The sequence below is a fragment of the Pseudomonas sp. SMV71 genome (genome assembly GCF_052042015.1).
GTDB lineage: Bacteria > Pseudomonadota > Gammaproteobacteria > Pseudomonadales > Pseudomonadaceae > Aquipseudomonas.
Genome location: NZ_JBKGGU010000007.1, coordinates 166,738 through 222,943, shown reverse-complemented (window position 1 = coordinate 222,943; position 56,206 = coordinate 166,738). Strand labels below are relative to the sequence as shown.

The window sequence follows — 56,206 nt, the reverse complement described above, 5'->3', positions numbered from 1 at the left end:
TTGGCGCAATACCTGGTCAATCGGCCGGGCGCTGCCGGACAGCGAAATGATCGCCGCCGCGTTCGCCTGCGGTGCGGCAAGGCTGGCAATCAGCGCGCCTTCGCTGTGGCCCAGCAGGATCAACGGGCCGAGTCTCGGGTCGGCCGCGAGCTTGCGACTCCAGGCAACGGCATCGTTGACGTAGGCCTCGACGCTCAGGTTGCGTTCGTCCGGGGTCGCCGCCAGGCTGGTCGCCACGCCGCGCTTGTCATAGCGCACGCTGGCGATATTGTGCCGGGCCAGGACCCAGGCCAGGCGCTTGAGGCTGTCATTGCGCCCGCCCTCGGGGTTGTTTCCGTCACGATCCGTAGGACCCGACCCGGAAATGATCAGGACAACCGGCACCGGCCTGTCGGACTTGGGCAGCAATAGCGAGCCGTGCAGCTCGCCGCTGCCAGTGTCCAGGCTGATGGGACGTTGCAGAACGGTGGCCTGGGCCAGGCCGGTAAAGGTAAAAAGGGTAAGGCACAGGACAAGCAGCTTTAACATCATCAGGCCATGAGTTGCGAAGGTGCCGGTTGGACTGGCGGGCATCGATAAGGTTCGAGGATGAACTACGCGGGGAGCCTGCGTATACTGGCGGCCATTACGAATCGGCGAATTCACGGAGCACCCTGCATGTCCGGCAATACCTTCGGCAAGCTGTTCACTGTCACCACCGCGGGCGAAAGCCATGGCCCGGCGTTGGTCGCCATTGTCGACGGCTGCCCGCCGGGCCTGGAGATTTCCCTGGAGGACCTGCAGCGCGACCTGGACCGCCGCAAGCCCGGCACCAGCCGTCACACCACCCAGCGCCAGGAAGCCGATGAAGTCGAAATCCTTTCCGGCGTGTTCGAAGGCCGCACCACCGGCTGCGCCATCGGCCTGTTGATTCGCAACACCGACCAGAAGTCCAAGGACTACTCGGCGATCAAGGATCTGTTCCGTCCAGCCCACGCCGACTACACCTACCACCACAAGTACGGCGAGCGCGACTACCGTGGCGGCGGCCGCAGTTCGGCCCGGGAAACCGCCATGCGCGTGGCAGCCGGGGCGATTGCCAAGAAATACCTGGCCAGCCAGGGCATCCTGATTCGTGGCTACATGAGCCAGCTGGGCCCTATCGAAATCCCGTTCAAGACCTGGGATTCGGTGGAGCAGAACGCATTTTTCTGCCCCGATCCAGACAAGGTGCCGGAGCTGGAGACCTACATGGACCAGCTGCGCCGGGACCAGGATTCGGTCGGCGCGAAGATCACCGTCGTGGCCGAAGGTGTGATGCCAGGCCTCGGCGAGCCGATCTTCGACCGCCTCGACGCCGAACTGGCCCACGCCCTGATGAGCATCAACGCGGTGAAGGGCGTGGAGATCGGCGCCGGTTTCGCCTGCGTCGCCCAGCGTGGCACCGAGCACCGTGACGAACTGACCCCGCAAGGTTTCCTGAGCAACAATGCCGGCGGCATCCTCGGTGGCATTTCCTCGGGCCAGCCGATTGTCGCGCACCTGGCCTTGAAGCCGACCTCCAGCATCACCACGCCGGGGCGTTCCATCGACATCCATGGCAACCCGGTGGAGGTCATCACCAAGGGCCGTCACGACCCATGCGTCGGCATTCGTGCCACGCCGATTGCCGAGGCGATGATGGCGATCGTGCTGATGGATCACCTGTTGCGTCATCGTGGCCAGAACGCCGATGTGCGGGTCGCCACGCCGGTATTGGGTCAGCTTTGATGGCTGACTGGCCGAGCGCCGTGGCCTGACGGGCATGGCGGCGTTGCCGTACTGGCGGCTTTCCAGTTTCTACCTGTTCTATTTCGCGCTGCTTGGATCGACAGCGCCATTCCTGGCGCTGTACTTCGATCACCTTGGGTTCAACGCGGCGCGCATCGGCGAGCTGGTGGCGATTCCCATGCTGATGCGCTGCGTGGCGCCGAACATCTGGGGTTGGCTGGGGGATTACACCGGCCGGCGCCTTGCGATCGTGCGCTTCGGTGCGATTTGCACCTTGCTGACCTTCTCGCTGATCTTCATTCATAAAAGTTATGCCTGGCTGGCGATGGTCATGGCGTTGCACGCGTTCTTCTGGCACGCGGTGCTGCCACAGTTCGAAGTCATCACCCTGGCCCACCTGAGCGGGCAGGCCGCGCGCTACAGCCAGATCCGCCTCTGGGGCTCCATTGGTTTCATCATCACCGTGGTACTGCTGGGCCGGCTGTTCGAATGGCTGAGCCTGGACATTTACCCGATGGCGCTGGTGCTGATCATGGCCGGCATCGTCCTCGCCAGTTTCTGGGTGCCCAACGCCCAGCCGACCCAACCGCCGCGCGTGAACGGGGACGGCTTCCTGCGACAACTGCGCAGCCCCGGCGTATTGGCGTTCTACGTCTGTGTCGGCTTGATGCAGGTCAGCCACGGCCCGTATTACACCTTCCTGACCCTACACCTTGAGCGCCTGGGCTACAGCCGTGGACTGATTGGCATGCTCTGGGCTGTCGGGGTGGTGGCCGAAGTGCTGGTGTTCTTGCTGATGAGCCGGATCCTGGGGCGGTTTTCGGTGCGTCGGGTGCTGCTGGCGAGCTTTCTGCTGGCGGCGTTGCGCTGGTTGCTGCTGGGCTCGCTGGCCGAATTCCTCTGGGTCTTGCTGTTTGCCCAAGTGCTGCATGCGGCGACCTTCGGCAGCTTCCACGCCGCCGCCATTCATTTCGTACAGCGTAGCTTCGGCCCGCGCCAGCAAGGCCAGGGCCAGGCACTGTACGCGGCGCTGGCCGGCACGGGCGGGGCCTTGGGCGCGCTGTATTCCGGCTACAGCTGGAATGCGCTGGGCGCCGGTTGGACCTTCAGCCTCGCCAGCCTCGCTGCCTTTGCCGCAGCCGTTATCATTGCGACCCGTATGCAAGAGGACCGGCCATGAGCCTTCGAACCGTTAATTTGCTGGAGCCATCGTCATGAGCAGCCTGTCCGTCTACCACGTCTCAAGCCCTGACATTCCGAACAAGGTGTTGACGCATTTCGAAGACATCGTCGCGACCCTGGCCGAAAAAGGTATTCGCTTCGATCGCTGGCAAACCACCACGAAGCTCCAGCCTGGAGTGGACCAGGATGAAGTCATTGCGGCCTACCAGGCGCAGATTGACACGCTGAAGGCTGAGCGGGGGGATGCCTCGGTCGATGTCATCGGCCTGCACAGCGAGCATCCGCAAAAAGACGAGTTGCGTGCCAGGTTCCTGAAGGAGCACAGCCATGACGGGGACGAGACGCGGTTTTTCGTCGCTGGCCGAGGCTTGTTCAGCTTGCACCTGGACGACTACGTGTATGCGGTGCTGTGTGAAAAGAACGACCTGATCACCTTGCCGGCCGGCACGCCACACTGGTTCGATGCGGGTGAACACCCGCACTTCGTGGCGATCCGCTTGCGCGATGATTCCAAGGGCTGGGAAGAGCGCTTCACCGGCGATGAAATCGCCAGCCGTTTCCCGGCTTTAGAAGACTGAAAAACTGTGGGAGCGAGCTTGCTCGCGATGAGGCCCAGCCAGTCGATATCTCCATCACTGTCCCATCGCAATCGCGAGCAGGCTCGCTCCCACAGGGATTTGGGTGACGCCTGAATAAGTTGGACGCCCACAGTCCCAGTGTGGGAGCGAGCTTGCTCGCGATGAGGCCCGGTCAGTCGACATTTTCATTGACTGGCCTGACGCTATCGCGAGCAAGCTCGCTCCCACAAATCAGTATTTCCCGCCGGTTCAGGCGCTGTGGTAGGTCGGCAGGGCGAAGCGATGCTGGCTTTGTAGCAAGGTGATCTGCGGCAATTCGCTGGCTTGTTCGGCCAGGTCACGGCGGATGGCGCTGATCGCCCAGGACAGTTGGTCCCCAGCGTGCAACTGGGCGTAGGAAATCGTGCGTTTGAACAGTTTGCCTTCGCTGTTGCGCAGGGTCAGCAGGATGCCGCCATCCGGGCGGGCCTGTGTGGTCACTTCGTAGTTGGAAAACAGGGATGCAAACTTCTCTTGAATCATGTTCATCGTTGAGCTCCATGGTCTTGTTGGCAAACCGTGGAGGGGGAGTTGCAGCGTCTGTGCCAGCCTCGGCTGATTATAAAAATCCTTAAAAAACAACCAGTTATAGAAACGCCTGATTTTCGCTTTCGTGCATCTTGCATGAATGGCCATCGTGCATCCTGCATTTTGCGTGGTCGGGCGAATTTATTTGGAACCAATCGGCCCCACCGCGCTCCCGCTTCGCCTGCCTTCGGCTATGGATACAAAACATTGCAAAAACCGCGTGTACAGCCGCTCGAGCGCTGACGTACTTTTCGAGCACATTGAAGCTTCAGCCCGATAACAAGAAAACCGAGACCCACGAGGTCGAGCGGGGATCTACCATGAGTCGTACACCCAGCGACGCCATCACCTGGGGCATGATGTTGCGCAAACTGCCCGCCATTGCCCGAGCCGTACCCCGCATCGTCAAGGGCATGAAACTGGCCAACGTCCAGGATCCGTCGCAGCCGTGCGGCCTGGGCTGGTGTTTCGAACAGGCCGTCCGGCGCAATCCCCACGGCCCGGCGCTGCTCTGTGACGAAACAGTGTGGAGTTATGCACAGGTCAATGAGCGCGCCAATCGCATCGCTCATTACCTGATGGCGCAGGGCATCGGCAAGGGCGACTGTGTGGCGGTGTTCATCGAGAACCGGCCCCAACTGTTGGTGACGGTACTGGCGGTGGCGAAAGTCGGCGCGGTCAGTGCCATGGTCAATACCTCGCAGACCGGTGACGCCCTGGTGCATAGCCTGGCCTTGGTCACGCCAGTGGCGGTAGTGGTGGGGGACGAGCGGGTCAGTGCCTTCAAAGACGTGCGCGGCCGAACCGCGCTGTCGAGCACCAGGACCTGGTGGGTGGCCGATCAGGACGGCACTGATGTGCCGCCGGATTTCGTCGACCTGATCAGCCACAGCGATCCGTTCCCCACGGATAACCCGGCGTCCAGCCAACAGGTTTTCTTCAACGATCCGTGTTTTTATCTCTATACCTCGGGCACCACCGGGCTGCCCAAGGCCGGCGTGTTTCGCCATGGTCGCTGGATGCGCACCTCCACCAGTTTCGGCCTGATCGCCTTGGACATGCAGCCCGACGACGTCCTTTATTGCACCTTGCCGCTCTATCACGCCACGGGCCTGTGCGTGTGCTGGGGCGCGGCGATCTGTGGCGCATCGGGATTCGCGATCCGGCGCAAATTCAGCGCCAGTCAGTTCTGGGGTGATATACGTCGCTACCGGGCGACGACGCTGGGTTACGTCGGCGAGCTGTGCCGCTACCTGATCGACCAGCCCGCGGCTGTCGAAGACCGCCAGCACGGTGTGAAGAAAATGATCGGCAACGGCTTGCGCCCGGGGGCCTGGTCAGCGTTCAAGACGCGTTTCGGCATCGAGCATATCTGTGAACTGTACGCGGCCAGCGACGGCAATATCGGCTTTACCAATGTCCTGAATTTCGACAATACCGTGGGCTTTTCCCTGATGGGCTGGGAGCTGGTGCAGTACGACCATGACAGCGGAGTACCGTTGCGCAACCTGCACGGGCGCATGCAAAAAGTCCCCAAGGGCCAACCGGGTCTGTTGTTGGCGCGGATCGACGAAAAGGCGCCGCTGGACGGCTATACCGATCCGGCCAAGACCGAAAAAACCATTTATCGTGATGTCTTCACGCCGGGTGATTGTTACTTCAACACCGGCGATCTGCTGCGCAACATCGGCTTCGGCCACGGGCAGTTCGTCGACCGCCTCGGCGACACCTATCGCTGGAAAGGCGAAAACGTCTCCACCACCGAAGTGGAAAACGTCCTGCTGCAACACCCGCAAGTGGCCGAGGCGGTGGCCTATGGCGTGGAAATCAAGAACACCAATGGCCGGGCCGGCATGGCCGCGATTACCCCGGCCGAATCCCTGGCGACCCTGGATTTCAGCGAGCTTTTGCAGTTCCTGCAAGGCAGGTTGCCGCCCTATGCGGTGCCGTTGTTCCTGCGGATCAAAGTGAAAATGGACACCACTGGCACGTTCAAGTACCAGAAGACCCGTCTCAAGACTGAAGGCTTCGACCCATGCAGCTCGGGTGGGGAGCCGATCTATGCCTGGTTGCCCGGCACCGCGACCTACGTGCCGCTGGACCGGCATTTGGCGACGCAGATCCAGGGTGGGCAATGGCGTTATTGATTTTGGCTATACCGGGTACTGATAAAAAAGGGATGACAGGTTTCGGGCCGCTCGGGAAACTAGCCGCTTTGCGACGACCCGAATGGAGTTTTCAATGTCCGATACAAGCCGCCAGATGACCCCGGAAGAGGCTGCGGAATTTGCCGAGCAGGTGTTCAACGTGGCCCGCCAGGGCGACGCCGCCATGATGGCCGCGCTGCTGAGCAAAGGCCTGCCGCCGAACCTGCGTAACCACAAGGGCGACACCTTGCTGATGCTGGCCGCCTACCACGGGCATGTGGAGACGGTGAAAGTACTGCTGGAACACAAGGCCGATCCGGAAATCCGCAACGATAACGGCCAGAGCCCGATTGCCGGCGCGGCGTTCAAGGGCGACCTGGCGGTGGTCTCGGCCCTGGTGGACGGTGGCGCGCAAGTGGAAGGCGCTTCCTTCGATGGCCGCACGGCGCTGATGATGGCGGCGATGTTCAATCGGGTGGAAATCGTCGATTACCTGATCGGCAAAGGTGCCGATCCGAAAGCCAAGGATGCCAATGGTGTAACGGCGCTGGATGCAGCGAAGACCATGGGTGCGGTGGATACCACGGTCCAGTTGCAGAAGTTGCTTGGCTGAGGGGCCCGCACGTAGATATCGACCAGAGCTTTTTGTGGCGAGGGAGCTTGCTCCCGCTCGGGTGCGCAGCGCTCGCAGAAAATGGGTCTGCTTCGCAGCCCAGCGGGAGCAAGCTCCCTCGCCACAGGTTCCTGACTTGAAGGATCCGATGCGCTATCCTGCGCGCCCTTGAAATTCATCCCCACAGGATCCACCCCATGAAAGCCGCACTCGTCGAACTCATCAGCAAAATCAGTTCCGGCTGCCTCGGCGAGGCTGACATCGCACGGATAGCTGACGAAGCGGCCCAGGCCTACGCCGATCCGGCGGCTTTCCTGGCCGCCAACCCGGATATCAACTACGACGACACCTTCCCGATCCCGTTGGGTGAGTGGGTGGTGGTGGGCAGCCTGCCGGACACCGTATTGTTCCAGGCCGACAGCTACGTGGAGCTGTTCGAACAGATCGTTGCCTCGTTCGGCCCCGGCGTGGCGTTCAATCTCAAGCCCAAGCAACTGGCGAAAACCGAAGTCCTGACGGCGCTCAACCGCATTCAGATACAGATGAGCAGCCTGAACAAGGAAAACGGCGGCTACACCCTGATGAACTTCAGCCAGTTACTGGACGATGAATTGCAGATGGTGCTGGTCTATGGCAACGACGTGCCGCGAGTGCTGGAGCTCAGTGCCGAAGTCGGCATCGCCGCCGCGCCAGCTTTGGAAGCCCTCAAGGTCGCGGTGCACGTTTGATGCAATAAACGGAACCCTCGCCGGGCTGCGGCTATCCTAAGGATGCCTGTCATCAATTGGGAGCGACACCATGGGTTCCACCTTCAACGGCCTGGTTGGCCTGATCATCCTGGCGCTCGATATCTGGGCGATCATCAACGTGCTCAAGAGTGGCTCTGAAGTCGGGGCGAAGGTCCTGTGGGTGCTGCTGATCCTGCTGCTGCCGGTCCTGGGCCTGATCATCTGGGCGATCGCCGGACCGCGGGGCAACGTGCGGGTCTGATCATCAGATAATCACTTTCGGCTGACGAACATCATTGTGGTGAGGGAGCTTGCTCCCGCTGGGCTGTGTAGCAGCCCCAGTCCAGGCGACGCGACTGTCCGGATAGATCGCGCCGGCCGGTTTTACGACTGCTTCGCAGCCGAGCGGGAGCAAGCTCCCTCGCCACGGTTGATCGAATCTTTCAAGCCGTCGCCATGGCCCGTTTCTGCGCCGCGCTCAAGAAGCGCAGCAAGGCCAGCAACGGGAATACACTGCCGACAATCACCACCCACAGCCAGCCGCCGTGCTCATAAAGCGCACTGGCAATCGATGAGCCAAAGGCACCGCCGATGAAGATGCTGGTCATGTACAGCGCATTCAATCGGCTGCGGCTTTTTCCATCGAGGGCGTAAATGGTGCGTTGGCCCAGCACCATGTTCATCTGCACGCAGAAGTCCAGCACCACCCCGGTCACGGCCAGGCCAATCACACTGTAGATCGGGTGGATGAACGCGGGCAGGAAGCTCAGGCTGGCGAACAGCATCGCCAGCAGCGACGCCCTGTGAGTATGGCCGGCGTCAGCCAGGCGACCGGCGATGGGCGCGGCGATGGCGCCAATCGCACCGACCAGGGCGAACAGGGCGATTTCAGTCTGGGACAGGCCATGATTGCGCGACAGCTCAAGCGGCACGGCGGTCCAGAACAGGCTGAACGTGGCGAACAGGCACGCCTGGTAGAATGCCCGCTGGCGCAACAGCGGTTGCTGGCGCAGCAGGGTGCCGAGCGAGCCCAGCAGTTGCCCGTACGAGGCGCTGTGGTCGGGCTGGCGCTTGGGCACGGTCACGGCCAGCACCACGCTGATCGCCGCCATTAGCCCGGCCGCGATCATGAACATCGCCCGCCAGCCGAAATGATCGGCTACCACGCTGGAAATCGGCCGCGCCAGCAGGATCCCGAGCAACAGGCCACCCATGATCCCGCCCACGACCCGACCCCGGGACTCTTCCGGCGCCAGGTGCGCCGCCAGGGGAATCAATACCTGCACCGACACCGAACTGAATCCCACCAGCAGCGAGACCAGCAGGAACACATTCGGCTGATCGGTGAATGCCGCCCCCAGCAGACTGGCAATCGCCACCAGGGTGGTGACGATCATCAGCCGCCGGTTCTCCAGCAAGTCACCCAGCGGCACCAGGAAAAACAGGCCCAGGGCATACCCGATCTGGGTCAGCGAGACGATCAGGCTCGCCAGGGTGCTGCTCAGGCCGACGTCGGGAGCGATCAGGTCGATGATCGGTTGGGCGTAGTAGATGTTGGCAACGATGGCGCCGCAGCAGAAGGCGAACAGCAGGACCATGGCCCGGGTCAGGCTCGTGCCGGTGGAGGCGGTGGAAAGAGGCGCGCGCATGGCTATCTCGTCAGTGAACGGGAAGAAAGGGCGCAAGGCTAAAGGGTTATGCAGCTCCGGAACAGGCTTTGGGGGTGATAGCAGACATGCCTGTTGTTGATGTAGGGAGTGCTCTGCATATTGTGGACATGCGGGACGTTGTAGATGTGCCAGATATGTGGATGCAGGGCTGTTGTGGCGAGGGAGCTTGCTCCCGCTCGGTTGCGCAGCAACCGCAAAAAGCTGAGGACCGCTACGCCCGAGGCGTCGGACTGTCCCAGCGGGAGCAAGCTCCCTCGCCACAATGGATCTGTGTTCAGGCGTTACTTACCGCTATAGATCTGATCGAAAACCCCACCATCATTGAAGTGAGTCTTCTGCACCGTGCGCCAGTCACCAAAGGTCTTCTCCACCGACAGGAAATCCACCTTCGGGAAGCGGTCAGTGTACTTGGCCAGTATCGCCGGATCCCGTGGGCGCAGGTAGTTGGCGGCGGCGATTTCCTGGCCTTGCGGCGACCACAGATACTTGAGGTACGCTTCGGCGGCCTCGCGGGAGCCTTTTTTCTCCGCCACTTTGTCCACCACGCTCACCGGTGGCTCGGCTTCGGCGGAAACGCTTGGGTAGATCACTTCGAACTGATCGCGACCAAACTCGCGGGCGATCATCTCGGCTTCGTTTTCAAAGGTCACCAGCACATCACCGATCTGGTTGGTCATGAAGGTGGTGGTCGCGGCACGGCCACCGGTGTCCAGTACCGGCGCCTGCTTGAACAGCTTGCCGACGAAGTCCTTGGCCTTGTTCTCGTCACCGCCGTTCTTGAGCACGTAGCCCCAGGCCGACAGGTAGGTATAGCGGCCGTTACCGGAAGTCTTCGGGTTGGGCACGATCACCTGCACGCCGTCCTTGAGCAGGTCGGGCCAGTCTTTCAGCGCCTTGGGGTTGCCTTTGCGCACGATGAACACCGTGGCCGAGGTGAAGGGCGCGCTGTTGTTCGGCAGGCGGGTGACCCAGTTCTCGGGCACCAGCTTGCCGTTGTCCGCCAGGGCATTGATGTCGGTGGCCATGTTCATGGTGATGACATCCGCCGGCAGCCCGTCGATCACCGAACGGGCCTGCTTGCTGGAGCCACCGAAGGACATCTGCACGGTGATGTTTTCGTTGTGCTCGGCCTGCCAGTGTTTCTGGAAGGCGGCGTTGTAGTCCTTGTAGAAATCACGCATCACGTCGTAGGAAACGTTGAGCAACGTCGGAGCGGCGTGGGCGAGGCTGCCGAAAGTCAGGCCTGCGGCGAGAAGGGAGGCGCCAAAGAAGTTCTTCACTGCGAATTCCTTTTGTTTGAACAAGTTTTCCGAGTCATCAGCCGGCACACTAGCGGCAAGCTGATATCACTTCAAGCACTAAAAAGTGCTTTGCTTATTCCACTTTCTTAAACAACGCGCTGCCACAGCGGGAGCAAAAAGCCGCTGCCGGTTCATGGTTTTTCTTGCTGCACACCGGACAGTCGTGCTGGAGCTGGTCACCGCGCATGGCGGAGGCCAGTTCGGCGGTGAAAATCCCGGTCGGCACGGCGATGATCGAGTAACCGGTGATCATCACCAACGAGGACACCACCTGGCCCAGCGGGGTCTTGGGCACGATATCGCCGAAGCCCACGGTGGTCAGGGTCACGATCGCCCAATAGATGCCTTTGGGAATGCTGGTGAAGCCGTGCTCGGGGCCTTCGATGACGTACATCAAGGCGCCGAATACGGTGACCAGGGTCGAGACGCTGACCAGGAACACGATGATTTTCTGCTTGCTGCCACGCAGCGCCGACATCAGATAGTTGGCTTGCTTGAGATACGGGCTGAGCTTGAGCACCCGGAAAATCCGCAGCATACGGATGATCCGGACGATCAGCAGGTACTGGGCATCGCTGTAGTACAGCGCCAGGATCCCCGGCACGATTGCCAGCAAGTCCACCAGGCCATAGAAACTGAACGCATAGCGCAGCGGCTTGGGCGAGCAGTACAGGCGCAGGCCGTACTCGACGATGAAGATGAAGGTGAAGCCCCACTCGATGCCGGCCAGCAGGCCCGCGTAGTTCTTGTGCACGCTGTCGATGCTGTCGAGCATCACGATCACCAGGCTGGCGAGGATGATCAACAGCAGGGTGCTGTCGAAGCGCCGGCCGGCCACGGTGTCGGTCTGAAAAATCATGACGTAGAGACGTTCACGCCAGTTGTTGCTGTTGTCCATAACCTTCGCCTGAACCAGGAATCAGCGAAGCCTAGGGCGATTGCCGGGCAGAGTGCAAGGCGCGCTTTCGCTCAGGATCTGTCGCCACGTTCGCGCCGTGGCCTGCACCAGCCAGCAGGCGAGTATGAACGGCGCGGTGAGCGGCGCCAGGCCGAGGGCGGCAAACCCCGGCGCGAGCATCACGGCCAGCAGGATCCCGGCCAGGGGCAGCCAGGGTTTTCGGCGTTGTTGACTGAGGGCCAGCGCCACCAGGGCCGGGTTATAGCCGCCCAGTCCGGACAGCGCCGCAGCGTATTCCTGATCCAGCACGGCGAACGCGACGCCAATCGCCGAACCGAACAGCGCCCAGCTCGCGGCTCGACGGCTGGCAATCAGTAGGCCTGCCGCAATCAGCGCACCGGCTGACGGATGGCCGAGAAACATGACCTGGCCTAACCCGGCCAGACAGCCGGCCAGCAGGTTGGCCGGCGTCAGCTCGACCGGCATCAGCGCAGGCGGTGGCGCAGCGAAACTCAGCAGCAGCCAGCCCAGCCCCACGAAAGGCGCGGTGTAGGCGGGCAGGCAACGTGGGTCTTGACTGCGCTTTAGCCATTGCTCGGTCAGCATCGCGCTGAGCCCACCGCCGGCAAGGATCAACGGCGGTAACAAGGCTGACCAGGGCAGCGCCAGGCTCACCAACAACCCCAACAGGATGCCGTTGTAACTGAACAGTCCGGCCTGCCGATCGGCCTTGGCATAACCGCGCCGCTGGGCCGTGAGCAAACCGGCCACGCCGCCCAACAGCGCACCGCCAAACAGCCCGGGCGCGGTGAGCAGGATGGCCAACAGACACAGCAGGCCGCACAGCGGGTGGCGTTGGAGGAAGATTTGGCTGAAGCCGCTGAGCAGGGCGGTGGACCAGTCGCGGCAAGGGGCGTTTTGCATGGTTGTGTGTCTGGTAAACCGGGTTGAGTTCATCGCGAGCGGGCTCGCTCCCACAGGGGTTTTGTGGACGCCGCTGAATCCATGTGGGAGCGAGCCTGCTCGCGATGAGGCCAGTTCAGGCCCTAGATCAAGGTCTCGATACGCAACGAATTGGTCGACCCCGGCTTACCAAACGGCACCCCCGCTGTAATCAACAGGGTATCGCCGCGCTGGGCCATGCCTTGGGCCTGGGCGATTTCCAGGGCGGTGGAGCAGACCTCGTCCACCTGCCGCAGCCGGTCGTTGACCACTGAGTGCACGCCCCAGGCCACCGTCAAGCGGCGGGCGGTCGCAAGGTTCGGCGTGAGATTGAGGATCGGCACCGTCGGCCTTTCCCGCGCCGCTCGCAGGCTGGAGCTGCCGGATTCGCTGTAGTTCACCAGCACCGCCACCGGCAGGACCGCGCTGATCCGGCGGATCGCGCAACTGATGGCGTCCGACACCGTGGCCTCGGCTTTCGGCCGGCTGACGTCCAGTTGCGTCTGGTAATCGGGGCCGTTCTCGACCTGGCGGATGATCTTGCTCATCATCTGCACCGCTTCGAGGGGGTAATCGCCGGAAGCGGTTTCCGCCGACAACATCACCGCGTCGGCGCCTTCGGCCACGGCGTTGGCGACGTCGGTGACTTCGGCGCGGGTCGGTGCCGGAGAGAAACGCATCGATTCGAGCATTTGCGTAGCGACCACCACCGGTTTGCCGAGGGCGCGGCAGGTGCCGATGATGTTTTTCTGGATCTGCGGCACGCTCTCGGCCGGGACTTCCACACCCAGGTCGCCCCGGGCCACCATGATTGCGTCACTCAATTCGGCGATCTCCCGCAACTGGGTGACCGCTGACGGTTTCTCGATCTTGGCCATCAGGAACGCTTTGTCGCCGATCAATGCCCGGGCTTCGCGGATGTCCTCGGGACGCTGCACGAACGACAACGCCACCCAGTCCACGCCCAGCTCCAGGCCGAAGCTCAAGTCGCGGCGGTCCTTGGCTGTCAGCGGGCTCAAGTCGAGTACCGCCTGCGGCACGTTCACGCCTTTACGGTCCGACAATTCGCCACCGTTGAGCACTTCGGTGTCGATGGCATCAACGTGGCGGGCGATGACTCGCAGGCGTAGTTTTCCGTCATCCAGCAGCAGGTCCATGCCCGGCTCCAGGGCGGCGATGATTTCCGGGTGGGGCAGGTTGACCCGGCGTTGATCGCCCGGTGTCGGGTCCAGGTCCAGGCGCAGGGCCTGGCCGCGTTGCAGCAGCACCTTGCCTTCTGTGAATCGGCCGACCCGCAGTTTCGGTCCCTGCAAATCCATCAGGATACCGAGCGGGTAGTTGAGCTGGCGCTCGACTTCACGAATCCACTGATAGCGCTGGGCGTGATCGGCATGTTCGCCATGACTGAAGTTCAGGCGGAAGATATTCACCCCGGCCTGCACCAGTTCGCGGATGTCATCGATCCCACGGGTGGCGGGGCCGAGGGTCGCGAGGATCTTGACCTTTTTATCAGGCGTCATGTTTGGGGTTCTCGAGGATCAGGATGGCGCGAAAGTCGTTGACGTTGGTGCGGGTCGGCTCGGTGACGATCAACGCGTCCAGCGCGGCGAAGTAGCCATAGCCATTGTTGTTGTCCAACTCGTCGCTGGCACTCAGGCCCAGTTCGGCGGCTCGACGATAACTGTCCGGGGTCATGATGGCCCCGGCGTTGTCTTCGGAGCCGTCGATGCCGTCCGTGTCTCCGGCCAGGGCATAGATCCCGGAGTGGCCTTTGAGGCTGTCAGTCAGGCTCAACAGAAATTCTGCATTGCGTCCGCCGCGACCGTCACCGCGTACGGTGACCGTGGTTTCGCCGCCGGAAAGGATCACGCACGGCGCTGGTAATGGCTGGCCGTGCAGCGCGATTTGCCGGGCGATGCCGGCATGGACTTTCGCCACTTCCCGGGATTCGCCTTCCAGGTCGCCGAGGATCAACGGACTGAAACCGGCCTGGCGCGCCTTCACCGCGGCGGCTTCCAGCGACTGCTGGGGCCGGGCGATCAACTGGAAATGACAGCGCGCCAGGTGCGAATCGCCAGGTTTGACGGTTTCCGATTCCGCGCTCAGTAGCCAACTGCGCACCGACGCCGGGACATCAATCTGGTAACGCTTGAGGATCGCCAGGGCGTCGGCCGAGGTGCTGGGGTCGGCCACCGTGGGGCCCGAAGCGATAACCGTCGCCTGATCGCCCGGCACGTCGGAAATCGCATAGGTGTAAACCGTCGCCGGCCAGCAGGCCTTGCCCAGTCGCCCGCCCTTGATCGCCGAGAGATGCTTGCGCACGCAATTCATCTCCCCAATGCTGGCGCCGGACTTGAGCAGGGCTTTGTTGATCGCTTGCTTGTCGCCCAGGGTAATGCCGGCCGCCGGCAATGCCAGCAACGCCGAGCCACCGCCGGACAGCAGGAAAATCACCCGGTCGTCTTCGTTCAGGTTGCTCACCAGCTCCAGCACCCGCCCAGCCACCGCCAGGCCGGCGGCGTCGGGCACCGGGTGAGCGGCTTCCACCACCTCGATTTTCTGGCACGGCGCACCATGGCCGTAACGAGTCACCACCAGGCCGGTGACTTCGCCCTGCCAGCAACGCTCGACCACCTGGGCCATGGCAGCGGCCGCCTTGCCGGCGCCGATGACGATCACCCGGCCACTGCGATCAGCTGGCAAATATTGCTCGAGGACATGCTGCGGATGGGCCGCGTCGATGGCTGTGGCAAACAGCTCGCGCAGCAGTTGTTGCGGATCGACCGACATGGCGGGCTCCCGGATTCTTATTGTTTTTAAAGTGGATGCAGACCCTGTGGGAGCGAGCTTGCTCGCGATAGCGGTAGACCAGTCAACATTGTTGCCGAAGTTGAAATCGTCATCGCGAGCAAGCTCGCTCCCACAGAGGGCTTCGGTGGTGTCAGTTATCTCGGATCGAGAAGTTCGCCATATGCTCCAGCCCCTTGATCAACGCCGAGTGATCCCAGTTGCTGCCACCCATGGCCGCACAGGTGCTGAACACCTGCTGGGCATTGGCGGTATTGGGCAGGTTGATGTTCAGTTCCCTGGCACCTTGCAGGGCCAGGTTCAGGTCCTTCTGGTGCAGGCTGATGCGGAAGCCCGGGTCGAAGGTGCCCTTGATCATGCGCTCGCCATGCACTTCCAGGATCTTCGACGAAGCAAAGCCGCCCATCAGCGCTTCACGGACCTTGGCCGGGTCGGCGCCGTTCTTCGAAGCGAACAGCAAGGCTTCGGCCACGGCCTGGATGTTCAGGGCGACGATGATCTGGTTGGCGACCTTGGCGGTCTGCCCATCGCCGTTGCCGCCGACCAGGGTGATGTTCTTGCCCATGGCCTGGAACAACGGCAGGGCGCGCTCGAACGCAGCGCTGTCGCCGCCGACCATGATGCTCAGGGTCGCGGCCTTGGCGCCGACTTCACCGCCGGACACCGGAGCGTCGAGGTACTGCGCGCCTTTCTCGTTGATCTTCGCCGCGAACGCCTTGGTCGCGGTGGGGGAGATCGAACTCATGTCGATCACCACCTTGCCCGCGCCCACGCCCGCTGCCACGCCATCGGCGCGGAACAGCACGTCATCGACCTGCGGGGTATCGGGCACCATGACGATGATGAATTCGGCTTCCTGGGCGACTTCCTTCGGGTTCGCCAGGGCCACCGCGCCGCCGGCCACCAGGTCAGCCGGAGCCTGATCGTGATGCTGGGTAAGGAACAGGCTATGACCGGCTTTCTGCAGGTTCAACGCCATTGGGTGGCCCATGATGCCGGTGCCGATGAATCCGATTTTAGCCATTGGAAAATCCTCTTGTTTTTATTGCTGCTTCAGGCAAATGGAGAACTGTTCTTCTGTGGGAGCGAGCCTGCTCGCGATAGCGTTGGTCCAGTCAACATCGTCGTTGCATGTGAAATAGCTATCGCGAGCAGGCTCGCTCCCACAGGGGGACATTCGTGTCAGATCGCGTTATGGCTTTTCAGCCAGCCCAGGCCCGCTTCGGTGGTGGTCAGTGGCTTGTATTCGCAGCCAACCCAACCCTGGTAACCGATGCGATCCAGGTGTTCGAACAAAAAGCGGTAGTTGATCTCGCCGGTGCCCGGCTCGTGGCGGCCCGGGTTGTCCGCCAATTGCACGTGGTTGATCTCGGCCAGGTGCGATTGCAGGGTGCGGGCCAGATCGCCTTCCATGATTTGCATGTGGTAGATGTCGTATTGCAGGAACAGGTTGGCGCTGCCGACCTGCTCGCGGATCGACAGGGCCTGGGCGGTGTTGTTCAGGTAGAAGCCGGGAATGTCCCGGGTGTTGATGGCTTCCATCACCAACTTGATACCCGCCGCTTGCAGTTTCTCGGCGGCAAACTTGAGGTTGGCGACGAAGGTCTTTTCCACCAGGGTTTCGTTGCAGTTCTGTGGGCAAATCCCGGACAGGCAGTTGACCTGGGTGTTGCCCAGCACCTTGGCGTAGGCAATCGCCAGGTCGACTCCGGCGCGGAATTCCTCGACCCGGTCTGGCAAGCAGGCGATGCCGCGTTCGCCCTTGGCCCAATCACCGGCCGGCAGGTTGAACAGCACCTGAGTCAGGCCGTGGGCGTCGAGCAAGGCCTTGATTTCGGCGGAGCTGTAGTCGTAGGGGAACAGGTATTCCACACCCGTGAAACCGGCCTTGGCGGCCGCTTCGAAACGGGCGAGGAAATCCTGCTCGGTGAACAGCATGGACAGGTTGGCTGCGAAACGCGGCATGGTGGTCTCCTGCAAAGGTGTGGCGGCTTCTGTGGCGAGGGAGCTTGCTCCCGCTGGCTGCGCAGCAGCCCATTTTGTGAGTGCTTCGCACTCAAGCGGGAGCAAGCTCCCTCGTCACGGGGCCGGTGATTTCCTGAATGAACAGTATTGCCTGTGGGAGGGCGTCAGTATCAGTCAAGCAACGAAATAGCCGTCGGCGCATCGTTACCCACCAGCGCCAGGTCTTCAAATTCGTTGACGGCATTGATCTCGGTGCCCATGGAAATGTTGGTCACCCGTTCCAGGATCACCTCGACGATTACCGGCACCTTGAATTCCTCGATCATTGCCTGAGCCTGGCGCAGCGCCGGTTGGATGCCGGACGGTTCGAACACCCGCAGTGCCTTGCAGCCCAGACCCTCGGCCACGGCGATGTGGTCGACGCCATAACCGTTGAGCTCCGGCGCGTTGAGGTTATCGAAGGACAGTTGCACGCAATAGTCCATGTCGAACCCGCGCTGGGCCTGGCGGATCAGGCCCAGGTAGGAGTTGTTCACCACCACGTGAATGTATGGCAGCTTGAACTGCGCACCCACCGCCAGTTCTTCGATCATGAACTGGAAATCATAGTCGCCCGACAGCGCCACGACCTTGCGGCTCGGATCGGCCTTGACTACCCCCAGCGCCGCCGGAATGGTCCAACCCAAAGGGCCGGCCTGACCGCAGTTGATCCAATGCCGAGGCTTGTACACATGCAGGAACTGCGCGCCGGCAATCTGCGACAGGCCGATGGTGCTGACGTAGCAAGTGTCCTTGCCGAACACTTGGTTCATTTCCTCATACACCCGCTGCGGCTTGACCGGCACATTGTCGAAGTGGGTCTTGCGTTGCAGACTGGCCTTGCGTTGCTGGCAGTCCTGCAGCCAGGCGCTGCGGTTCTTCAGCTTGCCGGCGGCTTGCCATTCGCGAGCGACTTCGATGAACACGGTCAGCGCCGAGGCGGCGTCGGAAACGATGCCCAGGTCGGGAGTGAACACGCGGCCGATCTGGGTGGGCTCGATGTCCACGTGAATGAACGTGCGGCCTTCGGTGTAGACATCCACCGAACCGGTGTGACGGTTGGCCCAACGGTTGCCGACCCCTAGCACCAGGTCGGACTTGAGCAGTGTCGCATTGCCGTAGCGGTGGGAAGTCTGCAGGCCGACCATGCCGACCATTTGCGGATGATCGTCGGGAATCGTGCCCCAACCCATCAGCGTCGGGATGACCGGGATACCGGTCAGCTCGGCGAACTCCACCAGCAGCTCACTCGCATTAGCGTTGATGATGCCGCCGCCCGCCACCAGCAGCGGGCGCTCAGCCTGGTTGAGCAGCGCCAGGGCTTTTTCGATCTGCACGCGGTTGGCCGCCGGTTTGGCCAGGGGCAGCGGTTGGTAGGCATCGATGTCGAATTCGATCTCGGCCATCTGCACGTCGAACGGTAGATCGATCAGCACCGGGCCCGGACGACCGGAGCGCATTTCATAAAAGGCTTTCTGGAATGCATAAGGCACCTGGCCTGGCTCCAGGACGGTGGTCGCCCACTTGGTCACCGGCTTGACGATGCTGGTGATGTCGACGGCCTGGAAATCTTCTTTGTGCAGGCGGGCGCGGGGCGCTTGTCCAGTGATGCACAGGATCGGGATCGAATCGGCAGACGCGCTGTAGAGGCCGGTCACCATGTCTGTCCCGGCAGGTCCCGACGTACCGATGCACACGCCAATGTTGCCGGCCTTGGTCCGGGTGTAGCCCTCGGCCATGTGCGAGGCGCCTTCAACGTGGCGAGCAAGGACGTGATCGATGCCGCCCACTTTTTGCAGGGCCGAATACAGCGGGTTGATCGCTGCGCCTGGGATGCCGAAGGCGGTGTCCACGCCCTCACGGCGCATCACCAGGACGGCGGCTTCGATTGCTCTCATTTTGCTCATGGGTTTGTGCCTCTTACGTTTTGTAATTGTATACAAGTGGCTTTGCGAGGAGTGTATTCATGGCGAGCGGCGCAGGTCAATCCATTTCCTCAAGCATCTGTTTTATTCATCTGATCGGCCCGAAGACTGCGTCTTTTCGTCGCCTAAGGTGTTTTGTAGGAATTATTGTATACAAAAATTATTTCTGTTGTGTTCTATTTGCGGTGTGCGGATTTTCTCGAATCGAGAACCGAAAGGCCCTCCCATAACAAAAGAAGGACAGCACCCATGAGCGCTCTAACCTTGGAAGTCGCCGTCAAACTGACCGGCCAGGCCCTCGCCGCCGGCCGTGAAACCCACTGCGCCCCGCTGACTGTCGCGGTGCTTGACTGCGGCGGGCACCTGATCGCGCTGCAGCGCGAAGACGGTGCCAGCCTGCTACGCCCACAAATCGCCATCGGCAAGGCCTGGGGCGCCATCGCCCTCGGCAAGGGCTCACGCCTGCTCGCACTCGACGCCCAACAACGCCCGGCCTTCATCGCCGCGTTGAACAGCCTGGGGCAGGGCAGTGTGGTGCCGGTTCCGGGTGGGGTGTTGATCAGGGACCAGGACGGCACCCTGCTGGGCGCCGTAGGCATCAGCGGCGACACCTCGGACATCGATGAACAGGTGGCGATCCGGGCGGTGGAGGGGGTGGGGTTGATGGCGGATGCGGGGGTGGCTGTTTGATTTTGCGATGAGTTGACTGGCCTCTTCGCGAGCAAGCCCGCTCCCACAGGTTTCGGTGGTGGACACAAAATGTCTGAACACCGCAGTTCCCTGTGGGAGCGGGCTTGCTCGCGAAGACCAACAACCAGACACATCCGGCTAAAGGTTTGATCATGATCTTGCATTCACACTGCTAGCCTTTTCAGGAGTTCACTGCAAAGGAAGCGGAATGTCTGCCCGATCAGCTTCGCACCGCCTGCGCCTCGGTCGATGGGCAGAGCCAAATCGCATATATCTGCTGACAGCCAACACGTTGGCGCGCGAACCTGTTTTCAAGGACTATGGTTTGGGCAGAATAGTTATCCACCAGTTCAGAGACATAGAGACATGTGGCATTGCAGACTCCTTGGCTTTCGTCGTAATGCCAGACCATTTTCATTGGTTGATCCAACTGCGTCGCGGGTCTTTAGGGCAATTGATGTGTCAGGTGAAATCTCTAAGTGTCAGAGGAGTCAACGAGAAGTCTGGGAGATCGGGGAGTCTCTGGCAGCAGGGATACCATGACCGAGCGCTACGGAGGGAAGAAGATTTGGTCAAGTTGGCCCGGTATGTGGTCGCCAATCCGCTGCGGGCAGGACTGGTGGAGCGGCTTGGCGACTATCCGTTGTGGGATGCGATCTGGGTTTGACTGGAATCCGAGTCGCCTTCATCGCGAGCAGGCTCGCTCCCACAGGTTTCGGTGGTGGACACAAATGTATGAACACCGCAGATCCCCTGTGGGAGCGAGCCTGCTCGCGATGGAGCATTGCGGTCTAAGCCTGACGATCCACCTCACACCCCTTCAAAACCAACCGTATGATCGTCTGCGCAGCCGCTTCATAATCGGCTTCATCGAGCTTCGCCTTGCCCGTCACGGCGGTGATCTGCCAGTCGAAATCGGCGTAGGTCTGGGTGGCGGCCCAGATGCTGAACATCAAGTGGTTGGGGTCGATGGGGGCGATCTGGCCGCGGTCGATCCAGGTCTGAATGCAGTCAATATTGTGGCGGGCCTGGGCGTTGAGTTGCTCTACCAGGTCGGCGCTCAGATGCGGGGCGCCGTGCATGATTTCGCTGGCGAAGACTTTCGAGGCGAAGGGCAGGTCGCGGGAGATGCGGATCTTGGAGCGGATGTAGTGGCTCAGCACCTCGCCTGGCACGCCGTCGGCATTGAAAGGGGTCGAGGCCTGGAGGATCGGCTCGATGATGCTTTCCAGGACCTCGCGGTAGAGGTTTTCCTTGGATTTGAAGTAGTAGTACACGTTGGGTTTGGGCAGGCCGGCCTTGGCCGCGATATCGCTGGTCTTGGTCGCGGCGAAGCCCTTGTCGGCAAATTCTTCGCTGGCGGCACGCAGGATCAGTTCTTTGTTGCGCTCGCGGATAGTGCTCATAAACCCTGGGGTTCCTTGCCTGTTCTGGCGGTGGCGCATGGTAGCACCGGCCTCGCGCGGCGCTCAAGAATGCCCACGGCGGTGCGCCTCGCGGTATGCTGCGCGGCATTATTGTTCAAGGAGCCCCTCCCATGGCTGGAAGCAGTTTGCTGGTATTGATCGATGACATCGCCACCGTGCTCGACGATGTTGCATTGATGACCAAAATGGCCGCCAAGAAAACCGCCGGCGTGCTGGGCGATGACCTGGCGCTCAACGCCCAGCAAGTCTCGGGCGTACGTGCGGAGCGGGAGCTGCCGGTGGTCTGGGCGGTGGCCAAGGGCTCGTTCATCAACAAGCTGATCCTGGTGCCGTCGGCGCTGGCGATCAGCGCTTTCGTGCCGTGGCTGGTCACGCCGCTGTTGATGGTTGGTGGCGCCTACCTGTGTTTCGAAGGCTTCGAGAAACTGGCGCACAAATTCCTTCACAGCCCCGCCGAAGACCAGGCCGAGCACGCCCAATTGGTCGAAGCCGTGGCGGATCCGGCGGTCGATCTGGTGACCTTCGAAAAGGACAAGATCAAGGGCGCGGTGCGTACCGACTTCATCCTCTCGGCGGAAATCATCGCCATCACCCTCGGCACGGTGGCCGATGCGGCGCTGACCCAGCAGGTGATCGTGCTTTCCGGTATCGCCATTGTCATGACGATTGGCGTCTACGGCCTGGTCGCGGGGATCGTCAAGCTCGATGACCTGGGCCTCTGGCTGACCCGCAAGCCAGGACAAGCCGCCAAAAGCATTGGCGGCGCCATCCTGCGTGCCGCGCCCTACATGATGAAGAGCCTGTCGGTGATCGGCACCGCGGCGATGTTCCTGGTGGGCGGCGGCATCCTCACCCATGGCGTGCCGGTGGTTCATCACTGGATCGAAGGGGTGGCGGCCAGTGCGGGCGGCGCTGGGTTTATCGTGCCGATGTTGCTCAATGCGCTGGCGGGGATCGTCGCGGGTGCGGTGGTACTGGCGGGCGTGATGGTTGTTGGCAAGGTATGGAAAGCGCTGAAAGGCTAGCGCTGGCAATTGTTAATGGCTCTCGACCTCGGCGGGGCCAAACTGATATTTGGAACAATCAATGATCGAAACCTTTCAATTGCTGGCGCTGTATGTGCTTTGCATCGTTGCGTTCTGCTTGATTGCCGGGCGTTTCCCTTTGCTCGCTCCTGAAGCACTGCACCGGGTATCGTCGCTGGATGGCTTGCGTGGCGTCCTCGCAACAGCGGTAGTGGTTCACCACTTCACCATCACCTTTGTATGGCACACCACCGGAACCTGGCAGGTCACCGACAGTCGCGTGATCAACAATATGGGCGCTGTACCGGTGTCCTTGTTCTTTATGATCACCGGCTACCTTTTTACGCAAAAAGTGATCAGAGGGCAGCCTGAGTGGGGCTCGCTGCTTTCCTCTCGACTGCGCCGCATTTTCCCTATGTACATCGCGTCCGTGGTCCTGGTTGCGGCTATCAGTTTCTATCAGACAAGCGGGGAGCCAACCCCGCTGCTGGATAACGTCGTCGCGCTCGGTAGGTGGTTGATTTTCCTGGGGGGACCCATCAATGGGTTTCCAGACAGCAAACTGATCAACGCTTCTGTGCAGTGGACACTCCTCTACGAGGCACTTTTCTATCTTTCACTCCCGCTCATGTATTGCCTGTTCCGTCGCAAGTTGCCGATCCTCGCCCTGGTGATTTCCATCGGCGCGATGGCACTCCTATGGACAGAGTATCAAGACATATTTCACAAGCGATTCGTCAAGTTATTCCTGGTGGGTATGGCTGTCGCCTTTCTTGAACCTCGCCTGCGCAAGACGCCGATCGACTTTTCAGGTCTCAAGTGTTCCCTCATTGCCGCCGTTGTCCTGCTGGCGAGTCTGAAGATGCGTTCATACTCGACGGGGCAAATGTTGATTCTCGGTATTCCGTTTGGGCTATTCGTCCTGGGCAACAATCTGCACGGACTCTTGGAACACAAGGGGCTAAAGGTGCTCGGCGAAGCGAGCTACAGTATCTATCTGCTGCACGGTATCGTGATCTACAGCGTGTTCAGCCTGCTGAAAATATACGATTTCACAGACGGCACACTCGCTGGCTACGCATGGTATCTGCCGCTTATCATTCTGATGGTAAGCGCATTGAGCGTCTTGACTTACTGGTCAATCGAGCGACCATTCATCATTGCGCGCCGCAGGCGGCTTGATAAAGCTGCCGAAGAAATGTGATTCCAGGTGATCGCCGAACTCATTTTGGTCCACCGATCCGTAAGGACTCTGCGTGGCTGACGTCCACATTTGATCTACAGGTTTCTGGAAGGCCGCTATCTTTAATCCTTGTTACGAGAACGAAATGGCCTATCTGCCTCCCGCCATCACATCGCAAAAACTCCTGATCGTATGTCGGGACGTGGGCGGTTATGTAAAACGGCTTAGCGATTACCTGGCCAAAAACAATGAGGTCACTTTTGTCGATCTTTCTGCACAGCGCGGCGAGATCCGGTTCCTGCCTGGGAAGCTGCGGCGATGGCTGAAGAAGTTCCTGACAGTCCGTGCAGCGCAGCGCCTGATCCAAAAGGCCGGGAAAGTCGACGCTGTTCTCATCATCAATCCGGCGCAGATAGACGTCACTCTTGTCGATCAAGCAATGAGTGCGGCACAACAGACCATCGCGTTCCTGTCTGACGGCGTTGCCAGGCTTGCCATGCCGGTGGCTCAATTGGCCCGTTTCGACAAGGTCTACACCTTCGACGACGCTGATGCCCGGGAATACGGATTTCGCAAGCTCAACAATTATATTTACGAGCTCGATACAGAACTTGAAACCACCCGTGAGTACAAAGCGTTTGTAGTGATGGCGGGCAAGAACCGCATTGATGTGCTGGGCAGAATTGCAGCGGAGTTCGAGCGTCTCGGCCACACGAATTATAAGTTCCTGGTTCAGAGCAAGGTGGTCGAAAACGCCAGCCCCGGTATCACTTTTTTCAGGGAAAGAATGTCGCTCGAAGAGGTTGGGGAGCTGATCAGGCGCTCGGAGATCCTGATCGATATCGTCCGGCCGGGCCATGCAGGTCTGAGTTTTCGCTTCTTCGACGCTTTGTTCTACCGCAAGAAGATCATCACCAACAACCCGTCGGTCATGAATTACGATTTTTATGATGCGCGAAACATTCTGGTCATCGACAGTGACCGCCCTGTTATCCCGTCGTCATTTCTCGCTGAGGAATATATTGATCCACCTGCGCATGTGGTCCAGAAGTACAGCATGGATAGTTGGGCTAGCGAAGTGTTTGCTCGAGTTACCGATGACCAGCGATAGGAATCGCTTCGCCACGGCGCTTATCCACCTGCTATGAAAAACCCCCCGTCATCGAGTGTGCCGGGGGGCTTTTCATTTGTGGAAGATTATTCCGCTATCTGCAACTTGCGCGACTCGGTGTACACATACCGCACCTTCTCGTACTCGAACGGCGAGTTCAGCTGGCCGTAGCGGAAACTGGTCTGGTAGCGCTTGTCCACGCCGCGCAGGAGCAGCAGTTCCGGGTGATTGGAACTGACTTCGGAGACGTTCAGGAAGTTGATCGCCGATTCGGCGGTGTAGTCCACCAACAGGCCTGAGGTATCACGCAGGTTCGATGGGCCGAAAATCGGCAGCACGAAATAGGCGCCGGCCGGCACGCCGTAGAAGCCCAGCGTCTGGCCGAAGTCTTCGCTCTGGCGCGGCAGGCCCATGGCAGTTGCCGGGTCCCACAGGCCGGCGATGCCGACGGTGGTGTTGAGCAACAGCCGCGCGGTGGTTTCCATCGAACGCTTGCCCTTGAACTGCAGCAGGCTGTTCATCAGGTTCGGCACGTCTCCCAGGTTATTGAAGAAGTTGCTGACCCCGGTGCGCACGAAGCTCGGCGTGATGTAGCGGTAGCCATCGACAACGGGCAGGAACACCCATTGGTCGAAGCGGTAGTTGAAGTGATAGACCCGGCGGTTCCAGGACTCCAACGGGTCATAGACATTGAGGGCGTTGAGCGTCGAGCGCTCGAATTCGCGCTGGTCCAGCCCTGGGTTGAACTTGAGCTTGGTCAACGGCTCCTTGAAGCCATCCGAATCCACCACGGCAGGCGCGTTGGCCTTGCTGTCCTGGGCATGGACCATGCCTGCACTCATTAACGCAGCGATAAGCAGGAGATATTTAGCCACGGAAGAACTCCAGCATGGCGTCGCTGTTGACGCGGTAGTTGAGGTTGCCGCAATGGCCGCCCAGTGGATAAACCGTCAGGCGATCGCCGAAGGTCTTGCGCAGGAAACCCAGGTCGCCCGGGCCGAGAATGACGTCGTCGGCGTTATGCATGACAGCGATCTTCGGGCTGGCCTGCAGGTAGTCCTTGAGTGCGTACAGGCTGACCTGGTCGACCAGTTGCAACAGGCTCCCGCCGTCGGTGCGCGCTCGCCACATCGGAATCACCTGCTCGGTGAGGTAGCAATCGAAATCGCACTGCAATGCACGCTTGAGAAACGGTGTCAGGCTGGTGCTTTCGGTGATCGGGAATTTCGGCGGGATGATCAGGCCGCGACGGTTGATCAGGTCCGAGGTGAAGGCGATGTCGGCCGCCGAGAAGCGGAACGAGGTGCCGATCAGCATGGCCATCTGTTCGTTGTTCAGGTGTTGCTTGGACTGCTGGAAGTCGTAGAGCAACGCGTCATTGAGGTCGATGTAGCCTTTTTGCTGGAAGTAGCGAGTCAGCTTGTTCAGCACCAGCTCATAGAAGGTGGTGGTGCTGTTGATGCCCTTGACCTCGGTCTGTACCAGTCGGTCCAGGTTGGTGATCGAGGTGTAGAGGTTGACCGGCGGGTTCAGCAACAGCACTTTCTTGAAGTTGAAGCTGCGCCGGGTTTCATCCAGGTGCGCGACGAAGGCCGCGTCCAGGGCGCCGAGGCTGTAGCCGGTGAGGTAGTACTCGGTGACCGGCAGTTTGGGGTTCTGCGCACGCACGGCCTGCATCACCCGGTACATGTCCTCGGCGTCTTCCTTGGAAATGCCCGGCGTGGCAAAGCGCGAAGCGGCGCTCATGAAATCGAAGCTGGTGGGCGATGACAGCTGCACCACGTGGTAGCCGGCTTTGTAGTAGAGGCGCTTGAGGTACTCGTTGATGGTGCTGTCATAGCGCGCACCGGTGCCGGCGATCAGGAAGATCAGCGGTGCGGGTTTGTCCTGTGTCGCCAGGCGGTAGGTGAGGCTTTTTACCGGCCAGAAATTGTCCGGCAGGATGAACTCGCGCTCCGGGCGCAGCGTCAGGCTGTGGTCGGCCTGATTGATGTCCTCGATCAGCGGCAGCTCCGGACGCAGGTCCGGCGGGGTGGTGGCGATGGTCGCCTCGAACGGGTTGGTCAAGGGATAGCCATAGCTGGCGGCGTCGATATCTACCGCCAGCGCGGACGCACTCAGGATAAGGCCGCCGAAGAGGGCAGCGAAGGAACGGAGCATGACGAGATCCCTAAGAGGAAGGTGCCGATTGAGGTTCGCAGCCTATGACCACCGAAGCTGAGCCAAGTGCCATGACGGGCACGAAACAGGCACGGACGGGGTGCAATAGTAGCGGGACGATACACGTTCGCGTGTGGTGGCCGCTAGTCATCTGATGACTACTCGATTGGGGCGGGCAAAATGTCCGCGTCGACTACACTGCAAACGCCCGGGGGTCGTTGCTGGCTTTCTGATGTCGTTTCTCGATGCCTTGACGTCGCAGACAGAGCAGGTTCCGGATCGGCGCGGGTTGATGATCGACGGGTCAGTACTCCACTGGCGTTCGGGCCGGTTTGCAGGCGAGCGTGATGGGGGCGCTGAGCACCATAACTATACGTTGACGCTGCTCGGCATCCGTCGGGCGCAGCACTTTCGGGGAAGTAACGATGAAGATGCGACGACTCTTGGGCGCAGGTGCCGCACTGGTACTGGCGATCAGCTCCACCCTGGCCAGTGCCGAAAACAAAACCCTGAGCATCGGCTACGTTGACGGCTGGTCCGACAGCGTCGCGACCACTCACGTGGCGGCCGAAGTCATCCAGCAGAAGCTCGGCTACGACGTGAAGCTGCAAGCGGTGGCGACCGGGATCATGTGGCAGGGCGTGGCGACCGGCAAGCTCGATGCGATGCTGTCGGCCTGGCTGCCAGTGACCCACGGTGACTACTGGACCAAGAACAAGGACCAGGTGGTCGACTACGGTCCTAACTTCAAGGACGCAAAAATCGGCCTGATCGTGCCGGAGTACGTCAAGGCCAAGACGATCGAAGACCTGAAGACCGACGACTCCTTCAAGAAGCGCATCGTCGGCATCGACGCCGGTTCAGGCGTGATGCTCAAGACCGAGCAGGCCATCAAGGACTACGACCTGACCGGTTACCAGCTCAAGGCCAGTTCCGGCGCCGGCATGATTGCCGAGCTGACCCGTGCCGAGAAGAAGAACGAATCCATCGCCGTGACCGGTTGGGTGCCGCACTGGATGTTCGCCAAGTGGAAACTGCGCTTCCTCGAAGATTCCAAAGGCGTCTATGGCGCGGCTGAAACCGTGAACAGCATCGGCAGCAAGGAACTGGCGACCAAGGCGCCGGAAGTGGCCGAGTTCCTGAAGAAATTCCAGTGGGCTTCGAAAGACGAGATCGGCGAAGTCATGCTGGCGATCCAGGAAGGCGCCAAGCCGGACGCCGCTGCCAAGGACTGGGTTGCCAAGCACCCGGACCGCGTGAAGGAGTGGACCGGCAAGTAAATCGCCTGGTCTAGCTGCTGCGAAGAACCGCATGGCTCGCGTCATGCGGTTTTTTTATGCCTGCAACCTTTCGGTTTTGCCAATTTCCTGTGAAGGCGAGCTTGCTCGCGATAGCGGTATATCTGCTTGCATCTATATTGAATGTGCGACCGCAATCGCGAGCAGGCTCGCTCCCACAGGGAAAAGGAGAAAGTTTGCAGGAAACTGGCAGAACCATCATGTCGTTCTAATACTAAGGTCGTCTGGATCCTAACCTTGAGCCGCATAGAGTAGGGTCGTTCCAACTTAAATCTGTGCTGCGAGGATAAAAACAATGAACGACAGCATTTACCTCTCGATTCAAAACAGCCCGCGCTTCAAGGAGCTGGTGAGAAAAAGGGAAAGGTTCGCCTGGATTCTCTCGGCGATCATGCTCGGGCTGTATTCCGGATTCATTCTTCTGATCGCCTATGGGCCGCACGTTCTCGGGGCTAAGATCTCGCCTGAGTTGACGATCACCTGGGGTATTCCCATCGGTGTCGGCCTGATTGTCTCGGCGTTCATTCTGACCGCCATCTACGTGCGACGCGCCAACGGCGAGTTCGACGACCTGAACAATGCGATTCTCAAGGAGGCTCAGCAATGATCCGGCGTCTAATGGCTCTCTTGAGCATCGCAGCGTTTGCCCCGGGTGCCTGGGCGGCTGAAGCCCTGACCGGTGCCGTGCAGAAACAACCCCTCAACGTCTCCGCCATCGTGATGTTCGTGGCCTTCGTCGGCGCGACCCTGTGCATCACTTACTGGGCATCGAAGCGTAGCAAGTCGGCCTCCGACTATTACGCGGCAGGCGGCCGGATCACCGGTTTCCAGAACGGCCTGGCGATTGCCGGTGACTACATGTCCGCGGCGTCCTTCCTGGGGATTTCCGCGCTGGTATTCGCCTCGGGCTATGACGGCCTGATCTACTCCATCGGCTTCCTGGTGGGCTGGCCGATCATTCTGTTCCTGATCGCCGAGCGTCTGCGCAACCTGGGTAAATACACTTTTGCCGACGTTGCCTCCTATCGCCTGGGTCAAAAGCAGATCCGCACCCTGTCTGCCAGCGGCTCGCTGGTGGTGGTGGCGTTCTACCTGATTGCGCAGATGGTCGGCGCCGGCAAGCTGATCCAGTTGCTGTTCGGCCTGGACTACCATGTCGCAGTGATCCTGGTCGGTATCCTGATGTGCCTCTACGTGCTGTTCGGCGGCATGCTGGCGACCACCTGGGTACAGATCATCAAGGCAGTGCTGTTGCTGTCGGGCGCATCGTTCATGGCGCTGATGGTCATGAAGCACGTCAACTTCGACTTCAACATGCTGTTTTCCGAAGCGGTCAAGGTTCACCCTAAGGGTGAGGCGATCATGAGCCCTGGCGGTCTGGTGAAAGATCCTGTATCAGCCTTCTCCCTGGGGCTGGCGCTGATGTTCGGTACCGCTGGCCTGCCACACATCCTGATGCGCTTCTTCACCGTGAGTGACGCCAAGGAAGCCCGCAAGAGCGTGCTGTACGCCACCGGGTTCATCGGTTACTTCTACATCCTGACCTTCATCATCGGCTTCGGCGCGATCCTGCTGGTCAGCACCAACCCGGCCTTCAAGGACGCGGCAGGTGCCTTGCTGGGCGGCAACAACATGGCGGCGGTGCACCTGGCCGACGCGGTGGGTGGCAGTATCTTCCTGGGCTTCATCTCGGCGGTCGCCTTCGCGACCATCCTGGCGGTGGTTGCCGGCCTGACCCTGGCGGGTGCTTCGGCGGTGTCTCACGACCTGTATGCCAGCGTGATCAAGAAGGGCAAGGCCAACGAGAAAGACGAGATTCGCGTCTCGAAAATCACCACCATCGCCCTGGCGGTGCTGGCGATCGGCCTGGGCATCCTGTTCGAGAAGCAGAACATCGCGTTCATGGTAGGCCTGGCGTTCTCCATCGCGGCAAGCTGCAACTTCCCGGTGCTGCTGCTTTCGATGTACTGGAAGAAGCTCACTACCCGTGGCGCCATGATCGGTGGCTGGATGGGGCTGGTCAGCGCCGTGGGCCTGATGATCCTCGGTCCGACCATCTGGGTGCAGATCATGGGTCACGAGAAGCCGATCTACCCGTATGAGTACCCGGCGCTGTTCTCGATGATCATTGCGTTCGTGGGTATCTGGTTCTTCTCGATCACCGACAAGTCGACGGCTGCCGACAACGAGCGGGCGCTGTTCTTCCCGCAGTTCGTGCGTTCGCAGACCGGCCTGGGGGCGAGTGGGGCAGTAAATCACTAAAAAGCAGTGGCGAGTTGCAAGCTTCAAGCTGCAAGTTAGAAGCGATGCAGCATCGGAAAAATACCCCTGTCGAGAGGCAGGGGTATTTTTTTGTGCCTGGACTAAGGAGGTGATCAGGTCTGCCGCCACCGCGAGCAGGCTCGCTCCCATAGGCGACCGCATTCCAGTGTGGGAGCGAGCCTGCTCGCGATGGTGGCAGCCCCCTCACCACAGATCAAAGCGCTTACAAACAAAACGGCCCCCGCTCTTATATATAAGAAGCGGGGGCCGTTCCGGTGCAGCTTGAGACCTTAATGCAAGACCCGAGTCTTACTTGCGATCTTGCAGCTCGGTGATGTCACGCGACTCGTAGCCAGTGTACAACTGGCGAGGGCGGCCGATCTTGTACGGGCTGGAGAGCATTTCTTTCCAGTGGGAGATCCAGCCGACGGTCCGCGCCAGGGCGAAGATCACGGTGAACATGCTGGTTGGAATGCCGATCGCCTTGAGGATGATCCCCGAGTAGAAGTCGACGTTCGGGTACAGCGAGCGCTCGATGAAGTACGGGTCGGTCAGGGCGATCTCTTCCAGGCGCATGGCCAGTTCGAGTTGCGGATCGTTCTTGATGCCCAGCTCTTTCAACACTTCGTCGCAGGTCTGCTTCATGACGGTGGCGCGCGGGTCGCGGTTCTTGTAGACCCGGTGACCGAAGCCCATCAGCTTGAACGGATCGTTCTTGTCCTTGGCCTTGGCGATGAACTTGTCGATGTTCGAGACATCGCCGATTTCATCGAGCATGGTCAGTACCGCTTCGTTGGCACCGCCGTGGGCCGGGCCCCAGAGTGCGGCGATACCGGCGGCGATACAGGCGAACGGGTTGGCACCCGAGGAGCCGGCCAGGCGCACGGTGGACGTCGAGGCGTTCTGCTCGTGGTCGGCATGGAGGATGAAGATCCGGTCCATGGCCTTGGCGAGCACCGGGCTGATCGGTTTGATCTCGCACGGGGTGTTGAACATCATATGCAGGAAGTTTTCTGCATAGGTCAGGTCGTTGCGCGGATACATCATGGGCTGGCCCATGGAGTATTTGTAGACCATGGCTGCCAGGGTCGGCATCTTCGCCACCAGGCGGATCGCGGAGATTTCGCGATGCTGGGGGTTATTGATGTCCAGGGAGTCGTGGTAGAAGGCCGAGAGGGCGCCGACTACGCCGCACATGACCGCCATCGGGTGCGCGTCGCGGCGGAAGCCGTTGAAGAAGGACTTCAGCTGCTCGTGAACCATGGTGTGGTTCTTGACGGTGCTGACGAACTGGGCCTTTTGCTCTGCGGTTGGCAGCTCGCCGTTGAGCAGCAGGTAGCAGGTTTCCAGGTAGTCCGATTTTTCAGCCAGTTGCTCGATCGGGTAGCCGCGGTGCAGCAGGATGCCGTTGTCGCCGTCGATATAGGTGATTTTCGACTCGCACGAGGCGGTCGACATGAAACCCGGGTCAAAGGTGAAACGGCCCGTGGCCGTCAGGCCCCGTACGTCGATTACATCGGGACCAACGGTGCCGGTTAAAATGGGCAGCTCGACGGGGGCTGCGCCCTCGATGATCAACTGCGCTTTTTTGTCAGCCATGTGGCCTCCTATTAATGCTTGGAATCATCAGACAGACCCCCCACGCAGGGCCCGCACCACTATAGTGAGATAAATCCGAAAGTCAATTTGCCTAAAGTCTTGCTCCAGAAGGCTTTAAGCGGACTTTTTCCTCGAAATTGCCTGCCGTTTACGCCTTTTGCCACGCTTGTGCAATGCGCCATCAGTGGAAGGTGAACGCGTTGTCATTAGTAGCCTAACTGTCTATACTCGGCCACCGACCGCCAGGGGCTTTTGGGCCAGCTTTGCTGGGGGTCGTCACTCCCTGGGTGGTGAGTACCTGACCAGTGCGCGCCGCAACAACTTTGCCCTGATTCTTAGGGGCTCTTCAGTGTGAAAAAAGCCGTGAAAAGCCAACGACCTGTAAACCTAGACCTAAGGACCATCAAACTCCCAGTCACTGCTTACACGTCCATCCTTCACCGAATCTCCGGTGTCATTCTTTTCGTCAGCCTGGCCATCATGCTTTATGCATTGGACAAGTCGCTCGACTCGGAAGAAGGCTTCGGTCAGGTGAAAGCGTGTCTGACCAGTCCGCTAGCCAAGCTAGTGATTTGGGGCATCCTGTCCGCCTTGCTATATCACCTGGTTGCCGGTGTGCGCCACTTGATCATGGACATGGGCATCGGTGAGACGCTGGAAGGCGGCAAGCTGGGCTCGAAAATCATTATCGCCGTGTCTGCGGTGCTGATCGTTCTGGCAGGAGTCTGGATATGGTAACCAACGTCACGAACCTCTCGCGTTCGGGCCTCTATGACTGGATGGCGCAGCGTGTGTCTGCGGTCGTTCTCGCGGCTTACTTCATTTTCCTGATCGGATATGTCGTAGCAAACCCTGGCCTGGGCTATGCCCAATGGCATGAACTGTTCGCAAACAACTGGATGCGTATCTTCAGTCTGCTGGCACTTGTCGCACTGGGCGCTCACGCCTGGGTCGGCATGTGGACCATCGCCACCGACTACCTGACGCAGATGGCGTTCGGCAAGTCGGCGACTGCCGTACGTTTCCTGTTCCAGGCCGTATGCGGCGTCGCGATGTTCGCGTACTTCGTCTGGGGCGTGCAGATTCTTTGGGGTATCTGATTCATGGCTAACATTCCTACGATTTCTTTCGACGCCATCATTATTGGTGGCGGCGGTGCCGGCATGCGCGCAGCGCTGCAACTGGCGCAGGGCGGTCACAAGACTGCCGTGATCACCAAGGTTTTCCCGACCCGTTCGCACACTGTATCCGCCCAGGGCGGCATCACCTGCGCCATCGCATCTGCCGACCCGAACGATGACTGGCGCTGGCACATGTACGATACCGTCAAGGGTTCCGACTACATCGGTGACCAGGACGCTATCGAATACATGTGTCAGGAAGGCCCGGCCGCGGTGTTCGAGCTGGACCACATGGGCCTGCCGTTCTCGCGTACCGAAACCGGTCGTATCTACCAGCGTCCGTTCGGTGGCCAGTCCAAGGACTACGGCAAAGGCGGCCAGGCTGCCCGTACTTGCGCGGCGTCCGACCGTACCGGTCACGCGCTGCTGCACACCCTCTATCAGGGCAACCTGAAGGCCGGTACCACGTTCCTGAACGAGTACTATGCCGTTGACCTGGTGAAGAACCAGGACGGCGCGTTCGTCGGTGTGATCGCAATCTGCATCGAAACCGGCGAAACCACCTACATCCGTTCCAAGGCCACCGTGCTGGCGACCGGCGGTGCAGGCCGTATCTACGCCTCCACCACCAACGCCCTGATCAACACCGGTGACGGCGTCGGCATGGCCCTGCGTGCCGGCGTGCCGGTGCAGGACATCGAAATGTGGCAGTTCCATCCGACCGGCATCGCCGGCGCCGGCGTGCTGGTCACCGAAGGTTGCCGCGGTGAAGGCGGTTACCTGATCAACAAGCACGGCGAGCGTTTCATGGAGCGTTATGCTCCGAACGCCAAGGACCTTGCCGGTCGTGACGTCGTGGCTCGTTCGATGGTCAAGGAAATCATTGCCGGCAACGGTTGCGGTCCGAATGGCGACCACGTGATGCTCAAGCTCGACCACCTCGGCGAGGAAGTGCTGCACAGCCGCCTGCCGGGTATTTGCGAACTGTCGAAGACCTTCGCCCACGTCGACCCTGTCGTGGCGCCGGTTCCGGTCGTTCCAACCTGCCACTACATGATGGGCGGCGTTGCCACCAACATTCATGGTCAGGCGATCACCCAGGACGCCGCAGGCGTGGACCAGATCATTCCTGGCCTGTTCGCAGTGGGTGAAGTGGCTTGCGTATCGGTCCACGGTGCCAACCGTCTGGGCGGCAACTCGTTGCTCGACCTGGTGGTGTTTGGCCGTGCTGCCGGCCTGCACCTGGAGAAGGCGCTGACCGACGGCATCGAATACCGCGACGCCAGCGACACCGACATCGATGTGGCCCTCAAGCGTCTGGCCGGCCTCAACGAACGTACCGAGGGCGAAGACGTCGCCACCCTGCGTCGCGAGCTGCAAAGCTGCATGCAGAACTACTTCGGTGTGTTCCGTACCGGCGAATACATGCAGAAGGGTATCGCCCAGCTGGCGCAATTGCGTGAACGAATTGCCAACGTGAAGATCAACGATAAATCGCAGGCGTTCAACACTGCGCGTATCGAAGCGCTGGAATTGCAGAACCTGCTGGAAGTGGCCGAAGCCACTGCGATCGCGGCAGAAGAGCGTAAAGAGTCCCGCGGCGCCCACGCCCGCGAAGACTTCGAAGACCGTGACGACGAAAACTGGCTGTGCCACACCTTGTACTTCCCGGGTGAAAAACGCGTCGCCAAGCGTGCCGTGAACTTCTCGCCGAAGACTGTTCCGACTTTCGAACCAAAAGTCCGGACTTATTAAGGGTGACCGCTATGTTGCAAGTCAGTGTTTATCGCTACAACCCTGATCAGGACGCCGCGCCGTTCATGCAGGACTTCCAGGTCGATACCGGTGGTAAAGACCTGATGGTGCTGGACGTGCTGGCCCTGATCAAAGAACAGGACGAAGGTTTCTCCTACCGTCGTTCCTGCCGCGAGGGCGTTTGCGGCTCCGACGGCATGAACATCAACGGCAAGAACGGCCTGGCCTGCATCACGCCGTTGTCGGCGGTGGTCAAGGGCAACAAGCTGATCGTTCGTCCGCTGCCAGGTTTGCCGGTTATCCGTGACCTGGTTGTCGATATGAGCATCTTCTACAAGCAATACGAGAAGGTGAAGCCATTCCTGCAGAACGACACGCCGGCCCCGGCCATCGAGCGTCTGCAGTCCCCGGAAGAGCGTGAGAAGCTCGACGGTCTGTACGAGTGCATCCTGTGCGCCTGCTGCTCGACCTCGTGCCCATCCTTCTGGTGGAACCCGGACAAATTCCTGGGCCCGGCCGCCCTGCTGCAAGCGTATCGCTTCCTGGCAGACAGCCGTGACACCAAGACGTCCGAGCGTCTGGCTGCACTGGATGACCCGTTCAGCGTCTTCCGCTGCCGCGGGATCATGAACTGCGTCAACGTATGTCCGAAAGGCCTGAACCCGACTAAGGCCATCGGTCACGTGCGTAACATGCTGCTGCAAAACGGCGTGTGATTCAGCTGCTGTACCCGTAGAACCGCTGTACCCGTAGAGGCTAGGGCGCGGGCTTCAACCCGCGTCGTAGCATAACCAGAACAGCCGCTCACAAAGCGGCGGTTCTTATTTTGAAGAAATGAGACAAGCAGGGGCATCCGGGCTGGTACCCGGACTATCAGCGTGATCCTAAGTGGCTTGTTTTAGTCGCTGCATTCGGACTTCTGCAAGTTTGCTCGGTGTTTTCGCCGGTGGTGTTCCCCTAATCGAGGGTGACCAAGCATGCAAGAAAGCGTGATGCAGCGCATGTGGAACAGTGCCCACCTCTCCGGTGGTAACGCTGCCTATGTGGAAGAGCTCTACGAGCTCTACCTGCACGACCCTAACGCTGTGCCAGAAGAGTGGCGCACCTATTTTCAGAAGTTGCCGGCTGACGGTAATTCTGCCACCGACGTTTCGCACTCGACGATTCGCGATCATTTCGTGCTGCTGGCAAAGAACCAGCGCCGCGCTCAACCGGTGTCTGCCGGCAGCGTGAGCAGTGAGCACGAGAAGAAGCAAGTCGAAGTGCTGCGACTGATCCAGGCCTACCGGATGCGTGGCCACCAGGCAGCCCAGCTGGATCCGCTGGGGCTGTGGCAGCGTCCTGCACCTGCAGACCTGTCGATCACTCATTACGGCTTGACCAATGCCGATCTTGATACGACCTTCCGTGCCGGCGACCTGTTCATCGGCAAAGAGGAAGCGAGCCTACGCGAAATTCACGAAGCGTTGCAGCAGACATATTGCCGCACCATCGGCTCTGAGTTCACGCACATCACCGATTCCGAGCAACGCCAGTGGTTCCAGCAGCGTCTGGAAAGCGTTCGTGGCCGTCCGACGTACTCCGCGGACATCAAGAGCCACTTGCTCGAGCGCGTGACTGCCGGTGAAGGCCTGGAGAAATACCTGGGTACCAAATACCCGGGTACCAAGCGTTTCGGCCTGGAAGGTGGCGAAAGCCTGATCCCGATGCTCGACGAGCTGATCCAGCGTTCCGGTTCCTACGGCACCAAGGAAGTCGTCATCGGCATGGCTCACCGTGGCCGCCTGAACGTGCTGGTCAACACCTTCGGCAAGAACCCGCGCGAGCTGTTCGACGAGTTCGAAGGCAAGAAGAAGGTCGAGCTCGGTTCCGGTGACGTCAAATACCACCAGGGCTTCTCGTCCAACGTGATGACCACAGGTGGCGAAGTCCACTTGGCCATGGCGTTCAACCCGTCCCACCTGGAAATCGTTTCCCCGGTGGTCGAGGGTTCGGTCCGCGCCCGTCAGGATCGTCGCAACGATCCGACCGGCGAGAAGGTGCTGCCGATCTCCATCCACGGTGACGCGGCATTCGCCGGTCAAGGCGTGGTCATGGAAACCTTCCAGATGTCGCAGACCCGCGGTTTCAAGACCGGCGGCACCGTGCACATCGTGATCAACAACCAGGTCGGTTTCACCATCAGCAACCCGCTGGACTCGCGTTCCACCGAGTACGCCACGGACGTTGCGAAAATGATCCAGGCGCCGATCCTTCACGTGAATGGTGATGATCCGGAAGCCGTGCTGTTCGTGACCCAGCTGGCCATCGACTACCGCATGCAGTTCAAGCGTGACGTGGTGATCGACCTGGTCTGCTACCGTCGTCGTGGCCACAACGAGGCCGACGAGCCAAGCGGTACCCAGCCTCTGATGTATCAGCAGATCACCAAGCAGCGTACCACCCGCGAGCTGTATGCCGATCGCCTGATCCAGGACGGTGTACTGGAAGCCGAGCGCGTCCAGGAAAAAGTCGATGAATATCGCAACGCCTTGGACAACGGCCTGCATGTGGTGAAAAGCCTGGTCAAGGAACCGAACAAAGAGTTGTTCGTGGACTGGCGTCCGTACCTGGGCCACGCCTGGACCGCACGTCACGACACGCGTTTCGACCTCAAGACCTTGCAGGAACTGTCCGCCAAGCTGCTGGAAATCCCGGAAGGCTTCGTGGTCCAGCGCCAGGTTGCGAAGATCTACGAAGACCGGCAGAAGATGCAAGCCGGCGGCCTGCCGATCAACTGGGGCTACGCCGAAACCATGGCGTACGCGACCCTGGCGTTCGAAGGTCACCCGATCCGCATGACCGGCCAGGACATCGGCCGCGGTACGTTCTCGCACCGTCATGCCGTCCTGCACAACCAGAAAGACGCCAGCACCTACATCCCGCTGAAGAACCTGTACAAGGGCCAGCCGCTGTTCGATCTCTACGACTCCTTCCTGTCGGAAGAAGCCGTACTGGCATTCGAATACGGCTACTCGACCACCACGCCAAACGCGCTGGTGATCTGGGAAGCCCAGTTCGGTGACTTCGCCAACGGTGCGCAGGTGGTGATCGACCAGTTCATCACCAGTGGCGAGCACAAGTGGGGGCGTCTCTGCGGCCTGACGATGTTGCTGCCGCACGGTTACGAAGGGCAGGGCCCCGAGCACTCCTCGGCGCGTCTTGAGCGCTACCTGCAACTGTGCGCCGAGCACAACATCCAGGTGTGCATGCCCACGACTCCGGCACAGATCTACCACTTGCTGCGCCGTCAGGTGATTCGTCCGCTGCGCAAGCCGCTGGTCGTGCTGACGCCGAAGTCGCTGCTGCGTCACAAGCTGGCTGTTTCGACGCTCGAGGATCTGGCCGACGGTTCGTTCCAGACCGTTATCCCGGAAATCGATGCCCTGGACCCGAGCAAGGTCGAGCGCATTGTCCTGTGCAGCGGCAAGGTCTACTACGACCTGCTGGAAAAACGCCGTGCCGAAGGCCGTGAAGATATCGCCATCGTGCGTATCGAGCAGCTGTATCCGTTCCCTGAGGACGACTTGAAAGAAGTCCTGGCGCCTTACACCAATGCCAAGGCGGCTGTCTGGTGTCAGGAAGAGCCGATGAACCAGGGCGCGTGGTACTGCAGCCAACACCACCTGCGTCGCAGCATCAGCCACCTCAACAAGTCTCTCGTACTCGAGTACGCGGGCCGTGAGGCTTCTGCTGCACCTGCCTGTGGTTACGCATCGATGCACGCCGAGCAGCAGGAACAACTGCTGCAAGACGCGTTTACCGTTTAACGCCTTCGCGCACCTGAAACCGAATTTAAGGAACCAAAGACAATGGCTATCGAGATCAAAGCCCCCACCTTCCCGGAATCGGTTGCCGATGGCACCGTTGCCACCTGGCACAAAAAACCGGGCGAGGCCGTCAAGCGTGACGAACTGATCGTCGACATCGAGACCGACAAGGTCGTACTGGAAGTCCTGGCGACCGCCGACGGCGTGCTGGGCGCTATCGTCAAGAACGAAGGCGACACCGTCCTGTCCGACGAAGTGCTGGGTTCGATCGAAGAGGGCGGTGCCGCCGCCGCTGCTCCGGCCGCCGCTGCTGCTGCTCCTGCCGCTGCCCAGGCCGCCGCTCCGGCTGCCGATGGCGAAGACGACCCGGTCGCCGCGCCTGCTGCTCGCAAGATCGCTGAAGAAAACGGCATCAACATCGCTTCCGTTGCCGGCACCGGCAAGGGTGGTCGTGTGACCAAGGAAGACGTGGTTGCCGCCGTTGCCGCCAAGAAAGCTGCTCCAGCCGCCGCAGCTGCCAAGCCTGCCGCACCTGCCGCCGCCGCTCCGGTGTTCGCAGCCGGTGACCGCGTTGAAAAACGCGTTCCGATGACCCGCCTGCGTGCCAAGGTTGCCGAGCGTCTGGTCGAAGCCCAGTCGAACATGGCGATGCTGACCACTTTCAACGAAGTCGACATGACCGAAGTCATGGCCCTGCGTTCGAAGTACAAGGACCTGTTCGAGAAGTCCCACAACGGCGTGCGCCTGGGCTTCATGTCGTTCTTCGTCAAGGCGGCCACCGAGGCGCTGAAACGCTTCCCGGCCGTCAACGCGTCGATCGACGGTTCCGACATCGTCTACCACGGCTATGCCGACATCGGTGTCGCGGTCTCCAGCGACCGTGGCCTGGTGGTTCCGGTACTGCGCAACGCCGAGCTGATGAGCCTGGCCGAAATCGAAGGCGGCATCGCCACCTTCGGCAAGAAGGCCCGTGACGGCAAGCTGTCCATCGAAGAGATGACCGGCGGTACGTTCACCATCACCAACGGTGGTACATTCGGTTCGATGATGTCGACTCCGATCGTCAACCCGCCACAAGCGGCGATCCTGGGGATGCACAACATCATCCAGCGTCCGATGGCGATCAACGGTCAAGTCGTGATTCGTCCGATGATGTACCTGGCACTGTCCTACGATCACCGCCTGATCGACGGTAAAGAAGCGGTGACGTTCCTGGTGACCATCAAGAACCTGCTTGAAGATCCGGCTCGCCTGCTGCTGGATATCTGATATCGCCGCGAGGGCCGGTCGATTGGCCGGCCCCTTGCTGAAACAACCGGTTTCGTCCCACGACGGTCACCATAAGTGGCCGTCCGGTTTGATTCGAAAAGGAATGACCCATGACTCAGAAATTCGACGTGGTAGTGATTGGTGCGGGCCCTGGCGGCTACGTAGCGGCCATCAAGGCTGCACAACTTGGCCTTTCCACTGCCTGCATCGAGAAATACACCGATGGCGAGGGCAAACAGGCCCTGGGCGGTACTTGCCTGAACGTCGGTTGCATTCCTTCCAAGGCGCTGTTGGACAGCTCCTGGAAATACAAGGAAGCCAAGGAAAGTTTCAACGTCCACGGCATCTCCACCGGTGAAGTCAAGATGGACGTCGCAGCGATGGTTGGCCGCAAGGCTGGCATCGTCAAGAACCTGACCAGCGGTGTAGCCACCCTGTTCAAGGCCAACGGCGTGACCTCGATCCAGGGCCACGGCAAGCTGCTGCTGGGCAAGAAAGTCGAAGTGACAAAGCCAGACGGTTCGGTTGAAGTGATCGAGGCCGAGAACGTCATCCTGGCACCGGGCTCGCGTCCGATCGACATTCCACCGGCTCCAGTCGACCAGAACGTCATCGTTGATTCCACCGGCGCCCTGGAATTCCAGTCCGTGCCTAAGCGCCTGGGCGTGATCGGCGCCGGCGTGATCGGCCTGGAGCTGGGTTCGGTATGGTCGCGCCTGGGGGCGCAAGTGACCGTGCTCGAAGCCCTCGAAACCTTCCTGGTAGCTGCTGACACCGCGGTGTCCAAGGAAGCGTTCAAGACCCTGACCAAGCAAGGCCTGGACATCAAGCTGGGCGCTCGCGTGACCGGTTCCAAGGTCAACGGCGAAGAAGTCGTGGTCAACTACACCGACGCCAACGGCGAACAGACCATCACTTTCGACAAGCTGATCGTTGCGGTCGGCCGTCGTCCGGTGACCACCGACCTGTTGGCTGCCGATTGCGGCGTGAACCTGGACGAGCGTGGTTTCATCGCGGTCGATGATCATTGTGCAACCGACGTACCGGGCGTCTACGCCATCGGTGACGTGGTTCGCGGCATGATGCTGGCGCACAAGGCGTCCGAAGAAGGCATCATGGTCGTCGAGCGCATCAAGGGTCACAAGGCCCAGATGAACTACGACCTGATCCCTTCGGTTATCTACACCCACCCGGAAATCGCGTGGGTCGGTAAAACCGAACAGGCCTTGAAAGGCGAAGGCGTTGAAGTTAACGTCGGCACCTTCCCGTTCGCCGCCAGTGGCCGTGCCATGGCAGCCAACGATACCGGCGGTTTCGTAAAAGTCATCGCCGATGCCAAGACGGATCGTGTATTGGGCGTTCACGTCATTGGCCCAAGCGCGGCCGAGCTGGTACAGCAAGGCGCGATCGCGATGGAGTTCGGCACCAGCGCCGAAGACCTGGGCATGATGGTCTTCTCCCATCCGACCCTGTCCGAAGCCTTGCACGAAGCGGCCCTGGCCGTGAATGGCGGCGCCATCCACGTGGCCAACCGCAAGAAGCGTTAAGAAATAATAAGAAACCACGGCGGTACGGCCCGTCGTGAGCCTTGCGAGCAAGACTCACCGCGGAATGTCCGCTGGACGCAGTCTTGCGTAGCTCTGCCGGTTCACCGGAAGGCTACGCAAGCAGCAGTCACAGGTGGTGCGGCACTAAAAATGGTGCAGCACCGAATGCGCAGTACCTAACGAAGACGGTAATAAGCATGAATCTTCACGAGTATCAGGGTAAGCAGCTGTTCGCTGAGTACGGCCTGCCAGTATCCACAGGCTACGCGGTAGACACCCCGGAAGCGGCAGCAGAAGCTTGCGACAAAATCGGCGGCAGCGAATGGGTTGTCAAAGCCCAGGTTCACGCCGGTGGTCGCGGTAAAGCGGGCGGCGTCAAGCTGGTTCGCAGCAAAGAAGACGCCAAAGCCTTCGCACAGCAGTGGCTGGGCAAGCGTCTGGTGACCTACCAGACTGACGCCAACGGTCAGCCGGTCACCAAAATCCTGGTTGAATCGTGCACTGATATCGCTAAAGAGCTGTACCTGGGCGCTGTCGTCGACCGTTCGAGCCGCCGTATCGTGTTCATGGCTTCCACCGAAGGTGGCGTGGACATCGAGAAAATCGCTCACGATACCCCTGAGAAAATCCTCAAGGCCACTATCGATCCGCTGGTTGGCGCACAGCCATTCCAGGGTCGCGAGCTGGCATTCCAGCTGGGCCTGGAAGGCAAGCAGGTCACTCAGTTCGCCAAGATCTTCGTCGGTCTGGCCAAGCTGTTCCAGGACCACGACCTGGCCCTGCTGGAAGTGAACCCGCTGGTGATCAAGGCCGACGGCGACCTGCACTGCCTCGATGCCAAGATCAACATCGACGCCAACGCCATGTACCGTCAGCCTAAGCTGAAGACTTTCCACGATCCGTCCCAGGACGATCCGCGCGAAGCGCACGCTGCCAAGTTCGAACTGAACTACGTGGCCCTGGAAGGTAACATCGGCTGCATGGTCAACGGTGCCGGCCTGGCCATGGGTACCATGGACATCGTCAACCTGCATGGCGGCAAGCCAGCCAACTTCCTCGACGTGGGCGGCGGTGCTACCAAGGAACGCGTAACCGAAGCGTTCAAGATCATCCTGTCCGACACCAACGTCGCTGCAGTACTGGTCAACATCTTCGGCGGCATCGTTCGTTGCGACATGATTGCCGAAGGCATCATCGGCGCGGTGAAAGAAGTTGGCGTGAAAATCCCGGTTGTTGTTCGCCTCGAAGGCAACAACGCTGAGCTGGGCGCTAAAGTACTGGCAGAAAGCGGTTTGAACATCATCGCTGCTACCAGCCTGACCGACGCTGCTCAACAAGTCGTTAAAGCTGCGGAGGGCAAATAATGAGCGTCCTGATCAATAAAGACACCAAGGTTATCTGCCAAGGTATCACCGGTTCGCAGGGTAGCTTCCACACCCAGCAAGCCATCGAATACGGCACCCAGATGGTCGGTGGCGTAACGCCGGGCAAAGGCGGCACCGAGCACCTGGGCCTGCCGGTCTTCAACACCGTCAAGGACGCTGTTGCAGCCACTGGCGCGACCGCCAGCGTGATCTACGTTCCAGCTCCGTTCTGCAAGGATTCCATCCTTGAAGCGGCGTTCGGCGGTATCAAGCTGATCGTATGCATCACCGAAGGCATCCCGACCATCGACATGCTGGAAGCCAAGGTCAAGTGCGACGAGCTGGGTATCACCCTGATCGGCCCTAACTGCCCAGGCGTGATCACTCCGGGCGAGTGCAAGATCGGCATCATGCCAGGTCACATCCACTTGCCAGGCAAGGTCGGTATCGTTTCGCGTTCCGGCACCCTGACTTACGAAGCCGTGAAGCAGACCACTGACGCCGGTTTCGGTCAGTCGACTTGCGTCGGCATCGGCGGTGACCCGATCCCAGGCTCCAACTTCATCGACATCCTGAAGCTGTTCCAGGAAGACCCGAAGACCGAAGCGATCGTCATGATCGGTGAGATCGGCGGTTCCGCTGAAGAAGAAGCCGCAGCCTTCATCAAGGCGAACGTGACCAAGCCGGTTGTTTCCTACATCGCGGGTGTGACTGCTCCTCCGGGCAAGCGCATGGGCCATGCTGGCGCAATCATCTCCGGCGGCAAAGGCACTGCAGACGAGAAATTCGCTGCGCTGCAAGACGCAGGCGTGAAAACCGTGCGTTCGCTGGCAGACATCGGCAAGGCACTGGCCGAGCTGACTGGCTGGGAAATGAAGAAGTAAGCTTCGGCTGACCTTTTTCGTTCCAGCAACAAAGGCCACCTTCGGGTGGTCTTTGTCGTTTCTGGCCCTTGAGAATTCATGTGCTGTGGCAGCGGGCTCTAGTGGCGAGGGAGCTTGCTCCCGCTCGACTGCGAAGCGGTCGCAAAACCAGGCAGCGCGTTCCGTCTTGCTGAACCTCACGGTTATCGTTTGGGCCGCTTCGCAGTCCAGCGGGAGCAAGCTCCCTCGCCATGGGAGTAAGCAAGGGTCGTGGATAAATAGATACGTAAACGCGACACCAAACTGTCGCGCATCGGATAGTTCGCCCCTAAACAGTGCGTTTTTCGCCCGAATTCGTTAGGCTAGCCGCCATTTTTGCGCTCGCGGCCCACAAGGAAGCGGCGCGCTAAACGGGTTGGTCTGATACGGACCGACAGCATTTCCCTTTACCCTCGGGGAAATCCCTCTCTAAATTCCGATTCAGTAGTGTGGTTTCCTTAATGAAAGTGTTGAAAGGCCAGGACATCCTGGCACTTGGTTTCATGACATTTGCCCTGTTTGTCGGGGCTGGCAACATCATCTTCCCACCCATCGTCGGCTTGCAGTCCGGTCCCCATGTCTGGATGGCGGCGCTGGGCTTCCTGATCACCGCCGTCGGGCTTCCGGTCATCACCGTCGTGGCTCTGGCCAAGGTCGGTGGCGCCATGGACGCCTTGAGCAGCCCGATCGGCAAAATCGCCGGCGGCCTGCTGGCAGCCGTGTGCTACCTGGCGGTGGGACCGCTGTTTGCCACGCCGCGTACCGCCACCGTCTCGTTCGAAGTCGGCCTGGCGCCGCTGACCGGCGAAAGCCCGCTGGCACTGTTTCTCTATAGCGCTGTGTATTTCCTGGTGGTGTTCTTCATCTCGCTCTACCCGGGCCGCCTGCTGGACACTGTCGGGCGTTTTCTCGCGCCGTTGAAGATCATCGCCCTGGCGGTACTGGGCATCGCTGCATTTGCCTTGCCTGCCGGTGATATCGGCGTGGCGACCCCGGAATATGTTGCGGCGCCGTTTTCCCAAGGCTTCATCAATGGTTACCTGACCATGGATACCCTGGGTGCACTGGTGTTCGGCATCGTCATTGTGAACGCGATCCGTTCCCGTGGTGTCGAGTCGCCAGCGCTGATCACCCGCTACGCCATCATTGCCGGGCTGATCGCCGGGGTAGGGCTTGCGCTGGTCTACGTCAGCCTGTTCCGCCTGGGCTCGGGCAGCCATGAAGTGGCCGCCGGTGCGACCAACGGCGCCGCGGTATTGCACGCCTATGTGCAGCACACCTTCGGCAGCCTGGGCAGCGGCTTCCTTGCCGTGCTGATCTCCCTGGCATGCCTGGTGACCGCGGTCGGCCTGACCTGCGCCTGCGCCGAATACTTCAGCCGTGTCCTACCGCTGTCCTACAAGACCCTGGTGGTGATCCTGGCAGCGTTTTCGCTGCTGGTGTCCAACCTGGGCCTGACCAAGCTGATCGCCTTCTCGATCCCGGTTCTCACCGCGATCTACCCCCCGTGCATCGCACTGGTGGCCCTCAGCTTCTGTAAGGACTTCTGGCACGAGCAGGGGCGCATCGTCGGCCCGGTGATGCTGGTGTCGTTGCTGTTTGGCCTGGTCGACGCGCTCAAGGGCGCCGGCCTGGCAGACTGGATGCCGGCACAGCTGGCCCATCTGCCGCTGAGCGAGCAGGGCCTGGCGTGGCTGGTGCCTTCGGTGATGACCCTGGCGGTGGCCGTGGTCTGTGACCGCCTGCTGGGCAAGCGCAGCGAAGCACTGGCCTAAGCTTATCGGTAAACACTGAAATGCCCCGTATCACTCGATACGGGGCATTTTTTTTGGGCGGCAGTGTCTTTTCTGGTGAGCTAACGTCGAAGCAGTGCCTTCAAGATTTACACAAGCCCTTGTGGGAGCGAGCCTGCTCGCGATAGCGGAGTGTCAAGCGGCTTATTTGTAGCTGACCCCCCGCATTCGCGAGCAAGCTCGCTCCCACAGGGTTCATTGCAAGTGGCTCCATGTCCATTTCATACAAAGGAATTGCATGTCATTCATCCAAGCCAACCTGACCCATCTGCTGGCCGCCGCCTGGTTCATCATCTGCTGGGCCGGCTATACCCGCTACGCCTCCTGGAAAGCCCGCGACACCGCGTGCCTGGCCAGCGTGATGCACCTGTACCGCGAAGACTGGATGCGCCGCATGCTGCTGCGCGAGAACCGTATTGCCGATGCCAGCGTGATCGGCAACCTGGAGCGCAACGCCTCGTTCTTCGCCTCCAGCACGCTGATCATCCTGGCGGGGATCCTGACGGTGCTGGGGGCGTCTGACAGGGCAGTGTCGTTGCTGGCCGACCTGCCGCTGGTACAGCAGGCTTCCCAGGGCATGGCGGAGATAAAGTTGCTGTGCCTGGCGCTGGTATTCGTCTATGCATTCTTTACCTTCAGTTGGTGCATGCGCCAATACAACTTCGCCGCAGTGTTGGTTGGCTCGGCACCGATGATCGGCGAGCGCCACGTTTCTGAGCAGGAACGCAAGGCATTTGCTCTAAGGGCGGCGCGGGTTATTTCCATGGCGGCCAACCAGTTCAACTTCGGGCTGCGCTCTTATTATTTCGGCATGACCATGCTGGCATGGTTCGTCAGCCCGTGGTTGTTCATGTTGATGAGTGCCGGCGTGGTATTCGTGTTGTATCAGCGCGAGTTTCATTCCGATGTGCTGGACGTGATGGTGTACACCCCAACGACGGAAGCGCCTGCGCCTGAGGCCGGCAAGGAAGCGGCCTGAGCGCACCCTGGGCTTGTCAAATCGCAGACAAAAGAAAACCCGCACCAAGGCGGGTTTTCTTTTATCACTAAAACCGGATCAGTTGGTTTTAGGCGCAGTAGCCGGTGCGGTGGCAGGTGCTTGTTCCTGCGCGGCGGCTTTGTTCGCTTCGTTCTGATCTTTGGCAGCTTCGGCGTTTTCTTTCGCCGCTTCGTTCACTTTATCCTGTGCTTCGCCCATTTTCTGTTGGGCTTCCTGGGAATGTTGGTTGGCGTCTTGAGCTTTGTCCTCGGATTTCTTATCGCAGGCAGCGAGACCGAGGGAGGCGGTCAACATCAAGGCAATAGCTAAAGTCTTACGCATGGGGTGTTTCTCCTTATGGAAATAACTACTGGCCTTTTGAGCAGCACCCCTCAGGTTAAGTTCCTCTTTTGCTACAGATATATAACCTGGTGTTGCGATTGAACTTTTATCCGGATAGGCCGTTGTCAGGCCAAGCCACTCGCTAGAGCATCGATGAAAATGCCCGAAAATCCCGTTTTTGAGCGTGCCACACGCTTTTTATCCGCGCTGCGCCATTGCCAGGTGTTGGGCTTGAAGCTGCATAGCGCCAGTCGTGAGGGGCTGACGGTGGTCCTCCCGTTCAGCCCGCGAATCGTCGGAAATCCGCTGACCGGTATCATCCACGGCGGCGCGCTGACCTCGCTGATGGACACCGCGTGCGGCATGTCGACCCTGTGCGTGCTGCCGCAGTTCGAGGTCTGTCCGACCCTGGATTTGCGCATCGACTACATGCACGCCGCCGAGCCCCACAAGGACGTCTATGGTTTCGCCCAATGCTACCGGGTCACTCCAGACGTGATTTTCACCCGCGGCTTCGCCTACCAGGACGACCCTGAACAACCCATCGCCCATGTGGTAGGCACCTTCATGCGCCTTGGCCAGCACGCCAGGGGCGTACGAACAGGTGGCCCGACGCTCACCGGGGAAACGCCATGACCGACATCCCTCACGAACAACTGCGCCAGGCGTGCGAGCGGGGCGACTACGCGCTGCTGTTGGCGTCGATTCCCTATGCGCAACTCATCGGCGTCGAATGCATACGCCAGGACCAGGCGCTGCTTTTCCGCCTGCCGGCGAACAAGGACAACATTGGTAACCCTTTACTGCCGGCGATTCATGGCGGCGTGATTGCCGGGTTCATGGAGTTGGCGGCAGCCGTTCATCTGCTGATCGCCACCGGCGTGCCGAACGTGCCGAAGATCATCGACTTCTCCCTGGATTACCTGCGCGCCGGGCAGTTTCGCGACACCTATGCCAGATGCCAGGTCTGGCGCCAGGGGCGACGAGTCGCCAACGTTGCGATCACCGCCTGGCAGGACACCGAGGCCGAACCCATCGCCACCGCCCGGGCGCATTTCAAGATCCAGGAGCCTTCGAAAGCACCTCGCCCTTGAAATCATCCCCGTAGCCCCCACCTTGAGGTCATCCCGCCGCCAATCTCAGCGAGGCGGACACCACCATCCACTTGGAGTTTGATGACCATGAGCGTGGAAACTCAAAAGGAAACCCTGGGCTTCCAGACCGAGGTGAAGCAACTGCTGCACCTGATGATTCACTCGCTGTATTCGAATAAGGAAATCTTCCTTCGCGAGCTGATCTCGAACGCCTCTGACGCTGTCGACAAATTACGTTTCGAAGCCCTTTCCAAGCCTGAACTGCTGGAAGGTGGCGCTGAGCTGAAAATCCGTGTGAGCTTCGACAAGGACGCGAAAACCGTCACCCTCGAAGACAACGGTATCGGTATGAGCCGCGAAGAGGTGATCACGCACCTGGGCACCATCGCCAAGTCCGGCACCGCCGATTTCATGAAGAACCTGTCCGGTGACCAGAAGAAGGATTCGCACCTGATCGGCCAGTTCGGTGTGGGTTTCTACTCCGCGTTCATCGTCGCCGAACGGGTCGAAGTGTTCAGCCGCCGTGCCGGCCTCGCTGCGAGCGAAGGCGTGCACTGGTCGTCCAAGGGCGAAGGCGAGTTTGAAGTGGCCACCGTCGACAAGGCGGACCGCGGTACCCGCATCGTGCTGCACCTCAAATCCGGCGAAGACGAGTTCGCCGATGGCTGGCGCCTGCGCAACATCATCAAGAAATACTCCGACCACATCGCGCTGCCTATCGAGCTGCCGAAGGAAGTCACCGCCGCCGAAGGCGAAGAAAAGCCTGAAGTGGAATGGGAAACCGTCAACCGCGCCAGCGCCTTGTGGACCCGTCCGCGTACCGAGGTCAAGGACGAGGAATACCAGGAGTTCTACAAGCACATCGCCCACGATTACGAGAACCCGCTGAGCTGGAGCCATAACAAGGTCGAAGGCAAGCTGGAATACAACTCGCTGCTGTACGTGCCGGCCCGTGCGCCATTCGATCTGTACCAGCGCGAAGCGCCACGCGGCCTGAAGTTGTATGTGCAGCGTGTGTTCGTCATGGACCAGGCCGAGTCGTTCCTGCCGCTGTACCTGCGTTTCATCAAGGGCGTAGTGGATTCCAATGACCTCTCGCTGAACGTTTCCCGGGAAATCCTGCAGAAAGATCCGATCATCGACTCCATGAAGTCGGCGCTGACCAAGCGCGTGTTGGACATGCTGGAAAAACTCGCCAAGAACGAGCCTGAGCAGTACAAGAGCTTCTGGAAGAACTTCGGCCAGGTGATGAAGGAAGGCCCGGCCGAAGATTTCGCCAACAAGGAAAAAATCGCCGGGCTGCTGCGCTTTGCCTCGACCCAGGGCGATGACGGCGAGCAGATCGTCGGCCTGGCCGATTACCTGGCCCGCGCCAAGGAAGGTCAGGACAAGATCTACTACCTGACCGGCGAAACTTATGCACAGGTCAAGAACAGTCCGCACCTGGAAGTCTTCCGCAAGAAAGGCATCGAAGTGCTGTTGCTGACCGACCGCATCGACGAGTGGCTGATGAGCTACCTCAATGAGTTCGACGGCAAGAGCTTCGTCGACGTGGCCCGTGGTGACCTGGACCTCGGCAACCTGGATTCGGAAGAAGACAAGAAAGCCGCCGAGGAGATCGCCAAGAGCAAGGAAGGCCTGGTGGAGCGGATCAAGACCGCGCTGGGCGACGCCGTCAGCGAAGTGCGCGTGTCTCACCGCCTGACCGATTCGCCGGCGATCCTGGCCATCGGCGAGCAGGATCTGGGCCTGCAGATGCGTCAGATCCTCGAAGCCAGCGGCCAGAAGGTCCCGGATTCCAAGCCGATCTTCGAATTCAACCCGGCGCACCCGTTGGTGGAAAAACTCGACAACGAGCAGAGCGAAGAGCGCTTCGGCGACCTGTCGCACATCCTGTTCGACCAGGCGGCCCTGGCGGCCGGCGACAGCCTGAAGGACCCGGCGGCGTATGTGCGTCGCCTGAACAAGCTGCTGGTTGAACTGTCAGCTTGATCTAGTGCAGGAAAAAACCCGCTTCGGCGGGTTTTTTCATTCCAGGTGTTCCCTTTGATGAGGAGTCCGTCATGAGTCAGGTTACGGTTCGTTCGGTGGTCTATCAGATCGATGGTCAAAACTATGAAGGCCGCCTGGCCTTCGACGTCAGCCAACAGGGCTCGCGCCCGGGTTTGCTGATGGCGCCCAACTGGATGGGTGTAGGGGCGGGGGCTGAAGAGATTGCCAAGTCAGTGGCGGCCAACGGCTATGTCGTGCTGATCGCCGACCTGTATGGCCAGGACGTGCGCCCGAGCAATGCCGATGAGGCGGGCGCGGCAATGATGCCGTTGAAAAATGACCGGGCGCTGTTGCGCAAGCGCATGCAGGTGGCGCTGGAACAGTTGCAAAGCCAGGGCGAAGCGCAGGTCGATGCGTCGAACCTGGCCACTTTCGGTTTCTGCTTCGGCGGCTGCTGTGCCTTGGAGCTGGCCCGCACCGGCGCGCCATTGAAAGCCGCCATCTCGTTCCACGGCACACTGGACACGCCCAACCCGGCGGATGCGAAGAACATCAAGGGTTCGGTATTGGTGATGCACGGTGCCTCGGACCCGCTGGTGCCCAAGGAGCAACTGCCGGCCTTTGAAGAAGAAATGAATGCCGCCGGGGTGGACTGGCAACTGCTGAGTTACGGCGGTGCGGTGCATTCGTTCACCGACCCGCAAGCCAATGTGCCGGGCAAGATGATGTACAACGCCACGGTCGCCAAACGGGCGTTCCGGTCGATGCATAATTTGTTGGGTGAGGTGTTCAAGGATTGAAACCGGGGACTGGATCCGGTTTATCTGTTGTCTGATACGACGCTATCGCGAGCAAGCTCGCTCCCACATTGACCGAGTAGTTCGCAATATTTGCTAACCACACCGATCCACTGTGGGAGCGAGCTTGCTCGCGATGGCAATCTATCAGGCAGTGCTGAATTCAGGGCAACTCAATCCGCTCGCTTTCCCCCGGCACGCTCGGCCAGTCCCCGGCCGCCCAGCGTCGGCGGGCTTCATCGATCCGGGCCGGGTCGCTGGAGACGAAGTTCCAGTTCATCCGCCGCGGCCCATCCAGCGGTGCGCCGCCGAACAGCACGGCGTGGCAGTCACCGCCGGCGAACAAGGTCATTTCTTCTCCGGCCGGCAGGATTACCAGCGAACGGGGTTCCACCGGCTCGTCGTCTAACAGTGCTTCGCCGCTCAATACATACAACGCACGCTCTTCATGCTCAGTGGGGATCAGCAGGGTCGTCGCGGTTTGCAGGTTCAATTCGGCATACAGCGTAGGAGAAAGCACCGGCACTGGCGATTCCAGGCAAAAGCCTGACCCGGCAATCATCCGGATCTTCACCCCGAGGTTCTCACTCACCGGCAGTGACCGGGCCGGGTGATGGCTGTAATGCCCCGGCCCCTGTTCATGAGTCTTGGGCGAGGCCAGCCAGACCTGCAAGCCGTGGAGCACGAATTCGCGGCCCAGTTGGGGCTCGGGGGTACGTTCGACATGGGCAATGGCGCTGCCGGCGGTCATCCAGCTGACATCGCCGGCTACGACCACTTGATCGGAGCCCAGGCTGTCCTTGTGCTGGAGCGTTCCCTCGAACAGGTAGGTGAGGGTGGACAGGCCGATATGTGGGTGCTGACGGATGTTCATGCCTTTACCGGCCGGGTAGGACGTTTGCAGCATGTGGTCGAAGAACACGAAAGGTCCGACGCTGCGGCATTGGGCGGACGGCAGCGGCCGGAGAATCGGCTGGCCTTCAACGTCTTCGGCACGGGGGCGAACGGTCAGGGGCGTGGTCATGGTGGCTTCCAGGTTGTGCACGGTGGCGCAGAGCATAACCCGCCGCCATGAGGCGCGGCACGCACGTTTGAACCCAGGCGGGACGGGCGAGGTCTATCCTGCTCATGGCCTATGGAGATTGCCTGTGCCCTCGATCCGCCTGATCGTTGCCTGGTTGCTGGCTATTTGCGCCAGCAGCGCTGTTGCCCGCGAATATGCCTACAGCGATGCACACCTGCATTACGTGGACTTCTTTCAGGAAACTGCCGGCATGCCCAAGCTGCTCCAGGCGATGGCGGACAATCGCATCGAGCATGCGATGATTGCCGGGATTCCGGTGGCCAAGAAGTGGCACGAGGATGAACCCAAGCGACCGCGCTACTACGCCGGCGACGATGCGGATGCCTATTGGTACAGCGCCACCGATGTGATCGTCGCCGCAGCGGTGAGCAAACTGAGCGCTGAACAACGGCGGCGCTTCCATCCGTTCCTGTCGGGTTTCAATCCCAACGACAAGAACTCCGATGCGCATATCCAGCGCATGCTCGACCTGTATCCGGGGCTATGGCAGGGCATCGGCGAGGTATTTACCCGCCATGACGACCTGACCGCGCTGACGGCGGGGGATACACCGCGTGCCAACAACGAAGCGATGACCCGCATCTATCACCTGGCGGCCGAGAATGACCTGCCAGTGATGCTGCACTCCAACATCACCTCCAAGCGCGAGAAAAACCCGCTGTACCTGGCGGAGATCGAAGAGCCATTGCGTAATCACCCGCACACGCGCTTTATCTGGGCCCACGCCGGCACGAGCATGGAGATCCACCGGCACCAGACCCGACTGGATTTTCTGTTGCCGACCTTGACGCGGATGCTTGAGTCTTACCCCAACTTGTACATCGACCTGTCCTGGAGCCTGCTCACGCCTTATTTGCTGGATGAGGCGGGCAAGCCCAGGCAGGAATGGGTGGAACTGGTGGAGCGCTTTCCAGAGCGGTTCATGGTGGGGTCGGACGTGGTGGGCCGTTTCAACAAGTTGGGCCAGGAACTGCACGGCTTCGATCCGTTCCTGGATGCGTTGCCCGAAGAGGTGGCGAGGAAGGTGGCGCGGGATAATTTCCTGGCGGTGTTGCCGCGCTCCGCTCCCAGATGAGCGAACTTTGTGGCGAGGGAGCTTGCTCCCGCTCAGTTGCGTAGCAGCCGCAAAAAAAAAGCAGGGGCCGCTGCGTGGCCCAGCGGGAGCAAGCTCCCTCGCCACAGAGGAATGAGGTGCATGTAAAGCTCTTTGTCATCAGTCTGTCACCCCCGCGTCATACCCTCGCGCTCATCTCAATCAAGGAGCGCACTATGCACCTCACCCGTTCAAGCGCACTGGTCGCGCTGCTGTTGACCTGCGGCCTGGCGCAAGCCGAGGTCCGCGTCGAAGGCCCGGTGGAATACGGCGTTTTCGAAGGGCCGCAAGCCGAGCTGCAATCGGGGGAGCGGGTCCTGCGTCGCAGCAACGAGCAGATCCGCCAGACCGAAAACGTACCGGCGAAGCTGGGCACCAAGTTCGGCATGCGCTATCAACTGGCGGGCAAGGTCGCGGATGACCAGCCGTTGACCCTGTTGTACTTCACCCCGGGCATCCGCACTCCCGACGGCGTACGCCACGACAAATTCGAAGTGGTGCAGAAACTGGTACCCGGTGCGCCCCAGGATGTGATGGCCTACGAGTTCACCGAAAGCCATGAAGTCGTGCCGGGGGAGTGGCGGTTCATGGTGTTCCAGGGTGATCGGTTGCTGACGCAGCAGGGGTTTGTGGTGCGCTGATACTCAAATGCTGTGGATGCACCCGGACCCCTGTGGGAGCGAGCCTGCTCGCGATGACGGCAGCACATCCAACATCCCTGCAAGCTGACACACCGCATCGCGAGCAGGCTCGCTCCCACAGGGGACGTTGGTGCGTTCAGCAGGCATAAAAAAACGCCCCGAACCAGTCGGGGCGTTTTTCAGTGTGGCGTAGCGGCGGGGCTTACTTGCCCTGCCAGCGCTTCAGCACCAGGGTGGCGTTGGTGCCGCCGAAGCCGAAGCTGTTGCTCATCACGGTGTCGATGGTGGCGTCTTCGCGAGTCTTGGTCAGGATCGGCAGGTCAGCCACTTCCGGATCCAGCTCGTCGATGTTGGCCGAACCGGCCATGAACTTGCCTTCCATCATCAGCAGGCAGTAGATCGCTTCATGAACGCCGGCGGCGCCCAGGGAGTGACCCGACAGGCTCTTGGTGGAGCTGATGGCCGGTGCCTTGTCGCCGAAGACTTCACGTACACCTTTCATTTCCGCGACGTCGCCGACCGGAGTCGAGGTGCCGTGGGTATTGAGGTAGTCGATAGGCGTGTCGACGGTGGACATGGCCATCTGCATGCAACGGACGGCACCTTCGCCGCTCGGGGCAACCATGTCGTAGCCATCGGAGGTGGCGCCGTAGCCGACGATTTCCGCGTAGATTTTCGCGCCGCGGGCCAGGGCGTGTTCCAGCTCCTCGACCACCACCATGCCGCCACCACCGGCGATGACGAAGCCGTCACGCTTGGCGTCGTAGGCGCGGGAGGCTTTGTCCGGGGTTTCGTTGTACTGGGTGGACAGTGCGCCCATGGCATCGAACAGGAACGACTGGCTCCAATGTTCTTCTTCACCGCCGCCGGCGAAGACAATGTCCTGCTTGCCCAGCTGGATCTGCTCGACCGCGTTGCCGATGCAGTGGGCACTGGTGGCGCAGGCGGAGGAGATCGAGTAGTTGACGCCCTTGATCTTGAACGGCGTGGCCAGGCAGGCCGAAACGGTGCTGCCCATGGTCCGCGTGACGCGGTACGGGCCAACGCGCTTGACGCCCTTGTCGCGCAGGATGTCCAGCGCTTCCATCTGGTTCAGGGTCGACGCGCCACCGGAGCCGGCGATCAGGCCGGTGCGCACGTTGGACACTTGCTCGTCGGTCAGGCCGGAGTCTGCGATGGCGTCTTTCATGGCCAGGTAGGCGTAAGCCGCCGCGTGGCCGACGAAACGGTAGATCTTGCGATCGATCAATTCTTCGAGGTTCAGGTCGATGGAGCCGGAAACCTGGCTACGCAGACCCATTTCGGCGTATTCCGGATTGAACCGGATGCCCGGGCGACTTGCACGCAGGTTAGCGGAGACGGTCTCTTTGTCATTGCCCAGGCACGAAACGATTCCCAGACCAGTGATAACGACGCGGCGCATGCGGATAACCCTTAGAAGTTGTCAGTGGAGGTGAAAACGCCGACCCGAAGGCCCTCGGCGGTGTAGATCTCGCGACCGTCGACAGTGACCGAACCGTCGGCGATGGCCAGGTTCAGCTTGCCCTTGAGGACGCGCTTGATATGAATGTTATAGGTGACTTTCTTCGCGGTCGGCAGCACCTGACCGAAGAACTTCACTTCGCCCGAGCCCAGGGCGCGACCGCGACCCGGCAGACCCTGCCAGCCGAGGAAGAAACCGACCAGTTGCCACATGGCGTCCAGACCCAGGCATCCCGGCATCACCGGATCGCCCTCGAAGTGGCAGGCGAAGAACCACAGGTCCGGAGTGATATCCAGCTCGGCGACCAATTCACCTTTGCCGTACTTGCCACCCATGTCGCTGATCAGGGTGATGCGATCCACCATCAGCATGTTAGGGGCGGGCAGTTGCGCGTTACCTGGGCCGAACAGCTCACCGCGACTGCAGCGCAGCAGATCTTCCCGGGTAAAGGCGTTTTGTTTGGTCATGCGAGCTCCTCAATAGTCCCATGCGGCAGGGTGGGGCAAATCTTCCCGGTCGCTCGAAGCGGTCATGCCTCGAAGCGACAGCCTACTCATAGACTATTGCGTTGTAGTGAAAGTCACAGCACACGGGAAATGAATGTACACCTGTGCACTGAAATTTTAATCAAGCCTCCGGTGAAGGCTCGTTTGGGTGCCTAAGACTGCCGCACTTTCGCCTTTCACGCCAGTCGCAGATCGTCCAATGGCCGGGACTAATGCACCCAGCGCTGCAGAATCTGCTGCAGTTCCAGCCTTTTGAACGGTTTGGCCAGGTAATCGTTCATACCGGCCTCAAGACACGCTTCGCGGTCGCCCTGCAAGGCGTTGGCGGTCAAGGCGATGATCGGCACATCAGTGCATCCCGGCAGTTGGCGGATCCGCCGCGTGGCTTCGTAGCCATCGATGACGGGCAGCCGGCAGTCCATGAGAATCGCTTCGAAAATCAGGCTCTCGGCGCTGCGCACGGCCTGGGCGCCATCGGTGGCGACGCTGACGATGAACCCGAGGCTGCGCAGCATGGCTTCGATCACGGTCTGATTCACCGGATTGTCCTCTACCAGCAGGATGTTGCGACCTTCACCATCGCCGCTGCCAACCGGCGAGCGCGGCACCGGGGCGGGGGGCATCTGGCGCGACAGTGCCAGCGGGATTTCCAGGGTGAACACCGACCCCCGGCCTTCCTCGCTCTGGGCCCGCAGCGTACCGCCCATGCGTTCGGCCAGGGTACGGGCGATCGGCAAGCCCAGGCCGGTGCCGCCGTAGCGGCGGGAA

The 56,206-nt window shown here is 60.5% G+C and carries 52 protein-coding genes (2 of these 52 running past the window's edge); 32 read left to right on the top strand and 20 right to left on the bottom strand.

Features of this window, described 5'->3' with window-relative positions; all coding sequences use genetic code 11:
- Positions 1-531, bottom strand: the 5' portion of a protein-coding gene (locus ACLEJQ_RS09605; RefSeq protein WP_440794420.1) for an alpha/beta hydrolase. 426 nt of this gene lie to the left of the window's left edge; the window shows 531 of its 957 coding nt (coding positions 1-531); it begins with the start codon at positions 529-531; its stop codon lies off the left edge, out of view.
- Between the two features lie 126 nt (positions 532-657).
- On the opposite strand from ACLEJQ_RS09605, the gene aroC reads away from it, so the two are divergent.
- Genes aroC through ACLEJQ_RS09590 form a run of 3 tightly spaced genes read left to right on the top strand, consistent with a single transcriptional unit; the run spans position 658 to position 3,509 of the window.
- Positions 658-1,749 carry a chorismate synthase gene (aroC, locus tag ACLEJQ_RS09600; RefSeq protein ID WP_440794343.1) on the top strand — a complete coding sequence of 364 codons (1,092 nt, stop codon included), beginning with the start codon at positions 658-660 and terminating at the stop codon, positions 1,747-1,749.
- Between the two features lie 34 nt (positions 1,750-1,783).
- Entirely contained in the window at positions 1,784-2,929 is a 1,146-nt protein-coding gene (locus tag ACLEJQ_RS09595; protein ID WP_440794341.1) for an MFS transporter, read from the top strand.
- Positions 2,930-2,963: 34 nt separating this feature from the next.
- Positions 2,964-3,509 carry a 1,2-dihydroxy-3-keto-5-methylthiopentene dioxygenase gene (locus tag ACLEJQ_RS09590; RefSeq protein ID WP_440794339.1) on the top strand — a complete coding sequence of 182 codons (546 nt, stop codon included), beginning with the start codon at positions 2,964-2,966 and terminating at the stop codon, positions 3,507-3,509.
- A 249-nt stretch (positions 3,510-3,758) separates the two neighbouring features.
- On the opposite strand, the gene ACLEJQ_RS09585 is transcribed toward ACLEJQ_RS09590, so the two are convergent.
- On the bottom strand, positions 3,759-4,037 hold the full coding sequence (locus ACLEJQ_RS09585) for a DUF3509 domain-containing protein (RefSeq protein ID WP_053149889.1): 279 nt from the start codon (positions 4,035-4,037) through the stop codon (positions 3,759-3,761).
- A 359-nt stretch (positions 4,038-4,396) separates the two neighbouring features.
- On the opposite strand from ACLEJQ_RS09585, the gene ACLEJQ_RS09580 reads away from it, so the two are divergent.
- From ACLEJQ_RS09580 to ACLEJQ_RS09565, 4 genes are all read left to right on the top strand, one after another.
- The gene (locus ACLEJQ_RS09580) at positions 4,397-6,223 is read left to right on the top strand and encodes a long-chain-acyl-CoA synthetase (protein ID WP_440794337.1); all 1,827 of its coding nucleotides are present in this window, start codon (positions 4,397-4,399) and stop codon (positions 6,221-6,223) included.
- Positions 6,224-6,317: 94 nt separating this feature from the next.
- Positions 6,318-6,836, top strand: a complete 519-nt coding sequence (locus tag ACLEJQ_RS09575; RefSeq protein ID WP_440794335.1) for an ankyrin repeat domain-containing protein — start codon at positions 6,318-6,320, stop codon at positions 6,834-6,836.
- 197 nt (positions 6,837-7,033) lie between these two features.
- A complete protein-coding gene (locus ACLEJQ_RS09570; protein ID WP_440794333.1) occupies positions 7,034-7,564 on the top strand; it encodes a hypothetical protein in 531 nt (176 codons plus the stop codon).
- Positions 7,565-7,634: 70 nt separating this feature from the next.
- Complete coding sequence (locus tag ACLEJQ_RS09565; protein ID WP_440794331.1) at positions 7,635-7,826, top strand: PLDc N-terminal domain-containing protein; 192 nt, start codon at positions 7,635-7,637, stop codon at positions 7,824-7,826.
- A 181-nt stretch (positions 7,827-8,007) separates the two neighbouring features.
- Here the strand turns inward: ACLEJQ_RS09565 and ACLEJQ_RS09560 are convergent, their stop codons facing one another.
- The 9 genes from ACLEJQ_RS09560 to gcl form a co-directional block, all read right to left on the bottom strand.
- Positions 8,008-9,213, bottom strand: a complete 1,206-nt coding sequence (locus tag ACLEJQ_RS09560) for an MFS transporter (protein WP_440794329.1) — start codon at positions 9,211-9,213, stop codon at positions 8,008-8,010.
- 302 nt (positions 9,214-9,515) lie between these two features.
- Complete coding sequence (locus ACLEJQ_RS09555) at positions 9,516-10,514, bottom strand: sulfate ABC transporter substrate-binding protein (protein WP_440794327.1); 999 nt, start codon at positions 10,512-10,514, stop codon at positions 9,516-9,518.
- Positions 10,515-10,608: 94 nt separating this feature from the next.
- On the bottom strand, positions 10,609-11,433 hold the full coding sequence (locus tag ACLEJQ_RS09550; RefSeq protein ID WP_440794325.1) for an ion transporter: 825 nt from the start codon (positions 11,431-11,433) through the stop codon (positions 10,609-10,611).
- 21 nt (positions 11,434-11,454) lie between these two features.
- A complete protein-coding gene (locus ACLEJQ_RS09545) occupies positions 11,455-12,357 on the bottom strand; it encodes an urea transporter (RefSeq protein WP_440794323.1) in 903 nt (300 codons plus the stop codon).
- Between the two features lie 122 nt (positions 12,358-12,479).
- Positions 12,480-13,895 carry a pyruvate kinase gene (pyk, locus tag ACLEJQ_RS09540; protein ID WP_440794321.1) on the bottom strand — a complete coding sequence of 472 codons (1,416 nt, stop codon included), beginning with the start codon at positions 13,893-13,895 and terminating at the stop codon, positions 12,480-12,482.
- Positions 13,885-15,165, bottom strand: coding sequence for a glycerate kinase type-2 family protein (locus ACLEJQ_RS09535; protein ID WP_440794319.1), 1,281 nt, complete (start codon positions 15,163-15,165; stop codon positions 13,885-13,887). The genes pyk and ACLEJQ_RS09535 overlap by 11 nt, the downstream gene beginning before the upstream one ends.
- A gap of 151 nt (positions 15,166-15,316) precedes the next feature.
- Entirely contained in the window at positions 15,317-16,207 is an 891-nt protein-coding gene (locus tag ACLEJQ_RS09530; protein WP_440794317.1) for a 2-hydroxy-3-oxopropionate reductase, read from the bottom strand.
- Between the two features lie 158 nt (positions 16,208-16,365).
- Positions 16,366-17,148, bottom strand: coding sequence for a hydroxypyruvate isomerase (gene hyi / locus ACLEJQ_RS09525; RefSeq protein WP_440794315.1), 783 nt, complete (start codon positions 17,146-17,148; stop codon positions 16,366-16,368).
- A gap of 170 nt (positions 17,149-17,318) precedes the next feature.
- Entirely contained in the window at positions 17,319-19,094 is a 1,776-nt protein-coding gene (gene gcl / locus ACLEJQ_RS09520) for a glyoxylate carboligase (protein WP_440794313.1), read from the bottom strand.
- 267 nt (positions 19,095-19,361) lie between these two features.
- Between gcl and ACLEJQ_RS09515 the strand changes: the two genes are divergently transcribed.
- Together ACLEJQ_RS09515 and ACLEJQ_RS09510 are read left to right on the top strand one after the other, a co-directional pair.
- Positions 19,362-19,802 (top strand): GlcG/HbpS family heme-binding protein, encoded by a 441-nt coding sequence (locus tag ACLEJQ_RS09515; protein WP_440794311.1) that lies wholly within the window; start codon positions 19,362-19,364, stop codon positions 19,800-19,802.
- A 208-nt stretch (positions 19,803-20,010) separates the two neighbouring features.
- Positions 20,011-20,469 (top strand): REP-associated tyrosine transposase, encoded by a 459-nt coding sequence (locus ACLEJQ_RS09510; RefSeq protein WP_440794309.1) that lies wholly within the window; start codon positions 20,011-20,013, stop codon positions 20,467-20,469.
- Between the two features lie 124 nt (positions 20,470-20,593).
- On the opposite strand, the gene ACLEJQ_RS09505 is transcribed toward ACLEJQ_RS09510, so the two are convergent.
- A complete protein-coding gene (locus ACLEJQ_RS09505; protein ID WP_440794307.1) occupies positions 20,594-21,208 on the bottom strand; it encodes a TetR/AcrR family transcriptional regulator in 615 nt (204 codons plus the stop codon).
- A 131-nt stretch (positions 21,209-21,339) separates the two neighbouring features.
- Here ACLEJQ_RS09505 and ACLEJQ_RS09500 point away from each other — a divergent pair, with 131 nt between their 5' ends.
- The 3 genes from ACLEJQ_RS09500 (at position 21,340) to ACLEJQ_RS09490 (ending at position 24,548) form a co-directional block, all read left to right on the top strand.
- Positions 21,340-22,254 carry a DUF808 domain-containing protein gene (locus tag ACLEJQ_RS09500; RefSeq protein WP_440794306.1) on the top strand — a complete coding sequence of 305 codons (915 nt, stop codon included), beginning with the start codon at positions 21,340-21,342 and terminating at the stop codon, positions 22,252-22,254.
- A gap of 61 nt (positions 22,255-22,315) precedes the next feature.
- Positions 22,316-23,458 carry an acyltransferase family protein gene (locus ACLEJQ_RS09495; RefSeq protein ID WP_440794304.1) on the top strand — a complete coding sequence of 381 codons (1,143 nt, stop codon included), beginning with the start codon at positions 22,316-22,318 and terminating at the stop codon, positions 23,456-23,458.
- Between the two features lie 124 nt (positions 23,459-23,582).
- Positions 23,583-24,548 carry a hypothetical protein gene (locus ACLEJQ_RS09490; RefSeq protein ID WP_440794303.1) on the top strand — a complete coding sequence of 322 codons (966 nt, stop codon included), beginning with the start codon at positions 23,583-23,585 and terminating at the stop codon, positions 24,546-24,548.
- An 86-nt stretch (positions 24,549-24,634) separates the two neighbouring features.
- Here the strand turns inward: ACLEJQ_RS09490 and ACLEJQ_RS09485 are convergent, their stop codons facing one another.
- Both ACLEJQ_RS09485 and ACLEJQ_RS09480 read right to left on the bottom strand, forming a co-directional pair.
- Positions 24,635-25,423, bottom strand: coding sequence for an MlaA family lipoprotein (locus ACLEJQ_RS09485; protein ID WP_440794301.1), 789 nt, complete (start codon positions 25,421-25,423; stop codon positions 24,635-24,637).
- Entirely contained in the window at positions 25,416-26,708 is a 1,293-nt protein-coding gene (locus ACLEJQ_RS09480; protein ID WP_440794299.1) for a serine/threonine protein kinase, read from the bottom strand. Before ACLEJQ_RS09480 ends, ACLEJQ_RS09485 begins: the two co-directional genes overlap by 8 nt.
- Positions 26,709-27,133: 425 nt before the next feature.
- Here ACLEJQ_RS09480 and ACLEJQ_RS09475 point away from each other — a divergent pair, with 425 nt between their 5' ends.
- The 3 genes from ACLEJQ_RS09475 to ACLEJQ_RS09465 all read left to right on the top strand — a co-directional run bounded on the left by ACLEJQ_RS09475 (position 27,134) and on the right by ACLEJQ_RS09465 (position 30,268).
- Positions 27,134-27,988 carry a glycine betaine ABC transporter substrate-binding protein gene (locus tag ACLEJQ_RS09475; RefSeq protein WP_440794297.1) on the top strand — a complete coding sequence of 285 codons (855 nt, stop codon included), beginning with the start codon at positions 27,134-27,136 and terminating at the stop codon, positions 27,986-27,988.
- Between the two features lie 313 nt (positions 27,989-28,301).
- On the top strand, positions 28,302-28,613 hold the full coding sequence (locus tag ACLEJQ_RS09470; protein ID WP_440794295.1) for a DUF485 domain-containing protein: 312 nt from the start codon (positions 28,302-28,304) through the stop codon (positions 28,611-28,613).
- Positions 28,610-30,268: a cation acetate symporter gene (locus ACLEJQ_RS09465; protein ID WP_440794293.1), complete on the top strand. Its 1,659-nt coding sequence runs from the start codon at positions 28,610-28,612 to the stop codon at positions 30,266-30,268. Before ACLEJQ_RS09470 ends, ACLEJQ_RS09465 begins: the two co-directional genes overlap by 4 nt.
- Before the next feature lie 309 nt (positions 30,269-30,577).
- On the opposite strand, the gene gltA is transcribed toward ACLEJQ_RS09465, so the two are convergent.
- A complete protein-coding gene (gene gltA / locus ACLEJQ_RS09460; protein WP_245138783.1) occupies positions 30,578-31,867 on the bottom strand; it encodes a citrate synthase in 1,290 nt (429 codons plus the stop codon).
- 351 nt (positions 31,868-32,218) lie between these two features.
- Here gltA and sdhC point away from each other — a divergent pair, with 351 nt between their 5' ends.
- From sdhC to ACLEJQ_RS09405, 11 genes are all read left to right on the top strand, one after another.
- Positions 32,219-32,605, top strand: a complete 387-nt coding sequence (gene sdhC / locus ACLEJQ_RS09455; RefSeq protein WP_245138782.1) for a succinate dehydrogenase, cytochrome b556 subunit — start codon at positions 32,219-32,221, stop codon at positions 32,603-32,605.
- Positions 32,599-32,967 (top strand): succinate dehydrogenase, hydrophobic membrane anchor protein, encoded by a 369-nt coding sequence (gene sdhD / locus ACLEJQ_RS09450; protein ID WP_003179222.1) that lies wholly within the window; start codon positions 32,599-32,601, stop codon positions 32,965-32,967. Before sdhC ends, sdhD begins: the two co-directional genes overlap by 7 nt.
- Before the next feature lie 3 nt (positions 32,968-32,970).
- The gene (gene sdhA, locus ACLEJQ_RS09445) at positions 32,971-34,743 is read left to right on the top strand and encodes a succinate dehydrogenase flavoprotein subunit (RefSeq protein WP_440794290.1); all 1,773 of its coding nucleotides are present in this window, start codon (positions 32,971-32,973) and stop codon (positions 34,741-34,743) included.
- Between the two features lie 11 nt (positions 34,744-34,754).
- The gene (locus tag ACLEJQ_RS09440) at positions 34,755-35,459 is read left to right on the top strand and encodes a succinate dehydrogenase iron-sulfur subunit (RefSeq protein WP_039594133.1); all 705 of its coding nucleotides are present in this window, start codon (positions 34,755-34,757) and stop codon (positions 35,457-35,459) included.
- Between the two features lie 261 nt (positions 35,460-35,720).
- Positions 35,721-38,552: a 2-oxoglutarate dehydrogenase E1 component gene (locus tag ACLEJQ_RS09435; protein WP_440794288.1), complete on the top strand. Its 2,832-nt coding sequence runs from the start codon at positions 35,721-35,723 to the stop codon at positions 38,550-38,552.
- Between the two features lie 42 nt (positions 38,553-38,594).
- On the top strand, positions 38,595-39,821 hold the full coding sequence (gene odhB / locus ACLEJQ_RS09430; RefSeq protein WP_440794286.1) for a 2-oxoglutarate dehydrogenase complex dihydrolipoyllysine-residue succinyltransferase: 1,227 nt from the start codon (positions 38,595-38,597) through the stop codon (positions 39,819-39,821).
- A 110-nt stretch (positions 39,822-39,931) separates the two neighbouring features.
- Positions 39,932-41,368, top strand: a complete 1,437-nt coding sequence (gene lpdA, locus ACLEJQ_RS09425; RefSeq protein WP_440794284.1) for a dihydrolipoyl dehydrogenase — start codon at positions 39,932-39,934, stop codon at positions 41,366-41,368.
- Between the two features lie 197 nt (positions 41,369-41,565).
- Entirely contained in the window at positions 41,566-42,732 is a 1,167-nt protein-coding gene (gene sucC / locus ACLEJQ_RS09420) for an ADP-forming succinate--CoA ligase subunit beta (RefSeq protein ID WP_003179235.1), read from the top strand.
- The gene (sucD, locus tag ACLEJQ_RS09415; RefSeq protein WP_053149972.1) at positions 42,732-43,616 is read left to right on the top strand and encodes a succinate--CoA ligase subunit alpha; all 885 of its coding nucleotides are present in this window, start codon (positions 42,732-42,734) and stop codon (positions 43,614-43,616) included. The genes sucC and sucD overlap by 1 nt, the downstream gene beginning before the upstream one ends.
- 479 nt (positions 43,617-44,095) lie before the next feature.
- Positions 44,096-45,409, top strand: coding sequence for a branched-chain amino acid transport system II carrier protein (gene brnQ, locus ACLEJQ_RS09410; RefSeq protein ID WP_440794282.1), 1,314 nt, complete (start codon positions 44,096-44,098; stop codon positions 45,407-45,409).
- Between the two features lie 256 nt (positions 45,410-45,665).
- Positions 45,666-46,406: a DUF599 domain-containing protein gene (locus ACLEJQ_RS09405; protein ID WP_440794280.1), complete on the top strand. Its 741-nt coding sequence runs from the start codon at positions 45,666-45,668 to the stop codon at positions 46,404-46,406.
- Positions 46,407-46,484: 78 nt separating this feature from the next.
- Here the strand turns inward: ACLEJQ_RS09405 and ACLEJQ_RS09400 are convergent, their stop codons facing one another.
- A complete protein-coding gene (locus ACLEJQ_RS09400; RefSeq protein WP_440794278.1) occupies positions 46,485-46,748 on the bottom strand; it encodes a hypothetical protein in 264 nt (87 codons plus the stop codon).
- Between the two features lie 159 nt (positions 46,749-46,907).
- On the opposite strand from ACLEJQ_RS09400, the gene ACLEJQ_RS09395 reads away from it, so the two are divergent.
- From ACLEJQ_RS09395 to ACLEJQ_RS09380, 4 genes are all read left to right on the top strand, one after another.
- Positions 46,908-47,384 (top strand): PaaI family thioesterase, encoded by a 477-nt coding sequence (locus ACLEJQ_RS09395; protein ID WP_440794418.1) that lies wholly within the window; start codon positions 46,908-46,910, stop codon positions 47,382-47,384.
- On the top strand, positions 47,381-47,842 hold the full coding sequence (locus ACLEJQ_RS09390; protein WP_440794276.1) for a PaaI family thioesterase: 462 nt from the start codon (positions 47,381-47,383) through the stop codon (positions 47,840-47,842). Before ACLEJQ_RS09395 ends, ACLEJQ_RS09390 begins: the two co-directional genes overlap by 4 nt.
- Before the next feature lie 87 nt (positions 47,843-47,929).
- On the top strand, positions 47,930-49,834 hold the full coding sequence (gene htpG / locus ACLEJQ_RS09385) for a molecular chaperone HtpG (RefSeq protein WP_440794274.1): 1,905 nt from the start codon (positions 47,930-47,932) through the stop codon (positions 49,832-49,834).
- Positions 49,835-49,905: 71 nt separating this feature from the next.
- Complete coding sequence (locus ACLEJQ_RS09380; RefSeq protein WP_440794272.1) at positions 49,906-50,634, top strand: dienelactone hydrolase family protein; 729 nt, start codon at positions 49,906-49,908, stop codon at positions 50,632-50,634.
- 160 nt (positions 50,635-50,794) lie between these two features.
- Here the strand turns inward: ACLEJQ_RS09380 and ACLEJQ_RS09375 are convergent, their stop codons facing one another.
- Positions 50,795-51,655 (bottom strand): pirin family protein, encoded by an 861-nt coding sequence (locus ACLEJQ_RS09375; protein ID WP_440794416.1) that lies wholly within the window; start codon positions 51,653-51,655, stop codon positions 50,795-50,797.
- A gap of 124 nt (positions 51,656-51,779) precedes the next feature.
- On the opposite strand from ACLEJQ_RS09375, the gene ACLEJQ_RS09370 reads away from it, so the two are divergent.
- Positions 51,780-52,790 (top strand): amidohydrolase family protein, encoded by a 1,011-nt coding sequence (locus tag ACLEJQ_RS09370; RefSeq protein ID WP_440794271.1) that lies wholly within the window; start codon positions 51,780-51,782, stop codon positions 52,788-52,790.
- A 194-nt stretch (positions 52,791-52,984) separates the two neighbouring features.
- On the top strand, positions 52,985-53,449 hold the full coding sequence (locus ACLEJQ_RS09365; protein WP_440794269.1) for a DUF3859 domain-containing protein: 465 nt from the start codon (positions 52,985-52,987) through the stop codon (positions 53,447-53,449).
- A 202-nt stretch (positions 53,450-53,651) separates the two neighbouring features.
- On the opposite strand, the gene fabB is transcribed toward ACLEJQ_RS09365, so the two are convergent.
- The 3 genes from fabB to ACLEJQ_RS09350 all read right to left on the bottom strand — a co-directional run.
- A complete protein-coding gene (fabB, locus tag ACLEJQ_RS09360) occupies positions 53,652-54,872 on the bottom strand; it encodes a beta-ketoacyl-ACP synthase I (protein WP_440794267.1) in 1,221 nt (406 codons plus the stop codon).
- 11 nt (positions 54,873-54,883) lie between these two features.
- Complete coding sequence (fabA, locus tag ACLEJQ_RS09355; RefSeq protein ID WP_440794265.1) at positions 54,884-55,399, bottom strand: 3-hydroxyacyl-[acyl-carrier-protein] dehydratase FabA; 516 nt, start codon at positions 55,397-55,399, stop codon at positions 54,884-54,886.
- Between the two features lie 248 nt (positions 55,400-55,647).
- On the bottom strand, positions 55,648-56,206 hold the final stretch of the coding sequence (locus ACLEJQ_RS09350) for an ATP-binding protein (RefSeq protein ID WP_440794263.1). It continues 1,343 nt past the right edge of the window; only the last 559 of its 1,902 coding nucleotides appear in the window; the start codon falls outside the window, past its right edge; the stop codon is at positions 55,648-55,650.

Excerpts from the sequence above, each read along its gene's own strand:
- ACLEJQ_RS09560 (WP_440794329.1), bottom strand. The coding sequence starts at position 9,213 with ATGCGCGCGCCTCTTTCCACCGCCTCCACCGGCACGAGCCTGACCCGG.
- ACLEJQ_RS09470 (WP_440794295.1), top strand. The coding sequence starts at position 28,302 with ATGAACGACAGCATTTACCTCTCGATTCAAAACAGCCCGCGCTTCAAG.
- odhB (WP_440794286.1), top strand. The coding sequence starts at position 38,595 with ATGGCTATCGAGATCAAAGCCCCCACCTTCCCGGAATCGGTTGCCGAT.
- ACLEJQ_RS09395 (WP_440794418.1), top strand. The coding sequence starts at position 46,908 with ATGCCCGAAAATCCCGTTTTTGAGCGTGCCACACGCTTTTTATCCGCG.
- ACLEJQ_RS09530 (WP_440794317.1), bottom strand. The coding sequence starts at position 16,207 with ATGGCTAAAATCGGATTCATCGGCACCGGCATCATGGGCCACCCAATG.
- gcl (WP_440794313.1), bottom strand. The coding sequence starts at position 19,094 with ATGAGCAAAATGAGAGCAATCGAAGCCGCCGTCCTGGTGATGCGCCGT.
- ACLEJQ_RS09465 (WP_440794293.1), top strand. The coding sequence starts at position 28,610 with ATGATCCGGCGTCTAATGGCTCTCTTGAGCATCGCAGCGTTTGCCCCG.
- ACLEJQ_RS09535 (WP_440794319.1), bottom strand. The coding sequence starts at position 15,165 with ATGTCGGTCGATCCGCAACAACTGCTGCGCGAGCTGTTTGCCACAGCC.
- hyi (WP_440794315.1), bottom strand. The coding sequence starts at position 17,148 with ATGCCGCGTTTCGCAGCCAACCTGTCCATGCTGTTCACCGAGCAGGAT.
- gltA (WP_245138783.1), bottom strand. The coding sequence starts at position 31,867 with ATGGCTGACAAAAAAGCGCAGTTGATCATCGAGGGCGCAGCCCCCGTC.
- ACLEJQ_RS09550 (WP_440794325.1), bottom strand. The coding sequence starts at position 11,433 with ATGGACAACAGCAACAACTGGCGTGAACGTCTCTACGTCATGATTTTT.
- ACLEJQ_RS09495 (WP_440794304.1), top strand. The coding sequence starts at position 22,316 with ATGATCGAAACCTTTCAATTGCTGGCGCTGTATGTGCTTTGCATCGTT.
- ACLEJQ_RS09590 (WP_440794339.1), top strand. The coding sequence starts at position 2,964 with ATGAGCAGCCTGTCCGTCTACCACGTCTCAAGCCCTGACATTCCGAAC.
- sdhA (WP_440794290.1), top strand. The coding sequence starts at position 32,971 with ATGGCTAACATTCCTACGATTTCTTTCGACGCCATCATTATTGGTGGC.
- sucC (WP_003179235.1), top strand. The coding sequence starts at position 41,566 with ATGAATCTTCACGAGTATCAGGGTAAGCAGCTGTTCGCTGAGTACGGC.
- brnQ (WP_440794282.1), top strand. The coding sequence starts at position 44,096 with ATGAAAGTGTTGAAAGGCCAGGACATCCTGGCACTTGGTTTCATGACA.
- ACLEJQ_RS09405 (WP_440794280.1), top strand. The coding sequence starts at position 45,666 with ATGTCATTCATCCAAGCCAACCTGACCCATCTGCTGGCCGCCGCCTGG.
- ACLEJQ_RS09500 (WP_440794306.1), top strand. The coding sequence starts at position 21,340 with ATGGCTGGAAGCAGTTTGCTGGTATTGATCGATGACATCGCCACCGTG.
- ACLEJQ_RS09545 (WP_440794323.1), bottom strand. The coding sequence starts at position 12,357 with ATGCAAAACGCCCCTTGCCGCGACTGGTCCACCGCCCTGCTCAGCGGC.
- ACLEJQ_RS09570 (WP_440794333.1), top strand. The coding sequence starts at position 7,034 with ATGAAAGCCGCACTCGTCGAACTCATCAGCAAAATCAGTTCCGGCTGC.
- fabB (WP_440794267.1), bottom strand. The coding sequence starts at position 54,872 with ATGCGCCGCGTCGTTATCACTGGTCTGGGAATCGTTTCGTGCCTGGGC.
- ACLEJQ_RS09575 (WP_440794335.1), top strand. The coding sequence starts at position 6,318 with ATGTCCGATACAAGCCGCCAGATGACCCCGGAAGAGGCTGCGGAATTT.
- ACLEJQ_RS09400 (WP_440794278.1), bottom strand. The coding sequence starts at position 46,748 with ATGCGTAAGACTTTAGCTATTGCCTTGATGTTGACCGCCTCCCTCGGT.
- lpdA (WP_440794284.1), top strand. The coding sequence starts at position 39,932 with ATGACTCAGAAATTCGACGTGGTAGTGATTGGTGCGGGCCCTGGCGGC.
- ACLEJQ_RS09510 (WP_440794309.1), top strand. The coding sequence starts at position 20,011 with ATGTCTGCCCGATCAGCTTCGCACCGCCTGCGCCTCGGTCGATGGGCA.
- htpG (WP_440794274.1), top strand. The coding sequence starts at position 47,930 with ATGAGCGTGGAAACTCAAAAGGAAACCCTGGGCTTCCAGACCGAGGTG.
- ACLEJQ_RS09440 (WP_039594133.1), top strand. The coding sequence starts at position 34,755 with ATGTTGCAAGTCAGTGTTTATCGCTACAACCCTGATCAGGACGCCGCG.
- ACLEJQ_RS09490 (WP_440794303.1), top strand. The coding sequence starts at position 23,583 with ATGGCCTATCTGCCTCCCGCCATCACATCGCAAAAACTCCTGATCGTA.
- ACLEJQ_RS09515 (WP_440794311.1), top strand. The coding sequence starts at position 19,362 with ATGAGCGCTCTAACCTTGGAAGTCGCCGTCAAACTGACCGGCCAGGCC.
- fabA (WP_440794265.1), bottom strand. The coding sequence starts at position 55,399 with ATGACCAAACAAAACGCCTTTACCCGGGAAGATCTGCTGCGCTGCAGT.
- ACLEJQ_RS09580 (WP_440794337.1), top strand. The coding sequence starts at position 4,397 with ATGAGTCGTACACCCAGCGACGCCATCACCTGGGGCATGATGTTGCGC.
- ACLEJQ_RS09380 (WP_440794272.1), top strand. The coding sequence starts at position 49,906 with ATGAGTCAGGTTACGGTTCGTTCGGTGGTCTATCAGATCGATGGTCAA.
- ACLEJQ_RS09435 (WP_440794288.1), top strand. The coding sequence starts at position 35,721 with ATGCAAGAAAGCGTGATGCAGCGCATGTGGAACAGTGCCCACCTCTCC.
- ACLEJQ_RS09390 (WP_440794276.1), top strand. The coding sequence starts at position 47,381 with ATGACCGACATCCCTCACGAACAACTGCGCCAGGCGTGCGAGCGGGGC.
- ACLEJQ_RS09475 (WP_440794297.1), top strand. The coding sequence starts at position 27,134 with ATGAAGATGCGACGACTCTTGGGCGCAGGTGCCGCACTGGTACTGGCG.
- ACLEJQ_RS09595 (WP_440794341.1), top strand. The coding sequence starts at position 1,784 with ATGGCGGCGTTGCCGTACTGGCGGCTTTCCAGTTTCTACCTGTTCTAT.
- sdhD (WP_003179222.1), top strand. The coding sequence starts at position 32,599 with ATGGTAACCAACGTCACGAACCTCTCGCGTTCGGGCCTCTATGACTGG.
- ACLEJQ_RS09375 (WP_440794416.1), bottom strand. The coding sequence starts at position 51,655 with ATGACCACGCCCCTGACCGTTCGCCCCCGTGCCGAAGACGTTGAAGGC.
- sucD (WP_053149972.1), top strand. The coding sequence starts at position 42,732 with ATGAGCGTCCTGATCAATAAAGACACCAAGGTTATCTGCCAAGGTATC.
- ACLEJQ_RS09480 (WP_440794299.1), bottom strand. The coding sequence starts at position 26,708 with ATGCTCCGTTCCTTCGCTGCCCTCTTCGGCGGCCTTATCCTGAGTGCG.
- ACLEJQ_RS09505 (WP_440794307.1), bottom strand. The coding sequence starts at position 21,208 with ATGAGCACTATCCGCGAGCGCAACAAAGAACTGATCCTGCGTGCCGCC.
- aroC (WP_440794343.1), top strand. The coding sequence starts at position 658 with ATGTCCGGCAATACCTTCGGCAAGCTGTTCACTGTCACCACCGCGGGC.
- ACLEJQ_RS09585 (WP_053149889.1), bottom strand. The coding sequence starts at position 4,037 with ATGAACATGATTCAAGAGAAGTTTGCATCCCTGTTTTCCAACTACGAA.
- ACLEJQ_RS09565 (WP_440794331.1), top strand. The coding sequence starts at position 7,635 with ATGGGTTCCACCTTCAACGGCCTGGTTGGCCTGATCATCCTGGCGCTC.
- ACLEJQ_RS09365 (WP_440794269.1), top strand. The coding sequence starts at position 52,985 with ATGCACCTCACCCGTTCAAGCGCACTGGTCGCGCTGCTGTTGACCTGC.
- pyk (WP_440794321.1), bottom strand. The coding sequence starts at position 13,895 with ATGACGCCTGATAAAAAGGTCAAGATCCTCGCGACCCTCGGCCCCGCC.